The organism is Streptomonospora wellingtoniae (assembly GCF_031845375.1).
In the GTDB taxonomy this organism is placed as follows: Bacteria; Actinomycetota; Actinomycetes; order Streptosporangiales; family Streptosporangiaceae; genus Streptomonospora; species Streptomonospora wellingtoniae.
The window spans coordinates 56,159-111,811 of sequence record NZ_JAVREK010000025.1 but is presented as its reverse complement, the minus strand read 5'-3'; the positions used below and the strand labels follow the sequence as shown (position 1 = coordinate 111,811).

53 protein-coding genes and 1 tRNA gene (2 of these 54 only partly in view) are annotated in these 55,653 nt (G+C 73.0%); 20 read left to right on the top strand and 34 right to left on the bottom strand.

Annotated features, from left to right (window positions below):
• Together RM446_RS20645 and RM446_RS20640 are read left to right on the top strand one after the other, a co-directional pair.
• On the top strand, nt 1-93 hold the end of the coding sequence (locus RM446_RS20645; protein ID WP_398695584.1) for a helix-turn-helix transcriptional regulator. It extends 153 nt beyond the left edge of the window; only the last 93 of its 246 coding nucleotides appear in the window; the start codon falls outside the window, past its left edge; it ends in the stop codon at nt 91-93.
• A 31-nt stretch (nt 94-124) separates the two neighbouring features.
• Nucleotides 125-1,312, top strand: coding sequence for a site-specific integrase (locus RM446_RS20640; RefSeq protein ID WP_311547030.1), 1,188 nt, complete (start codon nt 125-127; stop codon nt 1,310-1,312).
• A gap of 101 nt (nt 1,313-1,413) precedes the next feature.
• Here the strand turns inward: RM446_RS20640 and RM446_RS20635 are convergent.
• The 3 genes from RM446_RS20635 to cysS form a co-directional block, all read right to left on the bottom strand.
• A tRNA-Thr gene (locus tag RM446_RS20635) sits at nt 1,414-1,486 on the bottom strand.
• Between the two features lie 56 nt (nt 1,487-1,542).
• Nucleotides 1,543-2,583 carry a 23S rRNA (guanosine(2251)-2'-O)-methyltransferase RlmB gene (gene rlmB / locus RM446_RS20630; RefSeq protein WP_311547029.1) on the bottom strand — a complete coding sequence of 347 codons (1,041 nt, stop codon included), beginning with the start codon at nt 2,581-2,583 and terminating at the stop codon, nt 1,543-1,545.
• A gap of 428 nt (nt 2,584-3,011) precedes the next feature.
• Complete coding sequence (cysS, locus tag RM446_RS20625) at nt 3,012-4,418, bottom strand: cysteine--tRNA ligase (protein WP_311547028.1); 1,407 nt, start codon at nt 4,416-4,418, stop codon at nt 3,012-3,014.
• A 404-nt stretch (nt 4,419-4,822) separates the two neighbouring features.
• Here cysS and RM446_RS20620 point away from each other — a divergent pair, with 404 nt between their 5' ends.
• Complete coding sequence (locus tag RM446_RS20620; RefSeq protein WP_311547027.1) at nt 4,823-6,637, top strand: DUF2637 domain-containing protein; 1,815 nt, start codon at nt 4,823-4,825, stop codon at nt 6,635-6,637.
• Nucleotides 6,638-6,887: 250 nt separating this feature from the next.
• On the opposite strand, the gene ispF is transcribed toward RM446_RS20620, so the two are convergent.
• The 3 genes from ispF to phoU form a co-directional block, all read right to left on the bottom strand.
• Complete coding sequence (gene ispF / locus RM446_RS20615) at nt 6,888-7,394, bottom strand: 2-C-methyl-D-erythritol 2,4-cyclodiphosphate synthase (RefSeq protein ID WP_311547026.1); 507 nt, start codon at nt 7,392-7,394, stop codon at nt 6,888-6,890.
• Between the two features lie 26 nt (nt 7,395-7,420).
• A complete protein-coding gene (locus RM446_RS20610; protein WP_311547025.1) occupies nt 7,421-7,903 on the bottom strand; it encodes a CarD family transcriptional regulator in 483 nt (160 codons plus the stop codon).
• A 430-nt stretch (nt 7,904-8,333) separates the two neighbouring features.
• Nucleotides 8,334-8,996: a phosphate signaling complex protein PhoU gene (gene phoU, locus RM446_RS20605; protein ID WP_311547024.1), complete on the bottom strand. Its 663-nt coding sequence runs from the start codon at nt 8,994-8,996 to the stop codon at nt 8,334-8,336.
• A gap of 123 nt (nt 8,997-9,119) precedes the next feature.
• On the opposite strand from phoU, the gene RM446_RS20600 reads away from it, so the two are divergent.
• Both RM446_RS20600 and RM446_RS20595 read left to right on the top strand, forming a co-directional pair.
• Nucleotides 9,120-10,298, top strand: a complete 1,179-nt coding sequence (locus tag RM446_RS20600) for a sensor histidine kinase (protein WP_311547023.1) — start codon at nt 9,120-9,122, stop codon at nt 10,296-10,298.
• A complete protein-coding gene (locus RM446_RS20595) occupies nt 10,295-10,987 on the top strand; it encodes a response regulator transcription factor (RefSeq protein WP_311547022.1) in 693 nt (230 codons plus the stop codon). The genes RM446_RS20600 and RM446_RS20595 overlap by 4 nt, the downstream gene beginning before the upstream one ends.
• 65 nt (nt 10,988-11,052) lie before the next feature.
• Here RM446_RS20595 and dtd read toward each other — a convergent pair whose 3' ends face one another.
• On the bottom strand, nt 11,053-11,478 hold the full coding sequence (gene dtd, locus RM446_RS20590; RefSeq protein WP_311547021.1) for a D-aminoacyl-tRNA deacylase: 426 nt from the start codon (nt 11,476-11,478) through the stop codon (nt 11,053-11,055).
• A gap of 154 nt (nt 11,479-11,632) precedes the next feature.
• A complete protein-coding gene (locus RM446_RS20585; protein WP_311547020.1) occupies nt 11,633-13,396 on the bottom strand; it encodes a DUF2207 domain-containing protein in 1,764 nt (587 codons plus the stop codon).
• Between the two features lie 182 nt (nt 13,397-13,578).
• On the opposite strand from RM446_RS20585, the gene RM446_RS20580 reads away from it, so the two are divergent.
• From RM446_RS20580 to RM446_RS20570, 3 genes are all read left to right on the top strand, one after another.
• Complete coding sequence (locus tag RM446_RS20580) at nt 13,579-14,556, top strand: neutral zinc metallopeptidase (protein WP_311547019.1); 978 nt, start codon at nt 13,579-13,581, stop codon at nt 14,554-14,556.
• 75 nt (nt 14,557-14,631) lie between these two features.
• Entirely contained in the window at nt 14,632-15,579 is a 948-nt protein-coding gene (locus tag RM446_RS20575) for a neutral zinc metallopeptidase (protein ID WP_311547018.1), read from the top strand.
• Between the two features lie 62 nt (nt 15,580-15,641).
• Nucleotides 15,642-18,119, top strand: a complete 2,478-nt coding sequence (locus RM446_RS20570) for a hypothetical protein (protein WP_311547017.1) — start codon at nt 15,642-15,644, stop codon at nt 18,117-18,119.
• Here the strand turns inward: RM446_RS20570 and RM446_RS20565 are convergent.
• From RM446_RS20565 to RM446_RS20525, 9 genes are all read right to left on the bottom strand, one after another.
• Nucleotides 18,006-18,299 carry a DUF2516 family protein gene (locus RM446_RS20565; protein ID WP_311547034.1) on the bottom strand — a complete coding sequence of 98 codons (294 nt, stop codon included), beginning with the start codon at nt 18,297-18,299 and terminating at the stop codon, nt 18,006-18,008. The two genes, RM446_RS20570 and RM446_RS20565, sit on opposite strands and share 114 nt — an antisense overlap.
• A gap of 186 nt (nt 18,300-18,485) precedes the next feature.
• On the bottom strand, nt 18,486-19,427 hold the full coding sequence (locus RM446_RS20560) for a M56 family metallopeptidase (RefSeq protein ID WP_311547016.1): 942 nt from the start codon (nt 19,425-19,427) through the stop codon (nt 18,486-18,488).
• Between the two features lie 4 nt (nt 19,428-19,431).
• Nucleotides 19,432-19,794: a BlaI/MecI/CopY family transcriptional regulator gene (locus RM446_RS20555; RefSeq protein WP_311547015.1), complete on the bottom strand. Its 363-nt coding sequence runs from the start codon at nt 19,792-19,794 to the stop codon at nt 19,432-19,434.
• A 227-nt stretch (nt 19,795-20,021) separates the two neighbouring features.
• Nucleotides 20,022-21,056: an ABC transporter ATP-binding protein gene (locus RM446_RS20550; protein ID WP_311547014.1), complete on the bottom strand. Its 1,035-nt coding sequence runs from the start codon at nt 21,054-21,056 to the stop codon at nt 20,022-20,024.
• A complete protein-coding gene (locus RM446_RS20545) occupies nt 21,049-22,068 on the bottom strand; it encodes an ABC transporter ATP-binding protein (protein WP_311547013.1) in 1,020 nt (339 codons plus the stop codon). The genes RM446_RS20550 and RM446_RS20545 overlap by 8 nt, the downstream gene beginning before the upstream one ends.
• Nucleotides 22,065-23,072: an ABC transporter permease gene (locus RM446_RS20540; RefSeq protein WP_311547012.1), complete on the bottom strand. Its 1,008-nt coding sequence runs from the start codon at nt 23,070-23,072 to the stop codon at nt 22,065-22,067. Before RM446_RS20540 ends, RM446_RS20545 begins: the two co-directional genes overlap by 4 nt.
• A complete protein-coding gene (locus RM446_RS20535; protein WP_311547011.1) occupies nt 23,069-23,995 on the bottom strand; it encodes an ABC transporter permease in 927 nt (308 codons plus the stop codon). Before RM446_RS20535 ends, RM446_RS20540 begins: the two co-directional genes overlap by 4 nt.
• Before the next feature lie 16 nt (nt 23,996-24,011).
• Nucleotides 24,012-25,580, bottom strand: coding sequence for an ABC transporter substrate-binding protein (locus RM446_RS20530; protein WP_311547010.1), 1,569 nt, complete (start codon nt 25,578-25,580; stop codon nt 24,012-24,014).
• Nucleotides 25,581-25,686: 106 nt separating this feature from the next.
• Nucleotides 25,687-26,628, bottom strand: coding sequence for a 5-dehydro-4-deoxyglucarate dehydratase (locus RM446_RS20525; RefSeq protein ID WP_311547009.1), 942 nt, complete (start codon nt 26,626-26,628; stop codon nt 25,687-25,689).
• Nucleotides 26,629-26,774: 146 nt separating this feature from the next.
• Here RM446_RS20525 and RM446_RS20520 point away from each other — a divergent pair, with 146 nt between their 5' ends.
• From RM446_RS20520 to RM446_RS20495, 6 genes are all read left to right on the top strand, one after another.
• Complete coding sequence (locus RM446_RS20520; protein ID WP_311547008.1) at nt 26,775-27,506, top strand: IclR family transcriptional regulator; 732 nt, start codon at nt 26,775-26,777, stop codon at nt 27,504-27,506.
• Between the two features lie 300 nt (nt 27,507-27,806).
• Nucleotides 27,807-28,334, top strand: a complete 528-nt coding sequence (locus RM446_RS20515) for an O-acetyl-ADP-ribose deacetylase (RefSeq protein WP_311547007.1) — start codon at nt 27,807-27,809, stop codon at nt 28,332-28,334.
• 22 nt (nt 28,335-28,356) lie between these two features.
• Entirely contained in the window at nt 28,357-29,331 is a 975-nt protein-coding gene (locus RM446_RS20510) for an alpha/beta hydrolase (RefSeq protein WP_311547006.1), read from the top strand.
• 467 nt (nt 29,332-29,798) lie between these two features.
• Nucleotides 29,799-31,049, top strand: coding sequence for a D-inositol-3-phosphate glycosyltransferase (gene mshA / locus RM446_RS20505; protein WP_398695590.1), 1,251 nt, complete (start codon nt 29,799-29,801; stop codon nt 31,047-31,049).
• A 111-nt stretch (nt 31,050-31,160) separates the two neighbouring features.
• Complete coding sequence (locus tag RM446_RS20500; RefSeq protein ID WP_311547005.1) at nt 31,161-31,676, top strand: YbjN domain-containing protein; 516 nt, start codon at nt 31,161-31,163, stop codon at nt 31,674-31,676.
• Nucleotides 31,677-31,756: 80 nt separating this feature from the next.
• Nucleotides 31,757-32,503 (top strand): phosphoglyceromutase, encoded by a 747-nt coding sequence (locus RM446_RS20495; protein WP_311547004.1) that lies wholly within the window; start codon nt 31,757-31,759, stop codon nt 32,501-32,503.
• Nucleotides 32,504-32,602: 99 nt separating this feature from the next.
• Here RM446_RS20495 and RM446_RS20490 read toward each other — a convergent pair whose 3' ends face one another.
• Together RM446_RS20490 and RM446_RS20485 are read right to left on the bottom strand one after the other, a co-directional pair.
• The gene (locus RM446_RS20490; protein WP_311547003.1) at nt 32,603-32,965 is read right to left on the bottom strand and encodes a DsrE family protein; all 363 of its coding nucleotides are present in this window, start codon (nt 32,963-32,965) and stop codon (nt 32,603-32,605) included.
• A gap of 205 nt (nt 32,966-33,170) precedes the next feature.
• A complete protein-coding gene (locus RM446_RS20485; RefSeq protein ID WP_311547002.1) occupies nt 33,171-33,950 on the bottom strand; it encodes a hypothetical protein in 780 nt (259 codons plus the stop codon).
• Nucleotides 33,951-34,259: 309 nt separating this feature from the next.
• Here RM446_RS20485 and RM446_RS20480 point away from each other — a divergent pair, with 309 nt between their 5' ends.
• The 3 genes from RM446_RS20480 to RM446_RS20470 all read left to right on the top strand — a co-directional run bounded on the left by RM446_RS20480 (nt 34,260) and on the right by RM446_RS20470 (nt 37,358).
• Nucleotides 34,260-34,787 carry a nitrobindin family protein gene (locus tag RM446_RS20480; RefSeq protein WP_311547001.1) on the top strand — a complete coding sequence of 176 codons (528 nt, stop codon included), beginning with the start codon at nt 34,260-34,262 and terminating at the stop codon, nt 34,785-34,787.
• Nucleotides 34,788-35,279: 492 nt separating this feature from the next.
• Entirely contained in the window at nt 35,280-36,308 is a 1,029-nt protein-coding gene (gene ygfZ, locus RM446_RS20475) for a CAF17-like 4Fe-4S cluster assembly/insertion protein YgfZ (protein WP_311547000.1), read from the top strand.
• A gap of 276 nt (nt 36,309-36,584) precedes the next feature.
• Nucleotides 36,585-37,358, top strand: coding sequence for a GIDE domain-containing protein (locus tag RM446_RS20470; RefSeq protein WP_311546999.1), 774 nt, complete (start codon nt 36,585-36,587; stop codon nt 37,356-37,358).
• 175 nt (nt 37,359-37,533) lie between these two features.
• On the opposite strand, the gene RM446_RS20465 is transcribed toward RM446_RS20470, so the two are convergent.
• The 9 genes from RM446_RS20465 to RM446_RS20425 form a co-directional block, all read right to left on the bottom strand.
• Nucleotides 37,534-38,244, bottom strand: coding sequence for a type 1 glutamine amidotransferase (locus RM446_RS20465; protein ID WP_311546998.1), 711 nt, complete (start codon nt 38,242-38,244; stop codon nt 37,534-37,536).
• A gap of 18 nt (nt 38,245-38,262) precedes the next feature.
• The gene (locus tag RM446_RS20460) at nt 38,263-39,519 is read right to left on the bottom strand and encodes a MurT ligase domain-containing protein (protein ID WP_311546997.1); all 1,257 of its coding nucleotides are present in this window, start codon (nt 39,517-39,519) and stop codon (nt 38,263-38,265) included.
• A 234-nt stretch (nt 39,520-39,753) separates the two neighbouring features.
• Complete coding sequence (locus RM446_RS20455) at nt 39,754-41,772, bottom strand: hypothetical protein (protein WP_311546996.1); 2,019 nt, start codon at nt 41,770-41,772, stop codon at nt 39,754-39,756.
• Between the two features lie 264 nt (nt 41,773-42,036).
• Complete coding sequence (locus RM446_RS20450) at nt 42,037-42,345, bottom strand: DUF1416 domain-containing protein (protein WP_311546995.1); 309 nt, start codon at nt 42,343-42,345, stop codon at nt 42,037-42,039.
• 100 nt (nt 42,346-42,445) lie between these two features.
• Nucleotides 42,446-43,285 carry a sulfurtransferase gene (locus RM446_RS20445; protein ID WP_311546994.1) on the bottom strand — a complete coding sequence of 280 codons (840 nt, stop codon included), beginning with the start codon at nt 43,283-43,285 and terminating at the stop codon, nt 42,446-42,448.
• 70 nt (nt 43,286-43,355) lie between these two features.
• A complete protein-coding gene (locus RM446_RS20440; RefSeq protein ID WP_311546993.1) occupies nt 43,356-43,778 on the bottom strand; it encodes a DUF4395 domain-containing protein in 423 nt (140 codons plus the stop codon).
• A 334-nt stretch (nt 43,779-44,112) separates the two neighbouring features.
• A complete protein-coding gene (locus RM446_RS20435) occupies nt 44,113-44,475 on the bottom strand; it encodes a thioredoxin family protein (protein WP_311547032.1) in 363 nt (120 codons plus the stop codon).
• A gap of 193 nt (nt 44,476-44,668) precedes the next feature.
• Nucleotides 44,669-45,364, bottom strand: a complete 696-nt coding sequence (locus RM446_RS20430) for an LmeA family phospholipid-binding protein (protein ID WP_311546992.1) — start codon at nt 45,362-45,364, stop codon at nt 44,669-44,671.
• 246 nt (nt 45,365-45,610) lie between these two features.
• Nucleotides 45,611-46,843 carry a putative quinol monooxygenase gene (locus RM446_RS20425; protein WP_311546991.1) on the bottom strand — a complete coding sequence of 411 codons (1,233 nt, stop codon included), beginning with the start codon at nt 46,841-46,843 and terminating at the stop codon, nt 45,611-45,613.
• Nucleotides 46,844-47,029: 186 nt separating this feature from the next.
• Between RM446_RS20425 and RM446_RS20420 the strand changes: the two genes are divergently transcribed.
• Entirely contained in the window at nt 47,030-47,935 is a 906-nt protein-coding gene (locus tag RM446_RS20420; RefSeq protein WP_311546990.1) for an HAD family hydrolase, read from the top strand.
• 64 nt (nt 47,936-47,999) lie between these two features.
• Here the strand turns inward: RM446_RS20420 and RM446_RS20415 are convergent, their stop codons facing one another.
• The 4 genes from RM446_RS20415 to hemL all read right to left on the bottom strand — a co-directional run bounded on the left by RM446_RS20415 (nt 48,000) and on the right by hemL (nt 52,022).
• Nucleotides 48,000-49,013, bottom strand: coding sequence for an NAD-dependent epimerase/dehydratase family protein (locus tag RM446_RS20415; protein ID WP_398695588.1), 1,014 nt, complete (start codon nt 49,011-49,013; stop codon nt 48,000-48,002).
• Between the two features lie 349 nt (nt 49,014-49,362).
• Nucleotides 49,363-49,461, bottom strand: a complete 99-nt coding sequence (locus RM446_RS20410) for a 30S ribosomal protein bS22 (protein ID WP_013155353.1) — start codon at nt 49,459-49,461, stop codon at nt 49,363-49,365.
• A 338-nt stretch (nt 49,462-49,799) separates the two neighbouring features.
• Entirely contained in the window at nt 49,800-50,438 is a 639-nt protein-coding gene (locus RM446_RS20405; protein WP_311546988.1) for a histidine phosphatase family protein, read from the bottom strand.
• A 294-nt stretch (nt 50,439-50,732) separates the two neighbouring features.
• On the bottom strand, nt 50,733-52,022 hold the full coding sequence (gene hemL / locus RM446_RS20400; protein ID WP_311546987.1) for a glutamate-1-semialdehyde 2,1-aminomutase: 1,290 nt from the start codon (nt 52,020-52,022) through the stop codon (nt 50,733-50,735).
• A 219-nt stretch (nt 52,023-52,241) separates the two neighbouring features.
• Between hemL and rraA the strand changes: the two genes are divergently transcribed.
• Nucleotides 52,242-52,736 carry a ribonuclease E activity regulator RraA gene (rraA, locus tag RM446_RS20395; RefSeq protein WP_311546986.1) on the top strand — a complete coding sequence of 165 codons (495 nt, stop codon included), beginning with the start codon at nt 52,242-52,244 and terminating at the stop codon, nt 52,734-52,736.
• Between the two features lie 59 nt (nt 52,737-52,795).
• Complete coding sequence (locus RM446_RS20390; protein WP_311546985.1) at nt 52,796-53,356, top strand: hypothetical protein; 561 nt, start codon at nt 52,796-52,798, stop codon at nt 53,354-53,356.
• A gap of 69 nt (nt 53,357-53,425) precedes the next feature.
• On the opposite strand, the gene RM446_RS20385 is transcribed toward RM446_RS20390, so the two are convergent.
• Nucleotides 53,426-54,607 carry a metal-dependent hydrolase family protein gene (locus RM446_RS20385; protein ID WP_311546984.1) on the bottom strand — a complete coding sequence of 394 codons (1,182 nt, stop codon included), beginning with the start codon at nt 54,605-54,607 and terminating at the stop codon, nt 53,426-53,428.
• A gap of 1 nt (nt 54,608) precedes the next feature.
• Nucleotides 54,609-55,653 carry the 3' portion of a metal-dependent hydrolase family protein gene (locus RM446_RS20380; RefSeq protein WP_311546983.1) on the bottom strand. It continues 185 nt past the right edge of the window, so 1,045 of the gene's 1,230 nt are visible here — the last part of the coding sequence; its start codon lies off the right edge, out of view; its stop codon occupies nt 54,609-54,611.

Genomic DNA, 55,653 nt, shown 5'->3' with positions numbered 1-55,653 from the left:
TACATGGAAACCGGTCCGCCGTCGCACCGCGTCGGGCGCTACGTGCGCTACGTCCCCGACGAGGTGCACGCCTGGGTTCTGCAACAGCCCTGAACCGTCGGACAGCAGGAAAGGAGCGGCCCCGATGGCTCGGGCCTGGGTCAACGACCTGCAACAGAACAAGAAGTACCGGGATGCGGTGGCCAATGCCAAGGCGGCGAAGCGCCAAGTCCCCAACCGGTGGATGGTCCGCTACTACGATCCGACCGGCCGCATCCGAAGTGCCGGCACCTTCAAGAAGAAGCCTGAAGCGGAGAAGCGCCGGTCCGAGATCGAAAACCAGATCTCCGAGGGCGCGTACCGTGATCCCGCGCTCGGCAAGGTGCGCGTGGAAACCGTCGCCGAGTCCTGGTGGAGATCCAAGACCGACCTTGAAGAGGGCTCGCGCAATCTCTACCGCGACCACTTGGACAACTACGTCCTCCCGCGCTGGGGCGGCGTCCGCGTTTCGGCAGTGCGCTATCAGGACGTGGCGGACTGGGTGCTCACGCTCCAGACAGAACCCCGCAAGGGCGGCGACAAGCCGATCAGCGCCGCGACCATCCGGGGCGTTCACCTGGTGCTGCTCTCGGTCCTGGAATGGGCGGTCCGAAGCGAGTTCATCACCCGCAACCCGGCGCGCGGCGTTCCGCTGCCCAAACTGCCGCCGCGCGGTCACGTCTACCTGTCACACGTCGACGTGGAACGGCTCGCTCTGGCTTCCGGCAAACACGCGACGCTCGTCCGCTTCTTCGCTTATACGGGCCTTCGCTGGTCCGAAGCGTCGGCGCTGACCGTGGGGCGGCTGAACCTGGGCAACCGACGCGCGCACATCGACCGGGCTTACAAGGACAACAAGGGGAAGCTGACGCTCGGCCAACCCAAGAAAGGCGAGGTCCGTTCGGTGCCCGTTCCGGCTTTCCTCGTCGCCGACCTGCGGGACCTCGTCGGCGAGCGCTCGGCGGATGAGCTGCTGTTCACCGCTCCGCGCGGCGGGCCGATGTGGCTGCGCAACTGGCGTCCGCGCAACTTCAACAAGGCAGTCAAGGCGGCGGGCCTCGGCGGGCGCGGGCTCACTCCGCACAAGCTGCGGCATACCGCCGCGTCGCTGGCGATCGCCGCCGGGGCGGACGTCTACGTCGTGCAGACGATGCTCGGGCACCGCAAGCCCAGCATCACCCTCGACACCTATGGGCATCTCTGGCCGGACCGGCTTGACGAGGTGGCTGACGCGCTCGGCTCCACGCGTGCGGCGCATCTGGCCAGCCTCGCCGAGTCAGAAGCCGCCGCCTAAGCGATCGCTGTCTATGTGCAGAAAATGTGCATCCGCCGCTCGGTCCCGCCGGGCGGCGGTGCCGTGCCAAGGTTCTGACCTGCGCTTCCGGACACGAAAAGAGCCGACGAGGGGACTTGAACCCCTAACCCCTCGCTTACAAGGCGAGCGCTCTGCCAATTGAGCTACGTCGGCCTGTGCGCCCCGCAGCGCTGCCAGGGGGCGCACAGTCGCATCGTACCGGGTTCGCGTCAGTGCCCGGGCTGCGTGGACGCCGATCGGCGGCGGGTGATCTCGTAGAGTGCGACTCCCGCGGCGACCGAGGCGTTGAGGGACTCGGCGCCGCTGATCGGAATGCGGGCGACCTGGTCGCAGGTCTCGCGGACGAGGCGCGAGAGGCCCTTGCCCTCCGAGCCCGCCACGATGACCAGCGGGTCGGCGGCCACGTCCAGGGACGCCAGTTCGGTCTCGCCGCCGCCGTCGAGGCCGGCGACGAAGACTCCCTCGCTCTTGTAGCCGTTGAGCGTGCGGGTGAGGTTGGTGGCCTGGGCGACGGGGAGGCGGGCCAGGGTGCCCGCGGAGGTCTTCCATGCGGCGATGCCCACCCCCGCGGCGCGGCGCTCGGGGATCAGCAGGCCGTGCGCGCCGAACGCAGCCGCCGAACGGGCCACGGCGCCGAGGTTGTGCGGGTCGGTGACCCCGTCCAGCGCCACGATGAGCGGCGGAACGCCGGTCTCCTCGGCCGTGGACCGGGCGGCGTCGAGCAGGTCCTCGGGGTTCCAGTAGCGGTACGGCCGCGTCTGCAATGCGAGCCCTTGATGGGCGGCACCGGGCTGGCCCTGGCTGTCGCAGCGCCGGTCCAGCTCCGTCCGGGAGACCTCGCGCACCTCGAGACCGGCGTCACCCGCGAGCCGTGCCGCTTCGGTGATGCGCTGGTCCTGGTCCAGGCTGTTGGCCAGGAACAGCCGCTTGGCGGGCAGCCCGGCACGCAGCGCCTCCAGGACCGGGTTGCGCCCGACCAGCAGGTCGGGGGTGCCGCCGCGGGTTCCGGGCTCGGCGGCCGCGGCGCGGGGCGGCGCCGTCGGTGCTCCCGGCTTCGCCGCGCCCTTGGGCGGCTGCTTGGCCGGGGTCTTCGCGGGGGCCTTGGCCGCGTTCTTCGTCGAGCGGCGCGACTTCTCGGAGTACCAGTGGCGCTCCTCGGCCGGAAGCGTCCCCTTCTTTCCCTCCAGGGAGCGCTTCCCCTTGCCGCCGCTGCCCTTGGTGGGGCCCTTCTTGCTCTTCTTCGCCGGCATGGCCTGCTGTCCTCACCCTTCGGTTACCGCTGGTGTCGGCCCGCCGCCGCCCCGGTCGCGGGGCCGCTGCGGGCGCGAAAGCTCTGCTGCTCCGGCGGCCCGCCGACGGCGTTGCCGTCCGCGGCGCCGGTACTCGGGCCGCGCCCATCCGCCGGGTCGGCCCTTCGGTCTGCGATGTGCTGCCGGCCGCCGGTTCGCGGCCCGCACCCGCGGGAGGCGCCGACGCTCTCCGGCGTCCGGCCGCAGCGAATGCGGCTCCCCTCCATGGTCGCCGATGGCAGCGGGTGGCCGCGCCATCGGCGGCGCGCGCCGAGGGCGCCGCCGGAGGAAAGCGCCGGTGCGGCGGCACGCCGACCGCGGGCCGCCGACCGCGCGGGAGCGGCGGTGCGGCGCGGCCGCGCGCTGGCCGGCGCGGTGCATCGGCCCGATCAGTCCCGCCGGAGCTCCCAGCGCGGGCCGCGCGGGGTGTCCTCGACGACGATGCCGGCAGCGAGCAACTGGTCGCGGATCGCGTCGGCGGCCACGTAGTCCTTGCGCCGGCGCGCGGCCTGGCGCTGGTCGAGGGCGACCGCGACGAGCGAGTCGACGACGTCGCGCAGTCCGGACCCGCTCCCGCTCGCCGACCAGGTCTCGGAGAACGGGTCGAGCCCGAGCACGTCCAGCATGGCGCGCACCCGGCCGCCGAGCTCGGCGAGGCGCTCCTTGGCTCCTTCGGCGATCGCTGTGTTCCCCTCGCGGACCAGGCCGTGCACGACCGCCAGCGCCTGGGAGGCACCGAGGTCGTCGTCGAGCGCCTCGGCGAACGCATCGGGTACCTCCGCGGCGCGCTCGACGGTGCCCGCGACCTCGCTCGCGCGGGTCAGGAAGCCCTCGATCCGCTGGTAGGCGGCCGCGGCCTCGTACAGCGCGTCGTCGGAGTAGTCGATGACCGACCGGTAGTGGGCCTGTGCCAGGTAGTAGCGCAGCTCGACCGGGCGGACCTTGCGGACCATCTGCGGGATGAGCAGGGAGTTGCCCAGCGACTTACTCATCTTCTCGCCGCTCATGGTGAGCAGCCCGTTGTGCAGCCAGTACCGGGCGAAGCCGTCGCCGGCGGCCTTGGATTGGGCGGTCTCGTTCTCGTGGTGCGGGAAGACGAGGTCGAGCCCGCCGCCGTGGATGTCGAACGAGCTGCCCAGGTACTTGGTCGACATGGCCGAGCACTCCAGGTGCCAGCCCGGGCGTCCGCGGCCCCACGGGGTGTCCCAGCTGGGCTCGCCCGGCCGGGCGCCCTTCCAGAGGGCGAAGTCGCGCGGGTCGCGCTTGCCGCCGTCGTCAGCGGTGTCGCAGGCGCCGCGCATCTGTTCGATCCGCTGGTTGGACAGCTCGCCGTAGCCGGGGAAGGAGCGCACGTCGAAGTAGACGTCGCCGGAGCCGTCGCCGGCCGGGTAGGCGTGGCCGCGGTCGATGAGCCGGTGCATCAGCTCGATCATCTCGGGGACGTGGCCGGTGGCGCGCGGCTCGACCGTGGGCGGCAGGCAGCCCAGGATGTCGTAGGCGGAGGTGAAGGCGCGCTGGTTGCGCTCGGCGACCTCCCACCACTCGACGCCCTCGGCCGCGGCGACGTGGATGATCTTGTCGTCGATGTCGGTGACGTTGCGGCACAGGACGACCCGGTAGCCGCGGTACTCCAGCCAGCGCCGCAGGATGTCGAAGTTCACGCCCGACCGGATGTGGCCGATGTGCGGCGGCGCCTGCACCGTGGCGCCACACAGGTACAGCGAGGCGCACCCCTCACGCAGGGGTGTGAAGTCGCGGACCTGGCGGGCACTGGTGTCATAGAAGCGCAGACTCACACCGCCCAGGGTAGCGGTTCGGCGGTTTGCCACGGGCGCACTCTCCACAGCAGACCGGCCCTCGCGCCGAGCCGGCGGCGTGACCTCCGGAGCCGTCCCTGTGCCCTAACCGCCGCGCCCCATCCGCGGGCCCGCCGAACGCCGGCTCCCGCCGCAGGCCGGAGCGGGGCGACGGGAATCCGAGTATCGGGCATCCGCAATTCCACGGGCCGTGCCCCGATATTCCGTGCGCGTTGTCCCGCGACCGCCGTCGATCCATGATCCCTTCTGCCTGCCTTCCGGCCTCGACCGGGAGGAACGCGGCCGGGCCGCGCCACGCGGCACGGCAGTCGCCGATGCGGCCGGTTTCGGGCGATACGCAAACTCGTGTCGGCCGCGCTCGCTGGGCTACGCTTCTGCGCACGATGGCCGTTAAAAGCTCCTCCAGATCCGCAGGTCCGCGTTCTGCGCCCGAGGCGCAGCACTCCGGCTCGCCGGCGGCCGCGATGCTGTTCACGGCGTTCGGCGTGCTGGTGATCGCCGGCTGCGCAGTTCTGCTCTCTTACAACGGCGTGTACCAGATCGCCGTGCAGGGCAACGTCGACGCGCGCTACGCCCATCTGTATCCCGGCGTCTTCACGCTGCTCGTGCTCATGGCGCTGTGGACGAGCTACGTGCTGCGCACCGCCCCGCGCGCGCGGCGGCTGTGGGCCGACGGGCTCATCGTCCTGTTGGTCGCCGTCGCCGCGGGCGCGAGCGCGCTGGAGGCCGGCGGGCTCGTGCTGGTGCCCGGCGTCGCGATGGTCGTCGCCGCGGTCGCCCCCTGGCTGGCGCTGCTGGTCGCCTTCCGGCTCTTCCTGTCGGTGGTCATGCACCTGCGCGGCGAGGTACCCGGCACCGGCCCCCGCCGCCCGCGCGAGCGGCGCCGCGGCCGGAACCGCGCCGAGGACGAGCACGAGGACGAGCCGGAGCCCACGGTCCCGGTCGCGGCTGCTGAGCAGGACACCCGACCGCTGGGCGACCTGCTGGAGGAGGAGCCCCCGCCGCAGGCGGCCGCGACCGAGGCGCCGCCGCAGCGGCACGGCGCAGGGCGGACCCCGCCTCCGCGCGCCCCCGAGCCCGCGGACTTCCGCGACCCCGGCCCGCAGCGCCCGCGCCCGGAGCCCGCCGACCGCCCCAGCCGTCCCGAGCGCGCCGACCGGCCCGAGCCGCCGGAACCGCCCGAGGAGCCCGCTCCGCCGCGCGAGCGCAGGGGCAAGCGCCCCGGTCTCTTCGCGCGCCGCCCCGCCGAGGAGACCGGGACCGCCGCCGAGAGTCCCGCCGGGGCCGGCCCGCACCGCTCCGAGGAGACCGAGCAGGCCGCCGGCGCACCCGAGCCGGACGACTCCGGCTCCGCCGCCGCGTCCGCCCCGCTGTGGCCCGCTGCCGCCGCTCCTGTACCCGCAGACCGTCCGGTCGACGATGACGAGGACGCGCGGCCGATCGCCGGTGTCCCGAGCGCACACACGAGCGGGTCGGAGGACTCCGACGACTGGGCGTGGGACGACGCCGAGGACGACTCCGGCCGCGGGCCGACCCCTCCCGTGTCCGACGGCGCCGGAGCCGGAGGCAGCCCGGGCCGCCCTGCGGAGGCGGAAGGGGAGCCCGCCGGCGCCCTCGGCACCGCGCCCCTGCAGTCGGTCCCCGGCACCGCTGGCGAGCACGGCGCCGCTGCGACCGACGCGGGACCGCTCTCCGCAGGCGACGGACCCGCAGGGGACGCGGCCGACACAGCGGAGAACGCGCGCGACCTTCCCAAGCGCGAACCCGGCGCCGCCGAGAACCCGATCAAGCGCGCCGCCGACGCCCCGCCGGTTCCCGAGCCCCTCGGCGCCGCGGACCGGGGCGCCGGGCCGTCCCGGTCCGCGGTCCCGGGGGTACCGGCCGAGGACGTCGAGGGCTTCGTGCACGACCTGCCTCCGGGCGACCCGACCAACGACGAGGCCGAGCCCGACAGGAGCGCGCCCTCTTCTTCGGCCGGACCCGACGCCGAGGAGACCGGCGGCGCCCAAGCCAGCGCTTCCGGAACCGAGCGGTTGGACCGGCCCCGAAGCGACTTCTCCTCCGCGGCGCCCCCGATCGAGAAGCGCCCGATGGTCCTCAAACCGCGCCGGACACCGCCCCGTGAGGCGCCGTCCCCGATTCCCGCGGAGCCGCCCTCCAAGCGGGTCCGCAGCGAACCCAAGCCGCCCGAGGAGTAACCCGGCCGCCCGGGCGGGCGGAGGAGGGACCCGCCACGTCCCGGACGCCGGCACGGCACCGCGACGAGGCCCGCCTTCGGGAATGGACCGGCCTGTATTTCGGTCGGCGCTCTCCGCGGCGCTGAATCGGCCTCCATGTGGCGAACTGGCCACAGATTTGTCCGTAATGTGAGACAGATCCGCCGAAACTATGATGTGCGGTTGATTTCAGCTCCGGGTCGTTCTCACATCGCGGAATTGCTTCCGCGCTTCAGACCGCTCCGGAACCGGTTCCGCACCTGTCCTCCGGCACGCACAACGCCGTCGCGATGGCCGCCACACCCTCGCCGCGGCCGGTCAGGCCCAGCCCGTCGGTCGTCGTCGCCGACACCGTGACAGCGGCGCCCAGCGCCGCCGACAGCACGCCCTCGGCTTCGGCGCGGCGCGGGGCGAACTTGGGCCGGTTGCCGATGATCTGGACCGCGACGTTGCCGATCCCGAAGCCGGCCGCCCGCACCCGCGCCGCGGTCTCGGCGAGCAGGTCCGCGCCTGAAGCGCCTTTCCAGCGCGGGTCGCCGGTGCCGAACTGGCTGCCCAGGTCGCCCAGCCCGCACGCGGAGAGCAGGGCGTCGCAGGCGGCGTGCGCGGCGACGTCGCCGTCGGAATGGCCACTGACACCCGTTTCGCCCGGCCATTCCAGGCCCGCGAGGAATAGAATTCTTCCGGACATGAAAGGGTGGACGTCGGTACCGACGCCCACCCTCGGAATTCTTGACATGAATGCAGTCGTTTTTCGGTGCTATGTCAGTTCGTGAGGACTTCGTCGAGCAGCGCTTCGGCCTTGTCCTCGTTGGTCTTCTCCGCGAGTGCGAGTTCGCTCACGAGTATCTGGCGCGCCTTGGCGAGCATCCGCTTCTCACCCGCGGAGAGCCCGCGCTCCTTGTCGCGCCGCCACAGGTCGCGGACGACCTCTGCGACCTTGTTCACGTCGCCGGAGGCGAGCTTCTCCAGGTTCGCCTTGTAGCGCCGCGACCAGTTCGTGGGCTCCTCGGTGTGCGGTGCGCGCAGGACTTCGAACACCCGGTCGAGGCCGTCCTGCCCGACCACGTCGCGCACTCCGACGTCCTGGGCGTTCTCCGCCGGTACGCGTACTGTGAGATCACCCTTGTCAACCCGGAGAACGAGGTAGGACCTATCCTCACCCTTAATGGTGCGAGTCTCGATCGCCTCAATACGAGCAGCCCCATGATGGGGGTAGACAACGGTGTCGCCGACCTTGAAAGTCATGTGACAAGTACCCCTTCCGCTACCACCAGGATACCACGAATCTGTGACTTAACGTACCTATTGGCTTTACGTACGCGCAGGTCAGTGCCGCATTCGGGGTCTTGACAAAGCCCCTGCCAGGTGCTTCCGGGGCGCCCGGAATGGGTACCCGACAGCGGCCGGAGCCGCGGCCACCGCGTGACCGCACGCCCCTCTGGTCGGCACACGCAGGATGCCCGGAGGAGCCCTTCCCTCCTCCATGGTCTCACTTCGGTCACAGGTGCGCGCAACGGGTCGGCAAAGAGGCGGCGCGGCCTGCGCACCCCCGGCTCACGCGGGGTAGCGGGCGGCACGTTCCGCCATCCGGAGGCAACCCGCGGGAAGGAGGGGCGATTCGCCCGGCGCGCGGCCGGGCAGGTCGGTCGCCCCTCCCCGGCGTCGTGCGGTCGGGCTAGGTTTCCGACTCGTAGTCCTTGGGCCGCTCCCCGGTCACCATGTAGACGAGGTTGTCGGCGACGTGCACCGCGTGGTCGCCGAAGCGCTCGTAGAACCGGCCGGCCAGGGTGACGTCCATGGCGGCCTCGACGCCCTGCTGCCAGCCCGGGTCGAGGATGCGGGTGAGCAGGCGGCGGCGGAGCCGGTCCATGCGGTCGTCGTCGGAGTCGAGCTCAAGGGCGGTCTCGGCGTCGCGCTGGCTGACGACCTCGCCTGCCTTGATGACCAGAAGTTCGGCCTGGTGCCCCATCTCCAGCACGATGGAGCGCAGCTCCGCGGGAATGGCGGAGTCGGGGTGGCGCCGCCGGGCGATCTTGGCGATGTGCACCGCGTGGTCGCCCATCCGCTCCAGGTCGCCGGCCATGTGCAGTGACGTGATGATGATGCGCAGGTCGCGTGCTACCGGCTGCTGCCGGGCCATCAGGTCGAACGCAGTTGCCTCGATGTCCTCGTCGAGCCGGTTGAGCTCCTCGTCACCCGAGATGACCTCCTGCGCCGCGTTGAGATCGGCGTCGAGCAGGGCGGTGGTCGCACGGGCGACCGCGTGCCGGGCAAGCCGCGTCATCTCGACGAGGCGCTCACTGAGGGAGTCGAGTTCCTCATGATACGTATCGCGCATGGTTCACATCGTCCCAGTTCGTAGCTTAAGCATTGCGGAAGCGTCGGTGAATAGTCGCAGAACCTCGGTTGTAACCCGTGGTCAGCAGGGTAAGGCAGCGGCTTTGCGGCTTACGATCGAAGCGTGCAAGGAGAACTGCTCGCCGCGATAGCGGGACTGGTGGGCCTCGTGACGGGCGTCGCGGCGGGCCTGGCGTTCCGCATCAGCGAATCGGGCGGCACCCGCGCCAGGGAGCAGCCCCGCCAGGCGGAGCTCCCGGCCGGGATCGCCGAGGTGCTGGCAGCCCTGCCGTCCTCGGCGGTCGTTCTCGACCCAGCCGACCGTGTGCTGCGCGCCAGCTCCGCGGCCCGCGCCTACGGCATCGTCCGCGGCGAGGAGCTGGTCATCAGCGACCTCCTCGCCCTGGCGCGGCAGGTGCGCCGCGACGGCGTCATTCGCGAGACCGAGATCGAGGTGGCCGTGCGCAAGTTCGGCCCCGACTCCACCTCGTTCGCCGTGCGGGTGGCGCCCCTTGGCGGCACCGGACTGGTGCTCGTCCTGGCCGAGGACCAGACCGAGCGGCGGCGCGTCGAGGCGGTCCGCCGCGACTTCGTCGCCAACATCAGCCACGAGCTCAAGACTCCGGTCGGCGCCCTGTCCCTGCTCGCCGAGACGATCGCCGACGCCAGCGACGACCCCGAGGCGGTCCGCCGCTTCACCGGGCGCATGCAGCAGGAGTCAGCCCGGCTGACCAGCGTGATCCAGGACCTGATCACACTCTCCCGGATCCAGGGCGCCGAGCCGATGGCCGAGCCCGGCCGGGTCCCCGTCGAGGTGGTGGTCGACGAGGCGATGGACGCCGTACGCACCGCCGCCGAGACCAAGGAGATCGAGCTCGTCGCCAGCGGCACCGTGGGCGCTGTGGTGCTCGGCGACGAGGGCCTGCTGGTGACCGCCATGCGCAACCTGGTGGCCAACGCCGTCGCCTACAGTCCCGAACGGACCAGGGTGTCGGTCTCGGTCGAGGCCGAGAGCGACATGGTGGAGATCAGCGTCGCCGACCAGGGGATCGGAATCCCCGCGCAGGACCTGGAACGCATCTTCGAGCGCTTCTACCGTGTCGACGCGGCCCGCAGCCGGGCGACCGGAGGCACGGGCCTGGGGCTGGCGATCGTGAAGCACATCATGACCCACCACCGCGGTGAAGTCACCGTGTGGAGCAAGGAGGGCTCGGGCTCGACGTTCACGCTGCGTCTGCCCAACGCCCAGACCCGGGAGCGTCCCAGCTCCGGTGAAAGACCGAATCAGGAGGCAGCACAGTGACGCGTGTACTCGTCGTTGAGGACGAGGAATCCTACAGCGATGCCCTCTCGTACATGCTGCGCAAAGAAGGGTTCGAGGTCGCGGTCGCACCGACCGGAACGGTGGCGTTGGAGGCTTTCGACCGGACCGGGGCCGACCTGGTGCTGCTCGACCTGATGCTCCCGGGCCTGCCCGGCACGGAAGTGTGCAGGACGCTGCGGCAGAAGTCCAACGTCCCGGTCATCATGCTCACGGCCAAGGACAGCGAGATCGACAAGGTCGTCGGCCTGGAACTGGGCGCGGACGACTACGTGACCAAGCCGTTCTCCTCCCGCGAGCTGGTCGCGCGCATCCGGGCCGTGCTGCGCAGGCGCGGCGAGGACGAGGCCCTGCTGCCCACGGCGCTGGAGGCCGGTCCGGTCCGCATGGACGTGGAGCGGCACGTGGTGACGGTGCGCGGCGAGCACATCCAGCTTCCGCTCAAGGAGTTCGAGCTGCTGGAGGTACTGCTGCGCAACGCCGGCCGGGTGCTGACGCGGATGCAGCTGATCGACCGCGTCTGGGGTGCCGACTACGTGGGCGACACCAAGACCCTCGACGTCCACGTCAAACGGCTCCGGGCGAAGATCGAGAACGACCCCGGCAACCCGGAGTTCATAGTGACCGTGCGCGGCCTGGGTTACAAGTTCGAGCCGGTGGGCGAGGAGTAGCCCGGCGCCGGGACGTGCGGAGGCGGCCCTGCCCACGCCGCCGGGACCGGCCGGAGGCCGGCTGTTCACACCTCGACGACGACGGTGAACGGCCCCTCGTTGGTCAGCGACACCGACATCTGCGCCCCGAACACCCCGGTCTCGACGTGTGCGCCGAGATTGCGCAGCTCCGCGACGACGGCGTCGACGAGCGGCTCGGCCACCGGCCCGGGCGCCGCCGCCTGCCAGGTCGGCCGGCGGCCCTTGCGCGCGTCACCGTAGAGGGTGAACTGGCTGACGACCAGCAGCGGCGCGCCGATGTCGGAGCACGACGCCTCGCCGTCGAGGATGCGCAGGCCCCACATCTTGGCGGCCAGCCGCTCGGCCTCGGCGGCGGTGTCGGTGTGGGTGACGCCGACCAGGGCGAGCAGCCCCGGCCCGGTGATCTCGCCGGTGACCTCGCCGTCGACGGTCACCGAAGCGTGCGCGACCCGTTGCAGGACCGCCCGCATGGGCTTCCTCCTCGTCGTTTCGGGCTCGTTGTTTCGGGCTCGTTGTTTCGGGCTCGCCGTGCCGGTCCGCCGCCTCCGCCCCCGCCGCGGCGGACCGGGGGCGGGGCCGCGGCCGGCATCCGCAGCGCTCGCGAGCGGGGCGGCGTGTGCCGGCTCAGTCGAGGGTGCGGAACTGCCGCGTGTTCGAGATCACCCCCGTCAGCGTCAGCGCGAAGGACTTGATGGAGTCGGCGAAGTCCTGCAGCCGCCAGTCGTCGGGGCCGCTGTACCAGGGCAGGCCGTCAGCGGCGTCCTCGCTGCCGGCCGCGGCCAGGACGGCCGCCCACCGGTCCACGTTGTCGAAGATGATCGCGTACGGCAGGTAGCGGGAGAAGACGCTCACCCGGTGCTCGGACGGCACGTCCTCGGCGTCGGCGCTGAGCAGGTAGGACCGGAAGCCGAGGGTGTGCGCGAAGACCACGCTGCCCTGCCGGGTCTTCGCGGGCATGAACTGGGCGCCCACTGTCACCGCTGCGCCCGCGATGATGACGGCCAGCCCGGTGAAGGCCGCCTTGGTGAACACGGCGAGGACGACGGTCAGCACAAGGCCGAGCACGGTGATGGCGATCCCGGCGCTGGCCCAGCGGTTGCGCTCCAGGTTGGGCCGGTTGGCGAACCACTTGAGGCGCACCATGTCGCGGTACAGCTCCTCGCGCACCCCGGCCAGCCGCGAGGGGAGCCCGCTGCGGCCCAGCTCGGAGAGCTTGACCCGGTGCGCGTCGTGGAAGAGGGCGTCGAGCAGCATCCGCTCGTAGCCCAGCAGGTCGTCGTCGGGCGGAGGGCACTTGTCCAGCCGCCAGTCGGTGGCCGAGAACTGCGCGTGCGGGAGCTCGCGGATGGTCAGGTGGCCGCGCACCGCCAGGTCGACGACGGTGGCGGTGATGTCGACCACGTCGGCCTGCTCGTCGATGAGCGTACCGATCTGCCCGGGGTGGACGTCGTCGGGCGGGCGGAAGCGGACTCCGCCGGCGCCGGACTCGGAGGCGTCCACCGGTGTGCTGTCGCCCGCGGCCGCCTCGGTGCGCAGGGCGCGCTCGTCGCGCCCGCGGATGCGGATCAGCGCGATCAGCACGCCCACCGGCACGAGCAGCAGGACTCCGAAGACCGCGGCCGTACCCGGTGTGATCGCGAAGGACGACTGGAGGGACCAGTCGCGGTCGACGATCGCCTCCCCGCCGATCGCGCCCGCCGGGTAGCCCGCGACCACGTGCAGCGTCTCGCCGGGCTCCATGTCGGTCTGCAGGAAGCGGGCGCGCACGGCCTCGTGGCCGCCCATGTCGGAGGAGGTGCAGTAGATGGAGCTGCGCGCCCGGCCCGCTGTGCAGGACAGCGCCCTCGGCGGCACGGCGGCGTCGACGACGACCGTGGTCTCGGCCACGGTGCGGCTGTAGCCGCCGACCGCGGTCCACTCCATCTCGGTGCCGCCGCCTACGGGGTCGACGGCGCCGCGGACCGTGTAGCGCAGCACCGCTTCGGAGCGCCCCGAGGTGTCCATCCGCACGTCGAGGGTGTCGCCGCGGTCGTCGGTCGTGACGGGAACCTCGCGCCCGGATCCGTCGACGGCCGAGATTGCCGTGACCTCGTAGATGCGGCTGTGGTCGGCGTCGTAGGGCTCGCGCACGGAGAACGTGCGGACGAACTCCGCGGGCGGGTCCTGGCCGAAGGAGAGCGACTCCTCGGCGCGCAGCACCCCGTTGTCGTCCAGGTTCAGCCGGATGTCGTTGGTGATCTGCCGTTGCGCGTCGTCGGGCAGGGACGCGGGCAGCGACTGCGCGGCCGGCGGGGCCGCGCTCTCCTGCGCCGAGGCGGCACCCGGAGCGCACAGCACGAGCAGCGCCCCGACCGCTGCCGCCGCCCGTGCGATTCCAACCCGCCACATGAGGTGAGAGCCTATCGTTCGGCGTCGTCCCGAGCGTAGGCGCGCGGTCCGCGGCGCATGCGCCCGCGGCCGGTATCGGCCCGGACCTGCGCATCCCACCACGACCCGTCATAATCGTGATCGGCGCGGATGCGGGCGTATCCGGGCGGCACAGCACATCCGAGGGGGAGGTGGCACAGCGGGTGGCCCTACGCACCGGGGCAGCAGGCCCGAAGACGCTTCGCGGGCGGCAGAGGGCCGGCGGCGACTACGCACTCCCCGAATACGCGCCGCGGCCGCGCCAGCGGATCAACCTGAGTGTCGCGCTCGTGCTGTTCGCCGGGCTGACCGCGATCGGCTTCGCAACGTTCGTCAGCGTCTCCGCGCTGTTCGGTCCCTCCGCCCACGCCGCGCCCGCGGTGCCCGGCACCGGGGCGGCGCCGGTCTCGAACGGGCGACCGGCGGGCCCCGGCACCGGCGCCCTCACGGACAACCCCCTCTACTCCAGCGGAAGCATGACGCAGGTCACCTGTCCCGCGCCCGCGCTCGACCCGGACGATCCGGAGTCGATGGAGGACTTCCTGCACGAGATCACCGACTGCCTGGACACCGCCTGGCGCGAGCAGTTCGCCCGCACCGGCACCGAGTTCGACGCCCCCAGCCGGATCTACTGGTACACCTCGGGCCAGAGCCCGTGCGGCAGTTATCCCACGGCGGGCACGGCCGCGTTCTACTGCCAGGCGAATGAAGGGCTTTATCTGGGTATCCAGGACATTGTGGAGAACTCGGCCGAGACCAAGAGCCCCGAGGCGTACACGTTCCTACTGAGCCACGAATACGCGCACCACGTGCAGGGCGAGGCCGGGATCCTCGGCCGCTTCCACGGCGTGCGCGCCGACCGGGACGACGACGCGGTCGAGGACCGCCTCACCCGGCGCAACGAGCTCCAGGCCAACTGCCTGGGCGGGCTGTTCCTGGGCGCGGTCGAGGACGGCTACCCCGTCGGTTCGCAGAAGTACGCCGGCATCCTCGACGACGCCGAGCGGCGCGGCGACTTCGACCCCGGCGAACGCACCCACGGCACACCGGCCAACGGCCGGATGTGGACCGCCCACGGCATGGACCGGGGCGACCCCGCGGCATGCAACACCTGGGCGGCACGGAAGGACCTGGTCGAGTGAGCACCCAGTCGAGCGCGCGTGCGGCGGCCCCGGCCGAAGCACGGCGGTTGCGCTGAGCCGGTCGGCGGATCGCGTATGCGGGCGTACTCCGGGCCATCCGGCGGGCGGGGCGGCGGCACCTCCGGCCGCCGGACCGCGCTCTATGCGGCGCTGGCCGCGCTGCTGCTGGGGCTCGCGCTGCTCACCGTCGTCGCGACCGACGGCGGCGACGGGTCCGACGCGGAGTCCGCCTCCTCGTCGGGCCGGGCCGATCCCGACCTGTCCGGAGCACCGGCGGCGAGTGCCGACACCCACCGACCCACCGGGCGGTCGGCCCTGGTCGACAACCCGTTGTACGCGACGGGCGAGCTCATGCCGCTGCCGTGCCCCGCGCCCGGCATGGACGTCCACGACCGGGACTCCGTCGAGAACTTCCTCGACACCGTCGCCGACTGCCTGGACGACGCCTGGGCCCGCCAGTTCGAGGAGGCCGGCATCCCCTTCGAGCCGCCGAAGCGGGTCTTCTGGAGCAAGGGCGGCTCCAGCCCGTGCCGCGAGTACCCCTCGTCCGCCGGCGCGTTCTACTGCCGGACGGTGAAGAGCATCTACATCGGCACCAGCGACGTGGTCGAGAAGTGGGGCGGCAACGAGCAGAGCGCGGTCTACGCTTCCCTGCTCGCCCACGAGTACGGACACCACGTCCAGGGTGAGGCCGGGCTGCTGGAGTACTACCACGACCAGCGCGGCAAGGAGCCTTCGCAGATCCTTCGCAACGAGTGGACCCGCAAGAGCGAACTGCAGGCCAACTGCCTGGCCGGGGTCTTCCTGGGCGCCGTCGAGGTCAGCTACCCGCTTGAGAGGGGCGACGTCGACGCCGTTCTCGACGACGCCGCCGCGACGGCCGACCGGGCCGGCGCTGCGGAGGCGGAGCGCACCCACGGCTCCGCCGAGAACAGCGTGCTCTGGCTGGAACACGGCCTTGAGCAGGAGGCGCCGGGCGCCTGCAACACGTGGTCGGTCGAGGACGAGTCGGTGGTGCAGTAGGCCCCGCAGCCGGGTGCGAATCCACCCGCAGCGGACGGGGGCCGCATGCGAGAATCGGCGCCATGCCGGAGACGCGGGCGGTCGAACTTCGGGTGCACGGAGTGAGCGGAGGACAGGCCGAAGAGCTGCTGGACGTCGAACCCGCGGTGCGGGTCTGCGGCGACCCGCTCGCGGGGTTCTTCCGCTGGCGGCGCAGGCCCGACACCGAGACCGTACCCGGCCTGGCACGCGAGATCTTCGCCTGGGGCAAGCTGACCTCGGGGCGCTCCTCGCGCGCGCTGTGGCTGCTGCTCCTGCCGTTCCTGCTGGTCAACATCGCCTACTGGATGCGGCCCGCCCGCAGCAGTCAGGCGCCCTCGCGCGGGACGGCCGCGGCCGAGCACGTCTACAGAGCGGCCGCGCGCCTGCTGGCGCTGAGCCTGACGGCGCTTCTGGTGGTGGCGGCAGCCGGCGTCGGCATGGACCTCGTCGGCTGGCAGTGCGCCGGCTACGGTCGGCGGTGCGCCGAGCTGCGGCCGCTGCTCGGCATGCTCGCCGCACCGGGCGCGCCCCTGGCCGAGCCGGCGCGTGCTCTGGCCGCGGGCGCGCTGCTGCCGATGGCGGTGATCGCGGTGCTGTGGCTGGTGTCGCGGCGCAGCGGCCCGCACACGGTGCCGGAGGCGCTGCCCGAACCGGCGCCGCGGCCCGAGGCACCGCTGAGCGCGCCGGACTTCTGGCGGGCCGACGCCATCACGGCGCGGCTGCGCTCGGCCCACATCGCGGTGGCGGTCTCGGCCGTCGCCTTCCTGCTGGCCGCGCCGGCCCTGCACTATGACGGCGCCTCGGGGCGCGGCCTGGCGGCGGGGCTGCCGATCGCGGGGCTGCTGGCGGCGACCGCCGTGCTCGGCGCGGCCGGCGCCGTGGTACCGGGCTCGACGCCGGCGTCGCACCGCCGCGCCGATACCGCGTGCCGCCTCCTGCGGAACACGGCCCTGGCGCTGCTCGCCGCCGCCCTCGTCTACGCCCTGTGGCCGCGCCCGGGGTGGACGGCCCAGGGAGCGCTGCCCTGGTACTCGACCGTGCTGAACGCGCTGCTCGCCGTGCAGTGCGTGCTGGGTGCGCTGCTGTCGGCCGCCGCTCTCGTCCTCCACCGCAGGGCGGGCGCGCCCGCCCGGGTGCCGCTGGCCGGGACGGCGGGACCGGCGGCGGCCGTCCTGGGCGCCCTGCTCGGCGGCGCCCTGTCGGCCGCGGTGGTCTACCAGGCGGCCGGGTGGCTCGGCGGCTGCTATTACCCGGGTGCGCAGGCGGGCGGCTGCATCGTGCTGCAGCCCGCGGCCGCGTACTCCTGGCTGCAGCTCGCGTTCACCCTGGAGGCCGCGATCGCGCTGGTGTGCGCCGGTGCGGTGCTGGTCCTGCTGCGGCGGCGCGGGCGGCGCGAGGCCGAGACCGCGGCCGCGGCGTACGGGCGTGGGGTTGACGCGGAGCGCACCCGCGGCATCGCCCGAGCGCGGGCCTTCGGCGGCGTGGCCGAGTACCTGCCGCCGTCGCTGGCGGCCCTGTCGCTGCCGGTCGCGGCGCTGATCGGCCTGGTGCTGTTCTCGGTGTTCACGGGGCACCTGACAGCGGTGCCCGGCCAGGGCGGCGGCGCGGCCGCGCCGCCGCAGGCGGTGCTGACGGTGCTGGTGGCGGTCGGCTCGTTCCTTGGAGGCGGCTTCCTGCTGGCGCTGATGCTGGTCGGCGGCAGCGCCTACCGCGACGAGCCCACCCGGCAGGCGGTGGGGGTGCTATGGGACGTCGGCACGTTCTGGCCGCGGCTGGCGCATCCGCTGGCGCCGCCGAGCTACGGCGAGCGCGCGGTGCCGCAGCTGGCCGCACGGGTGACCGACATGGCCGACCGGGGCACCGATGTGGTGCTGTCCGGGCACTCGCAGGGGTCCGTGCTGGCGGCGGCCACACTGTGGCAGGTGCCCCCTCGGGTGCGCGAGAGCGTCGTGCTCATCACCCACGGCTCCCCGCTGTCGCGGCTGTACGCGCGCTACTTCCCGGCCTACTTCGGCCCGGTGGCCCTGGGCGACCTGCGTGAGCGCGCGTCGCGGTGGCGCAACCTGTGGCGCTGCACCGACCCGATCGGCGGCCCGGTGCTCGCCTCGGAAGACGGGCAGGTATGCGCTGTGGGCTACGCCGAGCCGCTGCCGGATCCGCGGCACTACGGGGTCCGCCCGGGAGAGGCGCTGTACCCGCCGATCCTGGGCCACTCCTACTACACCCGCGACGAGATGTACGCGGAGTCGGTGCGCCACGCGCGGGACCTGCTGGCCGAGGGGGCCCGCGGAGCCGGCGCGCCCGCAGTGCCCGCCGCGCGCAGCGGGGCAAGGGGGTCCTCGGAACCGGAGCGGCGCTCACCGCGGGAGGAGGGCCGCCGGACGGCGCCGCTGCGGGAGCCGGGGCTACCAGCGGCCGTAGGGCCCCTCGTTGCGCCCGATGCTGCGCACGGCGGGGCGGACGTCGAGCAGGTAGATGAGGGTGGCGATCAGCGCGATGAACACGAAGAACCGGATTGAGCTGAACACCGCGCTGAACGCGACGAAGGTCCCCACAGCGAGCAGGCCGACCCACAGCTTCTTGGTCTGCTTGTCCATGGCGGGGAAGGCCTGCGCGGGCGTGCGTGAGGCGTCCACCAGGGCGAACAGGCTGGTGACGAAGATCGCTACGTAGATGAGCCACCAAAGCATATCCAGGATGCCGAGCACAGAACGCTCCGAACCTCGTGGCGGATGGTCTGCCGGCGGCGCTGCCTCCGGCTTCTCCCAGACTAAACGCGCGGGCTCGGGAAATCGTGCCCGGCCGCCGACCGCCCCGCTTGCCCGGCCGGCGGCCGCCGCGGCGCCGCGGGGAGGCCGCAGCAGGCGCCCGAGGGGCGTGGGCGCCTAGAGCGGCAGGCTCCACAGCACCGTGATGGTGCACAGCAGGGCGACGGCGGCGCTGAGTACGGCGGTGGTCTGGCGGCGGGTGAGCTGCTTGGCCGGGTTCAGCAGCCGGGAGACGCGGGTGAGGACCTCGGGCTCGTCGGAGGTCACCGCCAGGGCTCCCGCGGGCACCGGCGAGGTCCCCGAGGCGCCGAAGCGCAGCAGCGCCATGGCCAGCTCCTTGGGGGAGCGCTCGCGCCGCGCCTGGTCGTCGGCGCACATCTCGATCAGCAGGGCGACGGCGCGGTAGTAGACCTCGACCATCCGCACGTGCGGGAACGCGCGCTTGAGCGAGGAGAACGGGAGCAGCACCAGGTCGTGGCGCTGGCGGAGGTGGGCGTGCTCGTGTGCGATGACGGCCGCGAGCTCGCTGCGGTCCAGCACGTCCAGAGCGCCGGCGCTGATGACGACCTCCGAGCGCAGCACGCCGGGCAGGCAGTACGCGGCGGCCGCGGGGTGGTCGAGGATGCGGGCGCCGGGCACCTCGGGGTCGTCGTGGGCGACCAGCCCGAGCAGGTCGTGGTGGCGGCGGCGCACGCGCAGCACCTGCACGAAGGAGGCCACGAGGCCGGTGAACAGGAGCAGCGTGAGGCTCACGGCCAGGATGACCGCCCCGACCTGGGTCGCGCCCAGGGTGGTGCCGGCGATCTCGGAGAGGTAGAGGTTGTGGGTGCCCGCGTCCGCGGCGAGCGCGAGCAGCCCGCCCACGACGCCGCGGCCGTAGGGGGCGAGCCCGAAGGCGAGCAGCGCCCCGATGGTGGAGAAGCCCCAGGCCAGGCCGAGTACCTGCCAGACGATGACGGCCACATAGGGCCCTCGGCGGGGCCACGAGGCCCGACGGAGCCGTGCCGCCGCCGCGAAGCAGCTGACGGCGATGGCGCTGAGCAGCGCGGCACTCACCATTCGGCTACGTCCTCGGCTCGTCGTCTTCCTCTAGAGCGCGCCGGAGCGCCTCGGCCTCACTGCCGTTCATGGACCTGACGAACGCCGCGAGGGCGGCGTCGCGGTCGCCGGTCTCGCCCAGGGCGTCGATCATGAGTTCCGACACGTAGTTCTCACGACTGGCGGCGGGACGGTAGCGCCATGCGCGCCCTTCGCGGTCCCGCGCCACGACACCCTTCTTCGCGAGCCGGTCGAGCACGGTCATGACGGTGGTGTGAGCGAGGTCGCGGTCGGCCAGAGCACGGCCCACATCGCGGACCGTCAGTGGCTCGTTCCGCTGCCACAGTACATCCATAACCGCGCGTTCGAGGTCGCCGAGCCGATTCATGACTCCAAGTCTACTCCCCGTAGTACTACACGCCGTCGCGACCCGCCTTCCGGGCCACTGAGCCGAGTTTTACCCCGCAATAGGGACGGGGATACCCGCATCCGCAGCTCCTTTCCGGGGGACCGGAGGCCGATGCGCTCGCCTTCGACACTGGTCGTCGTCCCGCTGCGGGCTGCGGCACGCCGGTGCCGGGTCCGCCCCATCCGGCGGCGGACCCGGCACCTTGCTCACCCGGCGCGGGCCGGTGCCGCCGGTTCCAGCGGGAAGTGGCAGGCGGCCGTGTGCGCGGGGTCCGCGCCGTGCGCCGCGGCGGCAGGGGCCTCCGCGGCGCAGAGGTCCTCGGCCCGCCAGCACCGGGTGCGGAACCGGCACCCCGACGGCGGGTCGACCGGCGAGGGCACCTCGCCGCGCAGCAGGATGCGCTCCCGGGAGGAGCCCTCCGCTTCCGCCGAGCCCACCGGCGACGGTGCCGAGGACAGCAGGGCCGCCGTGTAGGGGTGGCGCGGGTTGGCGTAGATCTCCTCGGTGCCGCCCGTCTCGACCACCCGGCCCAGGTACATCACCGCGACGCGGTCGGCGACGTGGCGCACCACCGAGAGGTCGTGGGAGATGAACACGTAGGACACGCCCAGCTCGCCCTGCAGTTCCGCGAGCAGGTTCAGCACCTGTGCCTGAACCGACAGGTCCAGTGCGGACACGGGCTCGTCGCACACGACGACGTCGGGCTCCAGCGCCAGCGCGCGGGCGATCCCGATGCGCTGACGCTGCCCGCCGGAGAACTCCTGGGGGTAGCGGCGGGCGTCGCTCTCCCGCAGCCCGACCAGCTCCAGCAGCCGCCGTACCCGCTTGTCCCGCTCGGCCCGGGGGACGAGGTCGCGGTGTGTCCGCCACGGCTCGCCGATGAGGTCGCCCGCGTTCAGCCGCGGGTTGAGGGAGGCGAAGGGGTCCTGGAAGACCATCTGCACGCGGCGGCGCCAGGCGAGAAGTTGCCTCCCGCGCAGCGCGAACGGGTCGGTCCCGTCGAAGCGCAGCGTGCCCCGGTCGGGCCGCTCCAGCATGAGCAGCACCCGGGCCAGTGTGGACTTGCCGCAGCCCGACTCCCCCACGAGCCCCAGCGTCTCGCCGCGCTGCAGGGTGAGGTCGACCCCGTCGAGTGCGCGCAGCGTGGTGCTGCCCGACGCGCTCCTGGGCACCTTGAAGCTCTTGGTCAGGCCGCTCGCCTGGAGCAGCGGCCCGGCCGCCGGCGGCGCGGCCTCAGGCATGCGCCACCTCCTTCCAGTAGTGGCAGGCCGCCGCACGGCCCTGGCCGGTCTCCTGCAGCTCGGGGCGGTGCGCGGCGCAGTCCGCGCGCGCAAGAGGGCAGCGGGTGCGGAACGCGCAGCCGGAGGGGATCGCCCGCAGGTCGGGCGGGCTTCCGGCGATGAACCGCAGCGGCTCGCCGCGGTTCTGGCCGCCCGGCACGGAATCGAGGAGCCCGCGCGTGTAGGGGTGGGCGGGGTCGGCGAAGACCTCGCCGACCGGGCCGGTCTCTACGACCGATCCGGCGTACATCACGGCCACGTGGTCGGCGTGCTCGGCGGCGACCGCGAGGTCGTGGGTGATGAGGACGAGCGCCGTGTCCTGCTCGGTGCGCAGGTCCCGCAACAGCTCCATGATCTGGGCCTGCACGGTGACGTCGAGGGCCGTAGTGGGTTCGTCGGCGAGCAGCACCGACGGCCGCAGCGCCACCGCCATCGCGATGAGCAACCGCTGGCGCATACCGCCGGAGAACTGGTGCGGGTAGGCGTCCACGCGCGAGCGCGGCTCGGGGATGCCGACCCGCTCCATGAGCTCGACCGCCTTGGCCTTGGCGGCCCTGCGGGAAGTCCTCTCGTGGATGCGGAAGGGCTCGGCGAGCTGCGTGCCCACTGTGAACACCGGGTTCAACGCCGTCAGCGCGTCCTGGAACACGATGGCCAGCCCGGGTCCGGCGAGCCGGCGCCGCTGTGCCGCGCTCAGCGCGAGCAGGTTGGAGCCGGTGAGGCGGATCTCGCCGCCGACCACGTCGGCGACCGGGTCGAGCAGCCCGGCGACCGCCTGCGCCGTCATGCTCTTGCCGCACCCGGACTCTCCGAGCAGCGCCAGCGTCTCGCCGGAGCGCACCGTGAAGCTCACGTCGCGCACGACGTGCGCGGTCCCCTCGGGGGTGCGGATGTCGACCGAGAGCCGGTCGACCTCCAGCGCCGCGGCGTCCGGCGTCGGCGCCGCCGCGGTGGTCTCCTTGGCCACACTCATGCCGCTCCCTCCTCTGTCGGTGCCCCGGCGCGGCGCCTGCTGCGCGGCACGGTCAACCGCCAGCGCTGGGCGGGGTCGGTCGCCAGCCGCGCCCAGGACGCCAGGGTGGTCGCCGAGACGGTGGTGATCACGATGGCCAGCCCGGGGAAGACCACGGTCCACCACGCCGTCTGCAGCTCCTGGCGGCCCTGCGCCACCATCAGCCCCCAGCTCAGGTCCGGGGGTTGGATGCCGATGCCGAGGAAACTCAGCGACGACTCCGTGAGCATCACGAAGCAGAAGTCGAGCGTGGCGACGGTGAGCAGCGTGGGCAGCACGGTCGGCGCGACGTGGCGGCGGATGATGCGGCCGCTGCGCGCGCCGAAGGTGCGGGCCGCGTCCACGAAGAGCCGGCTCTGCAGTTCGGCCGACTCGGCGCGGGCGGTGCGCAGGTAGACCGGAATACGGGCGATCGCGATGACCAGGATGATGTTGGCGATGCTGGGCGAGAACACGTAGAGGACGACGACCGCGAGCAGCAGCGAGGGAAAGCTGAGGATCACGTCGGCGATCCGCATGGACACGCTTTCGCGCCAGCCCCGGTGGTAGCCCGCCCACATCCCCCAGACCGAGCCGACGGTCAGCGACAGCAGCACCGCGGGCACCGCCACCATCAGTGTGGTGCGCGCGGCGACGACCAACCGGGCCGCGACGCTGCGGCCCAGCGAGTCGCTGCCGAGCACGAACGCCCAGCCGTTGTCGAGGGTGAACGGCGGCAGGTTGGTCGAGCGCAGGTTCTGCTCGGTGGCGAGGCCGCCGAGCAGGAGCGGCCCGAACACCGCTGCGGCGCCGATGGCCACCAGCACCAGGGCCGCCGCGAAAGCGAGGCGGTCCTTGAGCAGCAGGGCCGCCAGCCGCGGGGACCGCGGCTCCGGCGGCCCCTCCCCCGCGGAACCCGCGGGGGTCGGGGCGCGGGTTGCGACGGCTTCGTCGCCGGTGCGGCCGCTGCGGTCTGCGTGGGTCATGCCGGCACCCCCTGGCGGACGCGCGCGTCCAGCAGCGCGTAGCAGATGTCGATGAGGATGTTGAGGGCGAAGATCGTCAGTGCGGTCAGCAGCACCGCCGCCTGGAGCACCGCGAAGTCGCGCTCCAGGATCGAGTCGATCATCAGCTTGCCGATGCCCGGCCAGCCGAAGATCGTCTCGACGACCACCGCGCCGTTGATCATGCTGACGGTCAGGTCACCGGCGACTGTGAGCGCGGGCGCGGCGGCGTTGCGCAGGGCATGGCCGAAGATGACGCGCTTCTCGCCGGCCCCCTTGCTGCGCGCCACCTTGGCGTAGGGGGCCGACAGCGCCGAGACCATCGATCCGCGCACCACCTGGACGAGGACGCCGAACGGGCGGATGAGCAGCGTGGCGACCGGCAGGACCCACGCCGCCATCCCGTCCGTTCCCGAGGTGGGCAGCCAGTTCAGGGTCACCGCGAACACCAGCACGCACATGATGGCGAACCAGAAGTCCGGCACGCTCGCCGACGTGGACGACAGGAAGCCGGCGACCCGGTCGGCGAGCGAGTTCGGACGGTAGGCGGCCAGACTTCCGATCACCACGGCCGCCGCGATGGCGATGAGCATGGTCGTTCCGGCCAACTGCAGCGTGGCGGGGAACGCCTGCAGAACCGCCTGGGCGGCCGGTTGGGCGGTCCGCAGCGACTCACCGAAGTCCAGGCGGGCGATCTGGGCGAGGTAGTCGGCGAACTGCACGATCACCGGCTGGTCGAACCCGTTGCGGGCGGCGAACTCCGCCCGCATCTCGGGTGTGGCGCTGAGCGGCAGGTAGAGGTTGGCGGGATCGCCGGTCAACCGCGCCAGGAAGAACACGCCCAGGACCACCACGAGGAGCGGCACGGTGCTGGAGAGGATGCGGCGCCACAGGAAGGCGAGCATGGACGGCGATACCTCCTCAGCCCTTCGGCTGCATCTCGCGCAGACGCAGCTCGTCGTTGGTGGCGGAGTTCGGGGTGTAGGACACGTCCGGCGACAGCGCCATGATGCCGGTCATGTGCGCCAGCACCGCGTCGCGGACCACCTCGTCGTTCTGGTAGGCGAGCGCGTCGGCGAAGGCCTCCTGGCGCGCGTCGTCCTCGGCGCCCTCCGCCTTCTCGATCATGGAGTCGAGCTTTTCCGTTCCGTAGCTGCTCTGGGCCCCCTCGGAGCCGTAGATCTGCTCCATGGTGAACGCGGCGTCGCCGGCCTGGTTGCCGTGCTGGGCCTGCAGCAGGGTCGGCCCGGCGTCTGCGGGGAAGGGCCGCAGCAGGTACTCCATCCAGGCGTTGACATCGAGCATCTCGATCTCGACCTTCAGCCCGGCGTCGTTCAGGGAACTCTGTACGACCTCCATCGCCTCGGAGCCCTTGGGGTAGATGCCGTTGCGGCCGATGATGGTGATGGTCGTGTCGACCGGCACACCGTCGGCGCGGGCCTCGTCGATGAGGGACTTGGCCTTCTCCGGGGCGTAGGGCCAGGGCTTCAGGTCGGGGTTGTGGCCGATGACGCCCTCGGGGACGACCTGCCCTGCGGGCCGGCCGAGGCCGGAGAAGACCGACGAGACCAGGCCCTCTTTGTCGATCGCGTAGTTGATGGCGCGGCGCACGCGGATGTCGTCGAGGGGCGCCTGGGTGGCGTCCATGCGCATGTAGGAGGTCTCGTTGTTGAGGAACTCGACCGCGTTGTCGCCGGCGCCGTCCTGCGGGGCGAGCCCGATGGCGACGTCGGCCTCGTTCTGGGAGACCATCGCGGCGCGGATGCTGCCCTCGGCGCGCCACACGTAGCGGGCTGTGGTGTAAGCGGGCTTCTCCCCCCAGTAGCCGTCGTAGCGCTGGAGGGTCAGGTCGACGCCCTGGTTCCACTTCTTCAGTTTGTAGGGGCCGGTGCCGACCGGCTCGCGGACCTTGTCTTCGGTGTCGGTGCTGGTGGGCACGATCTCGACGAACGACAGCCGCAGCGGCAGGATCGGGTCGGGTTCGGCGGTGGTGACTTCCAGCGTGGTGTCGTCGACGGCTTCGGCGGTGAGCTCGGAGTCGCCGAAGATGTAGCCGTCGACATTGCAGCCGATGTCGGAGTCGACGGTGCGGTCGATGGAGAAGGCGGCGGCCTGCGCGTCGAAGGGCGTGCCGTCGTGGAAGGTGACCCCGTCGCGCATGGTGAAGGTCCAGGTCGTGTCGGAGCTGCGCTCCCAATTGGTCGCCAGCGCGGGCTCGAGCTCGCCGGTCTTGGGCAGGCGCTCGGTGAGCGCCTCGGTGATGTTGGAGCGCGTCACGCGGCCAGTGGCGGTGAGGGACGCGTCGCACGGCTCCAGCGTGGGCGGTTCCTCGGGCAGGGCGATCCGGACGGTGTCGCCGGATCCGCCGCCGCTGTCGGTGTTGGCAACGGCGCACGCGCTGCTGGCCAGGAGGAGGCCGGCGGCGGTGAGGGCGCCGGCGGCGCGTACCGGCCGGTGGCCGGTCGCCGGGGTGTGGGGCGGCCTGGTCATGTGTCTCTCCGGGATCGGGTTGTGCGGGGACGGGGGATGCTGAGCGGGACGGCGGTGGACGGTTTCCGGACGGCGGTGGCGGCGCGGGTGCCGGCCGCCGCGGGGCTCATGCGGCCTCGGCGGAGCGGGCGGCCGCCAGTCCGCGGTCGATGATGCGGCCCAGTCGCGCCTTGTGCTCGGGCGACACGTCCGCCAGCGGCGGGCGTACCGGCCCGGCGGACCGGCCGCGGATCTCCAGCCCTGCTTTGACCAGCGCCACGGCGTAGCCGGGTGTGGTGTTGCGCAGATCGGTGAGCGGGACGTAGAACTCGCGCAGCAGCTCGTGCTGGACGTCCTCGTCGCCGCGCTCGCAGGCGGCGAAGAAGGCGGTGGCGACGGCCGGGGCGAAGGCGAGCACCGCGGAGGAGTAGGCGGCGGCGCCGACGGCGCGGTACGCGCGGACGGAGGTCTCGGCGGTCGGCATGCCGTTGAGCAGCGGGAGGCGGCCCTCGGTCACGGTCCTGATGCGCTGCAGCAGTTCGATGTCGCCGTGGCCGTCCTTCAGCGCGACGATGCGTTCGCTCCGAGCCAGTTCGGCCGCGGTCTCGGGCGCGAGGACCGCGGTGGCGCGCTGATAGGGGATCAGGCTCAGAGCAGTGGCGCCGAGGAGTTCGCGGTAGTGCGACAGCAGCCCCGCCTGCGGTCCGACCTGCAGGTAGGGCGGGAGGACGAGGGCGCCGTCGGCGCCCTCGTCCTCGGCCGCGAGGAGGTACTCCCGGGCCACCCGGGTACCGCCGCCGACACCCGCCAGCACCGGGACCGCGCCCCCGACGCGGGCGACGGCCGTGCGCACGACGATGCGGTGCTCCTCCGGTGTCAGCGACGCGAACTCGCCGGTGCCGCAGGCGACGAACAGCGCGCCGGGGCCGGTCTGGAGCATGTCGTCGAGGTGCTCTTCGAATCGGGGGAGGTCGAGTTCCGCCGTGTCGGTGAAAGGCGTGACCGGAAAGCCGAGCAACCCGGTGAGGGAGGCGGCGAGTGCCGCGGGTTCTGCAGGTGAGGGGGGCATGTACAACCTCTTGTCTACATATGAAGACTCCATCTATGCTGGTAAACATGCACATTAGGCGCGTGTTTCAGATGACGTCAAGGGGAGATATGAGCCGGTTCACAGCAGAAGGCGCGGAAACGACTGAGCTCACGGGGGTTCGCACGGTGAAATCCGCCGAGCGGGCCATCGCGGTACTGGAGTACCTCAGTGCCGCCGGCGAGCCGCGATCGCTGCGCGAGGTCCACGGCGACCTGGCCATCCCCCGGGCCAGCGCCTATGCGCTGCTCGTGACGCTGGTCCACAGCGGGTGGGTGGAACCCGACGCCACCGGCTCCAGGTACCGCCTGGGCATCAGGGCCCTGCGGGTCGGCGCCTCCTACGTCGAGCAGGACGACGTGGTGCAGCGTGCCCAGCGCGTCATGGACGAGATGTCGCAGGAGTGGGGTGAGACCGTCCACCTCGCCCGCCTGGACGGCCAGGAGATCGTCTACCTGGCGACCTGCATCTCGCGGCACTCCCTGGCGGTCGTCTCCCGCCCCGGCCGCCGCCTGCCCTGCTGGGCGACCGGACTCGGCAAGGCGCTACTGGCCGAACGCCCCTGGGCGGAGGTCGACGCGCTACTGCCCGAGACGCTCGCGGCCAGCACCGTCAACACCTTCACCGACCGCCAGGCGCTGCGCGCCGAACTGCGGCGGGTGAAGGAGCGCGGCCACTCGGTCGACGAGCAGGAGTCCACCATCGGTCTGCGGTGCTTCGCTGTCACGTTGAACGTGAAGGCCGGAGCAGTCCCCAACGAGGCACTCAGCTTCTCCGTGCCCGTTGTGCGGCTGGACGCCGAACGCGAGCGGAGGATCGTCGCGGCCCTGCTCGACGCCCGCGACCGCATCGTGCGCTGACCTCGGCGCCCCGGGCGCGCGGTACAGGCGCAGCGAGGTTCGCGAGCGTCGAAGTCCGGCGCCGTCGGCCGTTGCCCGCGCGCAGCCGGAATTCCCGCATCGGCGCTGCCCGCCCTCCGAAGCGGGCGCGGCAGCCGGGCCGGCCCCGGACCGTCGGTGCGCGAACGCCCCGATCGCGCGCCGTATGCGGCCGTTTCTCCACGGCACTCGGCCAGCACTGACCCAGCAGCGGCATAGTGGGAAGCAGGAAGGCAGAAGCCTCGGACGGGCGAGGCGGCGCGAGGACGACGAGGAGGCGGCATGGACATCACGCTGGTGCAGGGCGACATCACCGAGCAGCGGGTGGACGCGGTCGTGAACGCGGCGAACTCCTCGCTGATGGGCGGAGGCGGGGTCGACGGGGCGATCCACCGCGCGGGCGGTCCCGAGATCCTCCAGGAGTGCCGGCGACTGCGTGACACGTCTCATCCCGACGGCCTTCCGCCCGGCGACGCGGTGGCGACGGCGGCGGGCGGAATGCCCGCCGCGTGGGTGATCCACACGGTCGGGCCGGTCTACAGCACATCGGAGGACCGCTCCCACACCCTCGCCTCGTGCTACCGGCGCAGCCTGGAGGTCGCCGAAGAGCTGAACGCCGCCGTGGTCGCGTTTCCCGCCATCTCGGCCGGCGTCTACGGCTGGCCGATGGACAGTGCAGCCGACATCGCCGTGGGGTCGGCGCTCGGATCGTCGACTACATTGGGTGAGGTCCGGTTCGTCCTTTTCGGCCGGAGCGCGTACGAGGCCTTCGCCCGCGCGCTCGATGCGAATTCCGGACCCGCCTCTTGACCTCGCCCTTTAGGATCTCGGTGTGTTCACGACCCTTTCCCGCCGGACCGCGGTTCTCGTCGCGTCCTCACTCGTCGTAGCCACGGCGGGCACGCTCGCGGCCGTCCGGGACGAGATGCCCCAGCCCGGCGGTGCGGCCGCCCAAGCCGCCGGAACCGCGCTGCTACCGGGCGCCGACTCGGCGGTGCGTCCGCGCCCCGGCGAGGTGGCGTCCTGCGACAAGGCCGGCACGAACGAGATCGTCGAGGTCCCCGACAAGGGCGCACCCGACGGCAAGCGCCCCATCTGGGTGCGGCGGCCTCCGGGCCCCGACAGCGACGACCTGCCTGTGCTGTACCTGCTGCACGGTTCCACCACCACCCACCTCGACGTCCGCGACGCCGGGGTCGGCGAGGCGCTGGACGATCAGATGTGCCGCACCGGCGTCGAGTTCGTCGTCGCGGCGCCCTTCGGCCAGGAGGTCGGAGGCAGCGACACCGAGTGGGGCGACGCCGCCGACGGCGACTTCGCGATCGAGACGTTCGTCACCGAGAAGGCGATCAAGGCCGTCGAGGGCGACCACACCCGCCCCCGCCAACTGCGCGCCATCGGCGGGTTCTCGATGGGCGGCTACGGAGCGGCCGCACTGCCGCTGCGCCACCCCGAGACCTACGCCCAGGCCGTCAGCTGGGCCGGCTACTTCAAGGTCGACGACCCGAGCGACACCTTCGGCGACAACGCCGGCGCCCACGCGCCCGACCGGCTCCTCGACAAGCCCGGAGTCGGCGACATCCGGTTCATGCTGGTCGAGGGCCGAAACGACCACACCCCGCTGCAGACCGGCAGCATCCACGGCGAAGCCGAGCGCTTCTCCAAGCTGCTGCGCAAGAACGACATGAGCGTGCAGACCATGCATCCCAAGGGCGGCCACACCTGGGACACCTGGGTGCCGACGTTCCCGCGGGCCGTGGACTTCCTGGTCGAGGGCTGGACCGCCTCCGCCGCGAAGGGCGGCTGAGGCCGCGCGGTGCCCGTCCACCGCTCCAGCCGGTCAGCGGCACCGCGGCCCCGGCGTCCGCCCCGGGCCGCCCCGCCGCACGCTGTGGTACCGGGCGCCGCCGCGCCCGCGGTACCTGTGGTGCCGCCGCTCCGCGGTGCGAAAGCCCACCCCGGGTGCCGGAGCACCGACCCTGCGCGGCCATGATGGAACACCGTGCGCCCGCCCCCTGTTGAGTGGAGATGTGAGGCCGTGTACGGCGCACCGCGCCGGGCACGGGGCCGACCCCACAGCCCCCGCACCGGTGCGGAGCCGAGGGGCCGACCTGTTCCACCGGGCCCACGGGCAGACCAACCGACAGCACCGGAAGGGACGAAGCAGTGGTGGCGGACAGCCCTGACGCGCTTGAGACCGGACCCGTACAGCGCTTCCCGGCTCCCGGTCCCCCGGACCGCGGGCGGGGCGCCGGCAGCCCGCTGCCCCGCAGGATCGCCTCGATCAGCCTGCACACCTCCCCCTTGGAGCAGCCCGGCAGCGGCGACGCCGGCGGCCTGAACGTCTACACCGTCGAGGTCGCCAAGCGCTTGGCGGCCCGCGGCGTCGCCACCGACGTCTTCACCCGGGCCACCCGCCCCGACCAGCCTCCGGTCGTGGAAATGCTGCCCGGCGTCACGGTCCGGCACATCCCGGCCGGTCCCTACGGCGCGCTGGACAAGTCGGCCCTGGCGCACTACCTGTGCCCCTTCATCTTCGGCGTGCTGCAGGCCGAAGCCGACAACGAGCCGGACCACTACGGCCTCGTGCACGGCCACTACTGGCTCTCCGGCCGCGCGGGCATGGCCGCGGCGCAGCGCTGGGGCGTGCCGCTGGTGCAGTCGATGCACACTCTGGCCAAGGTGAAGAACCTCGCCCTGGCCAAGGGCGACACCGCCGAACCCGAGTACCGGGTGCGCGGCGAGGAGCACCTGGTGCGCAACGCCGACCACTTGGTCGCCAACACCGCTGTCGAGGCCGGCCAGCTCGTCGAGCACTACGGTGCCGACCCCTTCCGGGTGAGCACCGTGCCGCCGGGCGTCGACCTGGACGTGTTCAGCCCCGGCTCCCGGCGGGACGCCCTGCGCCGGATCGGGCTCGCCGAGGACACCGAGATGCTGCTGTTCGTGGGCCGGGTGCAGCGGCTCAAGGCGCCCGACGTGCTGCTGCGCTCGGCCGCCGCGCTGCTGGAACGCGACCCGTCGCTGCGAGAGCGGCTGGTGGTGGCCGTCGTCGGCGGGCTGTCGGGGTCCGACTACGCCCAGCCGCGCCGTCTGGCGGAGCTGGCGCGCTCATTGGACGTCGCCGACATCGTGCGCTGGGAGCCGCCGCGCTCCCGAGCCGAGCTGGTGTCCTTCTACCGCGCGGCGACCGCCACGGTGGTGCCGTCCTACTCCGAGTCCTTCGGCCTCGTCGCCGTGGAGTCCGAGGCCTGCGGCACGCCCGTCGTCGCGGCGCGCGTGGGCGGGCTGCCCACCGCGGTGCGCGACGACGTCTCCGGCGTTCTCGTCGACGGCCACGACCCCGCCGACTACGCGCGGGTGCTGGAGCGGCTGATCCGCGAACCGGCCCGGCGCGACGCGCTTGGCGCGGCCGCCGTGACCCACGCGGCCGGCCTCGGCTGGGAGGCGACGGTCGACGGGCTGCTGGACGTCTACCGTGGGACCCTGGTCGAGGAGCGGCTGCCGGTGGCCTCGGGCCAGTAGCCCCGCGGGGCGCCGGCCCCGCAGTGCACGCCGGACCCCCGGTCGGCACGGCCGGGCCGCGCGGCACGCGCACACGACCGAGCGGCACCAGGGAGGGAAGGTCACCCGAACATGTCAAGCCGAGCCAGAGCCGACGCCGTCGCCGCCGTGGAGACCGCGCTCCAGGAGTCCGGGCTCGATGCCGAGCGCCCCGACGCGGAGTCGTTCGTCGTCGCCCTGCCCGGGCAGCGCAAGCTCAAGACGGCGGTGTGGCTGAGCGTGGGCGAGCACAGCCTGCTGGTGAAGACGTTCTTCTGCCGCCACCCGGACGAGAACCAGGGCGAGTTCTACCGCTGGCTGCTGCAGAAGAACGACGGCATGTACGGAATGGCGTTCTCCGCCGACGAGGCCGGAGACGTCTACATCGCGGGCCGGCTGCCGCTGACCGGTGTCACCCCCGAGGAGGTGGACCGGCTGCTGGGGTGCGTGCTGACCTACTCCGACGAGAACTTCAACGCCGCGCTGGAGCGCGGCTTCGCCTCCTCCATCCGCAGGGAGTGGGAGTGGCGCTACCGGCGCGGCTACAGCATGCGCAACCTCCAGGCCTTCCGCCACCTGGTGGAGGAGGACGGCAGCGCCGCGGGCTGACCCGCGCTCTCGAACGATTGGCCTAGACCACTGCCCTCCCGAGGGGCGTTCCGGGAGGCGGAGTCGCTAGGCTGGCTGCCATGGCGACTCTGGTTCTACTGCGACACGGCGAAAGCGTCTGGAACGCCGAAGGGCTGTTCACCGGCTGGGTGGACGTCGACCTCTCGGCCACCGGCGAGCAGGAGGCGCGCAGGGGCGGCGCCCTGCTGCGCGACGCCGACTTGCGCCCCGCTATCGTGCACACCTCGGTCCTCAAGCGCGCCGTCCGCACGGCCAACCTCGCGCTCGACGAGGCCGATCTCACCTGGCTCCCGGTGCGGCGCTCCTGGCGGCTCAACGAGCGCCACTACGGCGCGCTGCAGGGCAAGAACAAGGCCCAGACCCGCGAGAAGTACGGCGAGGAGCAGTTCACGATCTGGCGCCGCTCCTACGACACCCCGCCGCCGCCGATCGCGGACGACGACGAGTACTCGCAGGTGGGCGACCGCCGATACGCACAGCTCCCGCCTGAGCTGATGCCGCGCACCGAGTGCCTCGCCGACGTCGTGGACCGGATGCTGCCCTACTGGTACGACACGATCGTCCCCGACCTCGCCGCCGACCGCACCGTCCTGGTCGCCGCCCACGGCAACTCGCTGCGTGCGCTGGTCAAGCACCTGGACGGCATCGATGCGGAGACGATCGCCGGGCTGAACATTCCCACGGGCATCCCGCTGGTCTACGAACTCGACGACGACTACACGCCGCGCAAGCAGGGCGGCGAGTACCTCGATCCCGAGGCCGCCAAGGAGGCCATCGAGGCCGTGAAGAACCAGGGCAAGAAGTAGCCCGCCGTTCGGCACCGGCCCCGGCCCCCTTCGCGCGCACGGCGCCGCGGAGGGGGCCTCGCGCGCCGGAGGGCCGGTCCGCGGCGGAACGAGCCGCCCCTAGTAGACGAGGGCCTGCGCGCCGTCCTCCAGGGCCTCCTCGACGAAGGCGGGCGCGCCGGCGATGCGCACGCCCTCGATGAGGTCGTGCTCGGTGAGGTCGCGCCGGGCCGCGCACTGGGTGCAGACCGTGACCCGGCCCGCGGCCAGAACGCCCTGGAGCAGGTCGGACAGCGGCGCGGCGTGCGGCAGCGAGAAGGACTCGGCGCGGCCGGGCACCGCGTACCAGGCGGCCTCGCCGGTGAGCCAGAGCGAGACCCGGACGCCGCTGGCGGCGGCGGCCGCGGCGACGGTGAACGCCTGGTTGCAGCGTTCGGGTGCATCCTCCCCGGAGGTGGCCTTGATCACCAATGTGCGGTTCATGCGGCCAGCGTAGCGGCCCCGCGGCCCCTGACAGCGCCGCCGCGGGGTACCGCCGTCGATCTTGTAGCCATCGTCACTGGAAATCGTTTTCCATCACGATGGCTACAAGATCGACGGGGCTGGGCCGGGCCGGGCGGTCCGCCTGCCTCCCCCCGGGCACCCGGGCACCCGGGTACTGCGGGTGCTCCCCGGGCTCCGCAGCCGCTCAGGCCGCCCAGGCGAGCATCAGCAGCAGCCCCGCGCAGGCCGAGACCACGGTGCCGCCGCCGAGCAGCAGAGCATCGGTGGCGGGGGGCCGCTCCGGAGACCCTCCGCCGGAGTCGCCGCCGTGCTCGATGCGCAGCCGCCCGTCGGGCGGAGCGGTGAGGCAGGGGCGGCCGTCACGCAGCTCCACGTAGCCGTGCACGGTGACGGCGTCGCCCGGGCGCAGGATCCACTCGCGGTACTCGAACTCGATGGTCTCGCCGCGGAACAGGCCCGAGATGCGGCCCTTCACACGCGGCAGCAGGTCGTCTGCCGGTGCCGGAACACCGCGCTGGGGGCGGCCCACCACCCGCTGCAGACACAGATCGGCGCCGGAGAGCGCCGCGTCCTCGGGGTCGACGAGCACCGGTTGCCGCCCGCGGCCGGCGCCCGCGCCCCCGGCGACGCCGAAGACGTCGGAGGCGCCGTAGTCGGCGATGGAGTCGCACGCGCGCACCCGCACCCGCTCGCCGGCGGAGTCCTCGGTCAGCGACCAGTAGTGGCGAAGCACCTCGTGGCCGTGCCAGACGCACTCCTTGCGGGCCAGCCGGGACTCGGCGGCACCTGCGGGGCCGGGCACCGCCACCCCGGTGACGCTCACTTCGCTGCCGACCCTGGCGGCCAGGTCGCGCGGGCGTACGTCGTCGGCGGCGCGCCGGGCGAGCCAGCGGCGCAGCGCGCGGATGGCCAGCGGCGCGAGGACCGCCGAGCCGAGGAGGAGGGCCACCCCGATGACCAGCATTCCAGGCCGCCTCTCTTCGCTAAGTCGGTGGGATCGGCCGCGTCGGCTGCCGCCTCGTGCGGCGCCGCGGCACTGGCATCTTCTCTACCAGGTTCGGAGATGGCAGCGGACACGCCCGATCGCCGCCGCGACGGGCGTATCCGCACTCTCCGCTCTCCTTCGAGCGGCGTGAACTCCGTGATACCCGGCCGGAGAGGACGCGCCGTGAATAACAGCTGGATCACGGGCCATCGGCGGCGAACACGCGGTGCCACCCCGCCGGCTCCACCGGTGCGCTGCGGCGTCCGGGAGCGGCTACGCTCGGAGACCATGCAGTCAGAGGTGCACCGGGATCTTGAGAAGCTGTCCTTCCTGATCGGCCGCTGGGAGGGCGTGGGCGTCGCAGGCTATGCCGACATGGACGAGTTCCAGTTCGGCCAGGAGGTCGAGTTCAGCCACGACGGCGGGCCCTTCCTCGGCTACCGCAGCCGCGCATGGCGGCTGACGCCCGACGGCTCGCTGGACGAGCTGTGGACCTCGGAGGCCGGGTACTGGCGCTGCCGCCCCGGCCCCGCCGAGGAGACCGCCGGGGACACGCCCTCGATCCACGTCGAGGCGCTCATCACGCACCCGGAGGGCTACTCCGAGATGTACCTCGGCACGGTCTTCGCCAGCAGGGTGGAGCTGACCACCGACGCGGTGCTGAGCACGGAGACCGGCGAGCGGGTGACTGCGGGCAAGCGGCTCTACGGCCTCTTCGGCGAGCAGCGCGAGACCCTGGGCTACGCCTGGGACATGGCAGCACGCGGGCACGACCTGCGGTCGTTCATGTCGGCGCAGCTCAAGCAGGTGAGCTAGGGCCCACCGGAGCCCCGTCGACCAGCGGGCGGCGCCGGCTCCGAGGAGGGCGCGCCCGCCCCGGGGATCGAGGCGGGCCGTGCGCTGGGCGGCCCGTCGCCGCGGGTCCGGCGTCGCGGACGCCCGCCAGGACAGGACGGATCCCCGGGGTGGCCTCCGCCGCGAGGGCGGGACCGCGCCGGATGGACAAAGTCCGGCGACCCGGGGATCTGGGTGTCCACGGTGGATTCGCTAGGGCGAACCGATACCTCGTGTCGCCCTAGCGGGCGGACACCTCGCAAGTCCCAAACGTCTTCACTGTTCGGACCACCTCCTTTCCTGCGTGCCTTCGACAGTACGGCGCACGGCAAGAACGGGGCAAACGGTTTTTTCTGTGCTGCAGGCGCCCTGTGTGCGGCTCCCGGGAGGGCGGGCTCCGCTCCCGCTCGCCGGGCGGCCCTCGCCCCGGCACCGCCCGGCGGGAGGGCGGTGCGGGCGCATACCATCGGAGGTATGACTTCGCCGCTGCTGACGCTTCCCGGTGCCGTCGCCGCCGCCTCACCCGACTCCGACGTCGCCGCCCACTACGGCGAGCCGGTCCAGGAAGGCCGGGCGCTGGAACGCAGCGCCGCCTGGGTCGACCGCGGGAACCGCGGCGTCGTGCGGGTGAGCGGTCCCGACCGGCTGAGCTGGCTGCACGACCTCACCACCCAGCACCTGACCGGCGCCGCCCCCGGCACCGCCACCGAGGCGCTGGTGCTCGACACCAAGGGGCACATCCGCTTCCACCTGTCCGTGCTCGAAGACGGCACCTCCGTGTGGATGCACACCGAGCCGGCCGCGGGCGCCGACCTCGCCGCGTTCCTCGACTCCATGAGGTTCATGCTCCGGGTGGAGATCGAGGACCTCAGCGACCAGCGGGCCGTGCTGACCCTGGGCGGTCCGGACCGCGAGGCCGCGCTGTCCCTGGTGCCCGATCTCGGCGAGGAGGTCCCTGTCCGGCGCACCGACACCGGCACCGACCTCTTCCTGCCTGCCGAATCCCTGGAGCGTGCCGCGACCGCACTCACCGACGCCGGGGTGCGCCCCGCCGGCATGCAGGCGCACGAGGCCGCGCGGATCGCCGACCACCGCCCGCGGCTGGGACTGGACACCGACCACCGCGCCATCCCGCACGAGATGGGCTGGGTCGGCCCCGCGGTCCACCTGGAGAAGGGCTGCTACCCCGGCCAGGAGACCGTCGCGCGCGTGCACAACCTCGGCCGACCGCCGCGGCGCCTGGTACTGCTGCACTTGGACGGCACCGCCGAGCGCCTGCCCGAACGGGGCTCCGCCGTCGAGCTGGACGGCCGGTCGGTGGGTGCCGCGGGCTCGTCGGCACGCCACCACGAACTCGGCCCCGTCGCGCTCGGGCTGGTCAAGCGGACCGTACCGGTCGACGCCCAGTTCACCGTCGACGGCATCGCCGCGGCCCAGGAGGTCGTCGTGCCGCCCGATACCGGCGCCAACGCCGACATCGCGCTGCGCCGCCGCCCGGCCTGAACCCCGGACACCGTCGCACTGCCCGTCCGCGCCCGCCTCCGCGAGTGAGCCCCCTGACATGCGTCCCGCGGGCGGGACCCGGCCCGGATCCATTAGTCTGCTGCTGCGGATTCCCGGCGGAGGCCCCCGCTGCGCACCGCCGCACGGGCCCGATCGGGGGCGGGTGCGGTGCCGACGGCCGCCGACCGAGCGCCGACGGCGCCCATCCGGTGCGCGGCGCTCTCGGCCGTCGGTGATCCGGCCTCTCCTTCACCACCGACGCGTATCGGACACCCAATGGACGACTTGGCAGTAACCCTCCAACTGGTCGCGCTGATCCTGGTCGGCGTCGGCGGCTACCTGTTGTGGCGCGCCCTGAAGGCGCGCGCGCACCGCCGCAGGCTGGAGACCACCCCCAACTACCCGCTGGGCCGGCTGTCGGAGATCGAGACGCTCCCGGAGCGTGCCGAGGTGCTGGCCGAGACGGCGGCCGGCCCGGAAGGGCTGCTCGTCTCGCCGTACTCGCAGACGGAGTGCGTCTGGTTCCGGGTCGAGGTGGTCCACCACCACTACGCCGACGAGACCGGCGACCGGCTGGAGTTGACTCCGGTTTTCGACCTGCACTCGCACCAGCCCTTCACGCTCAAGGACGTGACCGGCTCAGCGCTGTGCCGCCCGCACTGGATCGAGGTGGAACACGCCGACCTCGTGCACGACCGCTTCGACGAGGGCGCCGTGCCGCCCACCGACGCGCTGTCGCCGCCGCACCTCGGCACTGACGAGCGGGGTGTGTGCACCGCGGGCACCAAGGTGGCCGGTCCGGCCGCCCTGACGCCCGGCTGCACGTTCCATGAGTGGGTCCTCCGCCCCGGCGAGCGGGTCTTCGTGCGCGCGTCCCCGCACCGCAAGGAGGGCGGCGTCGTGCTGGTGGGCGGCGAGGACGACCCGATGATCGTCTCGACCCACAACGAGCAGGAGCTGATCCGCGAGGACCGCAGCAAGGAGGTCCTGGGCTACACGGTTCTGCCGGTGGCGCTGGTGCTGCTGGCCCTCACACTGCTGCTGGGCTAGGCTCCACCGGCCGAGCCGGTCTCCTCGGGACTGCCGGCCGGCAGTCCAGCGCGGTCGGGAGGAGGCGGCCGAGCTCCGGGGTGCCGCGGTACGGTGGTTCGCCCACCGCGGACATGCGCCCCCCGCCCGGCCGCCGCGCCCGCGGGCGGTTGCGGCGGGCCGGGCGCGCACAGCGCTACAGCGCCGCCGCCAGGCGCTCTTCGTGCAGGGTCTCGCCCCAGGAGGGGGGCAGCGGAGCCAGCTCTCCCACCCGCATGCGCAGCAGCAGGTCGGCCAGCTGCGGGTTGCGCGGCAGCGCGGGCCCGTGCAGGTAGGTGCCCAGCACCTGGCCCTGGTAGGCGCCCTCGGTCTGGCCGTCGTTGCCGATGCCGGTCAGGGTGCGCGACAGCGGGGTGGCGCCGCGCCCCAGCCGGGTGCGGCCCTGGTGGTTCTCGAAGCCGGTGATGCGGCCGCCACCCAGCTCGGGGGCGACGTCGGCGACGATCTCGCCGACAGCGCGGGTCTCGCCGCGCCCGCTGCGGACGTCCAGGATGCCCACGCCGGGCAGCGGGTTGTCGTCGTCGTCCCCGTAGGTCTCGCCGACGATCTGGTAGCCCGCGCAGACCGCCAGCACCGCCGCGCCGCGCTCGGCGGCGCGCTTGAGCCCGCCGTCGGCGCGGAGCCGGTTCGCCGCGAGGATCTGGGGGCGGTCCTCGCCGCCGCCGAGCAGGTAGACGTCGCCTTCGGCCGGGACCGGGTCGCTGGAGTGCACGTGGAAGATCTCGGTCCGGATTCCGCGCTGCTCGGCGCGGCGGCGCAGGATCAGCGCGTTGCCCTGGTCGCCGTAGGTGCTGAGCAGGTCGGGGTAGATCCACACGATGCGCAGGACGCTGCTGGTGTCGCTCATCAGATGCCCTTCTCGCTCCTACTGGACGCGGCCGTAGTCGGCGCGGATCTGCTGGAAGGCGGTGTAGTTGGCGATGACGTCGATCTTGGTGATGTCGGGGGACTCGGCCTTGACCTTGGCCACGACGTCGCTGACACGGTCGGCGACCTCGAAGGGGACCTCGTCGGTCTCCAGGCGCAGCGCCAGGTCGGTGCGCCGCTCGCCCATCACGAACACCCGCCGGCCGCGCAGCACCGAGTAGTCGACGTCCCACAGCCAGGACGTGTCCTTGCCGTCGGGGATCTGCGCGTTGACCGAGAGGATCACCGGTACCCGCGGCGGGTCCAGGACCGCGAAGGACTCCAGCCAGCCGGCGGGGTTCTTGGCCAGCAGCAGGCGGACCTCGACGCCGTCGGTCACAACGGAGGTGTAGCGCCCGGCGACCGAGCGGATCTCCTGCAGGCGCGGCAGGGACTGCGCGGGCTGGAGGCCGTAGGCCGCGGCGGTGGCCATGGCGATCGCCGCGTTGGCGCGGTTGGCGTCGCCCGGCAGGCTCAGCCGCAGCGGCCAGGTCTGCCCGGCCGGGTCGACCACGGTGTCGGCGTTGTTATCGACGGACCAGGTGGCTTCGGGGCGGCGCATGCCGCATTCCGGGCACTCCCAGTGCGGGTCGGGGTCGCGCTTGAGGTGCCCGCCGCACTCGGGGCAGCACCAGGAGTCCTCTTTCCAGCGCTGGCCGGCCGAGACCCAGGTGGCGTAGTCGGCCCCCAGACCGGCCCAGGCGACGAGGGGGTCGTCGGCGTTGGCGACGACGTGCGCCTGGCTGCGGCCCAGCGCCTCGCGCCACTTCTTGGCCAGCAGGTTGATCTCCGACGCGCGGTCCATCTGGTCGCGGCTGAGGTTCATCAGCACGACCACCGCCGGGTTGGCGGCCTTCAGCACCTGCGGCAGGTACTTCTCGTCGACCTCCAGCACGGCCTCGCGCGCATCGGGGCTGTTCGCCAGCGCGGTGATGTGCCCGGTGGGCATGTTCGCGCCGTGCTCGTTGGTGGCGACGGGGCCGAGCTCCCGCAGCACCGATGCGATCAGCCGCGTCGTCGTGGTCTTGCCGTTGGTCGCGCTGACCAGCGCGAGCCGGCGGCCGCGCGAGAGCTGGGCGAGCAGGTCGGGCTCCACCTTGAGCGCGATCTTGCCGCCGATGACGGAGCCGTCGCCGCGCCCGGTGGCCCGGGACAGCGAGGCCGCGCCCTTGCCCAGGACCGAGGCCAGTTGGGCACGCAAGGGAAGTTCGCTCATGATCCCCACAACGTTCGGAAAAAAGAGAGTGAGTGCGATGCGCCTGGGCGCCAGGCGGTGCATCCCAGACTATTGCCCTGGCCCCACCGCGCGGATACGTGGGAGTCCGCGGCCGGGCCGGGCGCGAGGCGGCCAGGCTACCGGAGTACTCGCCCGCCCGGCGGGGGAGGCGCGGTCGGCGCGGGAACGGCTCCGGCGGGGCGGCGCCGGCGCGCCGCAGCGCACCGGGGACGCTCAGACGGCGCGCCAGTCCAGCCTCTCGGGCGGCGGTCCCAGGTTGGGCGGGGGCTCGTCCTCCTCGGCCGAGGCGCCGCCCGCCCCGGGATCGGCCTCGGCCCCGACCGTCGGCGCCTCGGGGACTTCGGCAACGGTGCTGAGGGTGGCGTCGGGCAGGGTGAGGATGCCCGGGTTGGCGTCGGCGAGCACGGGGCCGTCGGGCCCGGGCAGCACCACGGCGGTCGGCGGCAGCGTGCGCAAGCCGTGCACGTCGGCGCGGTGCTCGCCCACCGCATCGGCCGCGCCTCCCCGCTCGTCCGTCGCCTCGCCGCCGATGCCGGCGGCCTGGGCCGTGGTGCGCCCCCACGTCGTGGCCGCGCGCATGTGGCGGGCGAGGTCCAGCGGTGCCAGCGAGGCGGCCGCGTTGCGCATGGAGACCGGGGCGGTGACGTCCTCAGCGGTGTCGCCGACGTAGCCGTCGGCCACCGAGTCCAGCAGCGCCTCGCCGATGACCTCGGTCAGCCGGTGCAGCCGAAGTGCCGGGGCCCTCTGCTCCGGCCGCGGCCCGGCGCCGGCCGACCGCGCGCCGCCGGTCTCCAGCAGCGCGGGCAGCACCCGCGCGGCAGCGGCGGAGTCGGGCTGGCGCATGGCCACCGGGAAGCGGCCGACGCCGGACAGCCAGTGCTCCGCGTCCTCGGCGACCTCGCGGAACAGCAGCACGAGCCCCGCTCCGGCACCGGACGCGGTCTCGCCCAGCCGCTCCAGGTCGTGGGCCGGCAGCGACTCCGCGCCGGCGACCACCACCGTGTGCTGCCAGGGGCGGGCGGGCGCCTGTTCGGCCGGTGCCCGGGTGGCGCGCAGCTCCAGCAGCTCGCTCAGGGCCGCCACCGTGTAGGTGCCGTAGGCGCGCGCGGACACCTCGCTCAGCGTGCGGTCGGTGGCGATGACCTTCACCTGGGCGTAGGGCTCATCCGCCGCGCGGCGGCCGACACCCTCGAACGGCGCCAGGTGCTGTTCCAGTTCCCAGGCGCGCTCGCGTACCGACCGGTCGTCGCCGCAGCGGTCGCGCAGTTCGGCGCGCCGGTCCTCGGGGATCAGCCCCAGCGCGGGGTCGGAGTCGGACCCGGGGTCGCCGGAGGGCGTGCTCAGCGCCCGCAGGCCGCCGATGAGCTCGGCGATGGTGATCTGCGGGCCCAGCACCTCGAACAGCCGCAGCAGCAGCGTCTCGTCGGCGTCGATGTCGGCCTTGGCGTCGGCGGCGCAGGCCAACGAGGCGAGGATGCGGGCCCGCTGTCCTGCCCCCAGGTTGGTCCCCAGGTTCATCCGCTGCAGGTCGGCCGGGAGCACCCACACCCGCGGGACGACGGCGGAGCGCTTGACCAGAGAGCACAGCTCGGCGGCCGTGCCGCGCCCCGACAGGTCGACGACGGTGAGGTCTCCCCCGACGCGCAGCAGCGAGGCGCCGACGGTGGTGAGCAGCGCGGACCAGCCGGTGTGGTCGCCGCCGGCGACGACGACGGTGTGGGTGCCGTCAGGAGGGCGGACTCCGTACCAGCGGGGCTGGGACTCGTAGACGCGCTTACGGCTCTGCCACCGGGCGTAGGCGCGGGCGTGCTCCTCCTGCCGGTCGCGCAGGTCGCGTTCGCGTGAGGCGCGCTCGGCCTCCAGGCGGCTCTCCTCGGCGCGCAGCCGCTCGCTCGTGACGCGGCGGCCCTGCAGCAGGGCGACGGCGATGGGCAGCGCCACGGCCGCGCACGCCAGGCAGGCGACGAGGACGAACGGGCCCGGCAGCACGCGCAGCGGCCACAGCGGCAGGCACAGCAGGGCGACGGCTCCCAGGACGGCCAGCGCCCCGTACAGCGGGCGGTGGGTGCGCGCCTCGGCGCGGCGCTGGGCCGACACCCACTCCGGGCTGAGGGCGAGGCGGTCGCCGGGTGAAGGGCGCTGCGGAGGCGGGCCGGGTGCGGGCGCCGGCACCTCGAAGCGCCAACCGAGGTAGGTCGGAGTCGGATGGGGTCCCGATGCGGGATCGGCCACCTCGAAGCACCTCCTGCCCGGCATCGGGGCGGCCGGGTCGGCATCGCAGGATATGCGGAGATCGTGCGGAGACTACCGCAGATGTTGGCAGGAGGTCTCCGGGTTGTCACGACCCGGCCGCGGATCGGTCCAGAGGGTGCTCCGGAGCCCGCGGGGGCGGCCGGGCGGTCGCCGGTCGGCGGTGGACACAAAGCGGGCGCCGGTGCCGGCGGGGTGCATCCCCGCCCGCACCGGCGCCCGCACATAGTCGGACCGCGGCCGTGCTCAGGCGTCGACCTGGAGGTCGACCACCTTTCCGGTCTCAGCGGCGACCTCGTACTCACCGGTGAAGCCCTTCGAGGCCAGCACGCGCACCTTCCAGGCGCCGTCGGCGGCGAAGAAGCGGAACGTGCCCTCCTCGCCGGTTGCCACCTCGCCGACGAAGTCGTCGGAGCTGTTCAGCAGGCGCGCGTAGGCGCCGCTGAGCGGCACGCCGCCACGGCGCACCACGCCCTGGATGACCGCCTGGTCGCCCGCGCCGGCGTCGGCCAGGGCGACTCCCCCGACCGGCGCTCCGCATCCGTTGTCGCTCACTGCGTCTCCTCCTAGGTCGTTGCCGGTCCGGTGCCCGGTCGGCCTCCGGTCCGGTGCCCTGCGCCCGCCGCGCGGACCGGGCAGCGGGCCGTCGCGGCCGCTACTTGGCTTCGCCCAGCTCCACCGGCACGCCCACCAGCGAGCCGTACTCGGTCCAGGAGCCGTCGTAGTTCTTCACGTTGTCCAGTCCGAGCAGCTCGTGCAGCGCGAACCAGGTGTGCGAGGAGCGCTCGCCGATGCGGCAGTAGGCGATGATGTCCTTGTTCAGGTCGACGCCGGCCTCGGTGTAGAGCTTGCGCAGTTCCTCGTCGCTCTTGAAGGTGCCGTCGTCGTTGGCGGTCTTGGCCCAGGGGATGTTGCGCGCGGTGGGGATGTGCCCCGGCCGCTGCGCCGTCTCCTGGGGCAGGTGCGCCGGCGCCAGCAGCTTGCCGACGAACTCGTCGGGCGAGCGCACGTCGACGAGGTCCTTGCTGCCGATGGCGTCGACGACCTCTTCGCGGAACGCGCGGATCGAGGTGTCCTGGTCCTTGGCGGTGTAGGCCGTCGCCGAGCGCTGCGGGACCTCCTCGACCAGCTCGCGGGAGTCCAGCTCCCACTTCTTGCGGCCGCCGTCGAGCAGCTTGACGTTCTGGTGGCCGTAGAGGCGGAAGTACCAGTAGGCATAGGCCGCGAACCAGTTGTTGTTGCCTCCGTAGAGCACGACGGTGTCGTCGTTGGAGATGCCCTTGTCGGAGAGGAGCTTCTCGAAGCCGGTGCGGTCGACGAAGTCGCGGCGGACGGGGTCCTGGAGCTCGGTCTTCCAGTCGATCTTGACGGCGTTGCGAATGTGGCCCTTGTCGTAGGCCGACGTGTCCTCGTCCACCTCTACGAGGACGACGTCCGGGTCGTCGAGGCGGGCCTCCACCCAGTCGGCGTCCACGAGGACGTCGGAGCGGCTCATGGGGAACCTCCATCAATCGTCGGTCGGTCGTTCGTTGCGCCGCGAGGGCGGTCGTGCGGTGCCGGACGCCTCACGGGGTACGGCCCGCCGGGGTCAGCCGGCGCATCAGCAGGTACATCTCACAGCCCAGGCACAGGCCGAAGGCGGCGTTGAGGAAAGCGGCCAGAAGAGCGAGCGCGGTGGCGGCGATGCCCAGCCAGGCGCCGACGGCGAGGTAGCCGACCAGCCCGGCGAGTGCGAACACCAGCCCGACCGCTTGGGCGAAGCGCGGCGGAGCCGGGTCCTCGGTCTCCGGCGGCGGGCCCAGCCTGGGGCGAATCAGCCAGGCGTAGAGCAGGCCGTAGGGCGAGCGCCGGACTCCGGCCGCGACGGCGGCGGCGAAGACCAGCGCCTGGGCCGCGAGCAGCCACACACTGCCGGTGACCAGCACGATCGCCAGTACTGCTGTGGTGACGGCGGCGGCGAAGCGCTGACCTCGCGGGTCGACCTGCATCGTGGACTTACCACCCGGGTGAGTGCTGCTTGCGGAGTCGAGGGGCGGCCGGCGGCCGGACATGCGCGGCGGGCCGAATCAGGCCCCGGGGCGATCGGCTCTAGCGGACAGCACGACAGAGTGCGGTGGCGACGTGGCAGAAGTCCACGGCGCGCCGCTTGGTCAGAAACGGCTCTGTCGGAGAACTCACGCCACTGATGGTACGTGGTGCGCACACGGATGTCACGGGTGGGTCGACTCACAGACCCCCGTCCGGCCTGGGAATCCGCGCTGCCGCCCGCGGTGGGCCGATGCGGCGGGGTCGCGGAGCAGGAGGGGCGGGAGGCTCGGAGGGCTAGGGGATCGCCTCACCCAGGGCCGCGATCACGTCGGGCTTGCGGGGCTGGCCGGCGGCACGCTGGGTGACGCGGCCTCCCGCGTCGAGCACCAGCACGGTCGGCGTGCGCATGACGTCCAGGCGGCGGACCAGGTCCAGGTGCGACTCGGCGTCGACCTCGACGTGGGCCACACCCTCGACCATGGCGCAGACCTCGGCGAGCACGCGCCGGGTCGCGCGGCAGGGCTGGCAGAAGGCGGTGGAGAACTGCACCAGGGTCGCACGCTCGCCGAGTCCGGCGCCCAGGTCGCCCTCGGTCAGCTCCTGCGCCGCCGCTCCGCCTCCGGTCGCGGGATGCCCGCTCGCCGCCTGTGCGTCCATGCCGGATACCTCCCCGGATGCCGACTGCGCCGCCGCCTGCCGGAGGCGCGCCCGGCGGGCGCCGCCGAGGGCGCGGAAGCGACCGTCGAACCGGCGCCGCAGCAGGCCGAAGGCGGTGCCCAGCACGAGGACCGCCGCCAGGGCGGCGGCTCCGGCCAGGGTCTCGGCACCCGCTGCGCCCGCGTCCACGAGGCTACCCCGCAGCGGGCGAGGTACCGACGAGCTCCACGTCTCGCGCCTCCGCCATGACCTCGACGCCGTTGGGCAGGGCCTCGATGCTCTTCACCTCGAGGCCGAACGGCATCTCGGGGACGGGCACCTGCAGTGACAGCATCTGCTCGACGATGTCCATGCCGCCGAGCCCGGTCTGGCCGACCTCGATCTCGGAGGGGGTGACCACGATGGAGTCGTCCTCGACCGACACCTGCAGGTCGGCCGAGACAGGCGTGCTGTACTGACCCAGGGCGAGGTCGCCGGACATGCGCGGCTTGCCGTTCTCGTTCTCGATCACGATGCCCTCGGGCAGGCGCTTCTGCAGCTCGCTGTAGGGCAGCGTCACCTTCGCCTCGGCGGTGCCCGCCACCACGCTCGGCTGGGTCATCAGGTCCGACAGCGGTGCCTTGACGTCGCGCGCCGTGACGTTGACGCGTTCGAGCTGGACGCTGTCGACGATGATCGCCCCGGTGACGATCCTGATCTCGTCGTACTCGCCGCTGACGGCCTGCGTGAGGAAGGGGAAGCCGCCGATGGTGACCTCGGGTTCGGAGGCCATCTCGTACTGCTGCTCGACACGCGAGGCGATCTCGCTCTCCGCCGCGTAATGCAGGCCGCGGTCTGCCACGGCCACCACGATCAGCACGAAGATCACAAAGACGAGGAACTTTCGCATCGGGCTACCAGCACGCTCCTGTTGGGTCCGGCGCCCCGCCCGGCTCCGACATCCGGCCGGCGGGCACGCCACGGCGGCGTCGGAGGGCGCCCAAAGCTCGGTACTTGATCGAAGGGTACTTCACGTGTATCGCAGCTCCGGGCCCGAGGGGGATCTCACGGCGAATTCTGACGAAGCACCCAGGCGCACGGCCCGGTCGGGCGGTCGGCAGGTCCGAGGGGCGGCACCGGCCGAACGACGACGAGGCTAGCGCGGCATGAGCATGCTGGCTAGGTTGTCGGTCGCAGAGGCGCCCGCGAGCGAGAGCTCGATCACGTTGGTGGCGACGACCGCCGCCGCGCTGCGCCTGCCGAACTCCAGCACGTGCGGCTGCTGCTCGTGCTCCTCCATCGCGAGCTCGTCGCGGTAGATCGCGTAGACGATCCGCTGCAGGGGCGCACTGGGCACCGTGTGGCAGGCGAAGAGCAGGGTGTCGGGCTCGTTGCGGGCGACCTCGTCGACGACCTCGTCCGCGGCCTCGTCGAACGCGTCGGCGCGGCCCTCGGCGAGCGTGTAGATGGTGATGACGCCGAGGATGCGCTGCTGCCGAGGCGGAGCCGCCGCTCCCCGGCCCGCCGGGGCGCCGCGGGTGTCCCCGCGGTCGCCATAGGGCTCGTCGTCGTAGTCGTCGAAGTCGTCGTCGTACTCGTCGCGGTCGCGCCGCCGGCGCCTACCCCACACGTCGTCCTCCTCATCGTCTTCGGCGTCGCCGCCGGGTTCGTCGCCGCGGCCGCCGCGGCCCGAGCGGGAGCGGCCGCGGGCCCTGCGGTTCGAACGCTCGCGCGGGGGATCGACGGCCCGCAGGAAACCCACCCACAGGGCCGCAAGAGCACCGAGCATCAGCAGCTGCCCGAGGATACCCAGGCCGAAGCGGCTGACGACGACTTCCAGCAGCACCGCGAGCCCCATGAGCGCGAGCACCGACAGCTCGTGCCGGGCGAGCCGGGGCTGGTCGCGCAACCTCCGTGCCACGACGATCGCGCAGGCCACCAGCGCCACCGCGGCGAACACGTGCACCAGGGCCAGCGCCAGCGCCGGGAGGGTGTCGTAGTGCTCGCGCATGACCGGGTAGTCGTTGTCGAACCGGCCGCGCAGGCGGTCCATGGTGAGCACCACCAGCGGCACGACGCCCAGCGTGGTCACCACCAGGCGGGTGCCGAAGCGCGCCCGCGCGGATCCGACCGCGTACTCGACGGCCCCCCAGCCGACCAGCAGCGGACCCAGTTGCCCGATGCCGATCTGCAGGATGCGGAACGTCGCCTCGTTGAAGCCGAGCAGCGCACCGGGGAAGGCCGCGCTCAGCGCGATTCCGAGCACGACTGCTGAGGCGCCCCAGGCCACGGCGAAGAGCCGCGGCTTTCGGGCGCCGCGGGCGATCAGCGCCGCGCTGGCGCTCCAAGCCACCAGGGCGCAGACGAATGCCAGTCCAACCTCGACCATTCCGCTAATGATGGTGCACTCGGGGCCTCTGCCGTGAATCCGCGGGCATATTCCTACGCCCGAATTGCCCCACTCACCAGTCTTTGAGCAGAATCAGCGGTTTGACATGTGATTTACCTCACGGGATCCGGAGCGGTTTCCGCCGGGTTGTCCGGCGGTGCACGCGGGGGTCTTAGGCTCGGAGGCATGTGGCGCTATCTCCGTCGGCCCGACCGCGGCCGTGCCGTCCTGGCCGGCGAGGCCTCGGCGGCCGCCGCCGAGGCCCGCAGCGGCGGCGCGCTGAGCGTTCCCGCGCCCTCCGGCCCGCCCGCCGGCGCCGACCGCGCCGGTGCGCCCATCGCATTCTTCGACGTCGACAACACCCTGATGCGCGGCGCGTCGATCTACCACTTCGCCCGCGGCCTGGCCGCCCGCGACCTGTTCACCACCCGCGACCTGCTGCGCTTCGCCTGGGGGCAGATACTCTTCCGGGCCAGCGGGACCGAGCAGCCTCAGCAGATCAACGCCGCACGCGAGGCCGCGCTCGCCTTCGTCGCCGGCCACGACGTCGAGGACCTCGTGGGGCTGTGCGAGGAGATCTACGACGACACGATGTCCGGCCGCATCTGGGAGGGCACCCGCCGCCTCGTCCACCGCCACCTCGCTCGCGGCGAGCGCGTGTGGCTGGTCACCGCCACACCGGTGGAGCTGGCCGACATCATCAAGCGCAGGCTCGGACTGGACGGCGCGCTGGGCACGGTGGCCGAGACCGTCGACGGCGTCTACACCGGACGGCTGGTCGGCGACCTGTTGCACGGCCCGGCCAAAGCGGCCGCCGCAGCGGCGCTCGCCCGCCGCGAGGGCGTCGACCTGGACGACTGCACCGCCTACAGCGACTCCAGCAACGACCTCCCGCTACTGGGCGCGGTGGGCCGCCCCAACGCCGTCAATCCCGACGACGCGCTGCGCGGCCACGCGCTCGCCGCGGGCTGGCCGGTGCACGAGTTCCGGACGCACCGCGCCGCCCTGCGCGTGGGCGTACCCGCGGCGCTCACCGGAGCGGTGGCCGGGGGCGTCGCCGCCACTGTTCTGCGCCGCCGCACCCGCCGCTGACCGCGGCGCGGCGCACGAGCGCGGTCCCCGCCCGCGCCCGGCCGAGGCGCTCGCGGCGACCGCTTCAGGATCCCAGCGCCGGACGGGTCCGGTGCGGGCGGCGCGGAGGAGCCGCGTTGTGGCGGCGCGGGCCCCCGCTGTGCTCGCTCAGGTAGGCCTCGAACGCTTCGCTGGAGGTGTAGGAGGGCGACCAGCCCAGCTCGCGCTCCAGCTTGCTGAAGTCCACCACGCGGCCGGAGCACAGCAGCCGGAGCTGGTCGGGCGAGTAGTCGAACTCCCCGCGCCGCGCCAGGCCGCCGAGCATGCGCAGGCCGCGCTCGGGCATGGCGAAGCGCCGCCGCCCCACCCGCCGCAGGCACTGCGACAGCGGCAGGGAGCCGGAGCCCGCCACGTTGAAGACGCCGGCCTTGTCGCTCAGCGCCATCCGGCGCACCGCCTCGACGCCGTCGTCCTCGTGGATGAACTGCATGCGGGGGTCGTAGCCGCGGACCGTCGGCACCAGGCGCAGTCCGAAGTAGCGGGTCAGCGGGGTGTCCACGGACGGGCCGATGAAGCTGGCGAAGCGCAGCACAGCCACCGAGAGCTCGGGGAGGCGCCGGGCGAGGGCTTCCGTGTGCTCCTCGACCTCCGCGGCGTTGTGCGCGTAGGCGGAACGGGGCATGCTGCGCGCCTCGCGCTCTTCGGTGCACAGGAGCGGTCCGTGGCCGGACTCGCCGTAGACGGCGGCGCTGGAACGCACCACCAGGCGTGCGACCGACTCCGAGCGCTGGCAGCCGGCCAGCAGCTGCATGGTGCCCAGGATGTTGCCGTTGCCGGTGGCCGATCCTCCACCCGGAGCGCTCCCGGCGGGAGTCAGCCCCAGGTGGAGCACGGTATCGGCACCGGAGTCGACGACGGTCTGCGCGATGCTGCCGCCGTGCAGGTCGGCTGAGACGTGCTCGACTGCACCCAGCGGACGGCGCAAAGGCGCCGCATCCACGCCGACGACCCGATCGACGCCGGGGTCGGCGGCCACGGCCTCGGCCACGCGGGCCCCCAGATGGCGGGAGACTCCTGTTACCAGTACGATGCGGCCCATTGGACGCGCCTCCACGATCGACTTCCTCCACACGGCTGAAGCCGGTGGACTGCGGTCGGCGAGGGCACCGACCGGTGCGGTACTTCCTCGCGGTTCCCGCTGGTTCCCGCTTCCGCCGCCGAGGTCACCGCAGGCTGGTACGGCGTTGTCCGCGGCGCGGCGGCTCCCGGGAAACGGCCGACCCGGCACCGGAGCCGGACCGCGCCGCTGGAAGGCCGGTCAGGGGTTCTGACGGGGACTTCCGAGGGGTCTTCACTCCCGGAGTCCGGGAGAAGGAGGTCTCCGCGGCGACCGCGCCGCCGCAGCGCCCGGTGCCCGCGGAGAGACCGACCTCCGGCGAAGGTCCCGGCTACTTCTTGTTGCGGCGCGCGACCCGGGTCCTCTTCAGCAGCTTGCGGTGCTTCTTCTTCGCCATGCGCTTGCGGCGCTTCTTGATGACGGAACCCATACGGCTCACCTCTCGCCAGCGGACCAGATGACACGACGGCCCGCCCCACCCGCTGCACATGAGGCAGCGCGCGTGCGGAACCGGCGGAAGAATGCGGCGGGATCCGTCGCAGTGACGGGCGCGCGGGACCGCGCTCCGATGAAGGACGCCGCACCCGAGAGACCAGCCTACCGCTTGGCGCGACGCGGTCGACGCACAGGCCGCCCTCGCCGGCCTCTCCCCCGCTCACGAACACGGATGCGGTGCGCCGAATTCCCCTCCGCCGACCCCGGTACCGGCGCCGCGCGCAGCCGGATCCGCACTGGGCGGGCGCCGCCCGAAGCGGCACGGGCGCCGCGTCAGGCGCCCGGAACCAGGGGGCCGCTGCGGCGGTAGAGGTCGGCCGCCGGCTCGGCGTAGCCCACGCTGACCAGCTTCTGGTCCTCGAAGGTCAGCGACGTCACGCTGGCCAGGTTGCACTGGCGGCGGTCGGGACGGTGCCAGAGCCGCTTCTTCTCGGCTGCCCGACGCGCCATCCAGATCGGAAGCTGGTGGCTCACGCAGACCGCCTCGCGCCCCCAGGCCTCCTTGCGCACCACCTTGATGACGTCGACCATGCGGGCGACGATGCCCGCGTAGGGCTCGCCCCACGAGGGCCGGAAGGGGTTGTAGAGCCGGCGCAGCACCTGCAGATCGCGGACCGAGCGCGACGACAGGGCCATGCCCTGGAAGGTGTTTCCGGCCTCTATCAGGCGCTCGTCGAGCCGGACGCCCACGCCGAACTCGTCGGCGACCGGTCGGGCGGTCTCCTTGGCGCGGTCGAGGGGCGAGGTATACAGCGCGGCGATGTCACGCCCGGTGAACCAGTCGGCCGCCAGTGCGGCCATCTCCGCGCCGTTCCCGCTCAGGTGGAACTCCGGCAGCCGGCCGTAGAGGATCCCGTCCGGGTTGTGCACTTCGCCGTGCCTGAGGAGATGGACAACGGTGGTCGTACTCATGTGCGCGGGACCGATTCCCTTCCGATCGTCGTGGGGCTGCGCCGGGCGGCGCGCGCGGCCCGCCGGGCGGCTGCGGAGCGGGCGGCGGTGCGCAGCGCCGGTGGCACGCGCGTCGCCCGCCGACCTCGGCGGCGGCGCCGGCGCCGCTCTACCAATCTATCGAGCGCGTACGGGGCGGCGCCCACTGCGCCCGGCACAGCCGCCCGCCCCGGGGCAGCGGCGGGCGGTCGCCGCTCCGGCGCCCGCGCGCGGCGCGAGTCCCGACGCGCCGGGAGCGCCCGATCGCGGCGCGGCTCAGACCTCGGCGGCGGCTCGCGCCGCCCGGGGCAGCGCGCCGAGGATGCGCTCGACGGCGGTGTCGTCGTGCGCGGCCGAGAGGAACCAGGCCTCGAACGCGGCGGGCGGCAGATGCACGCCCTGGTCGAGCATCGCGTGGAAGAAGGCGGCGAACCTGTCGAGGTGCTGGGCGCGCGCGCCGTCGAAGTCGGTGACCTCCTTGCCGGTGAAGAAGACGGTGAACAGGCTGCCGCCGCGCTGCACCCGGTGCTCGACCCCGGCCGCGCTCAGCTCGCGCTCCACGGCGGAGGCGACCCGGTCGGCGGCGGCGTCGATGCGCGCGTAGGCCTCGTCGGTGGCGTTGCGCAGCGTCGCCAGGCCGGCCGCGGTGGCCAGCGGGTTCCCCGACAGCGTGCCCGCCTGGTAGACCGGCCCGGCCGGGGCGAGCAGCTCCATCAGCTCGGCACGGCCGCCGAAGGCCGCCGCGGGCAGGCCGCCGCCCATGACCTTGCCGTAGGTGACCAGGTCGGGGGCGACGCCCTCCAGCCCGTACCAGCCGGACCGGCTGACGCGGAAACCGGTCAGCACCTCGTCCAGCACCAGCAGCGCGCCGTTGGCCGCGGCGATCTCCTTCAGACGCGCGTTGAAGCCGTCGCGGGGCGGCACAACGCCCATGTTGGCGGGGCAGGCTTCGGCGATGACGCAGGCGATGTCCTCGCCCTGCTCGGCGAACACCCGCTCGACGGCGGCGATGTCGTTGTAGGGCAGCACCACGGTGTCGGCCGCACCTGCGCCGGTGACCCCGGGCGAGTCCGGCAGCGCGAAGGTGGCCACGCCCGAGCCGGCGGAGGCCAGGAGCGCGTCGACGTGCCCGTGGTAGTTGCCGGCGAACTTGAGCACCTTGCTGCGGCCGGTGGCGGCGCGGGCCAGGCGGATCGCCGACATGGTCGCCTCGGTGCCGGAGTTGACCAGCCGGACCTGCTCGACCGGGGTGCGGGCGACGATCTCCTCGGCCAGTTCGACCTCGCCCGCGGTGGGCGCGCCGTATGAGGTGCCCTTGGCCGCGGCCTCGGTCAGCGCCTCGACGACGGCGGGGTGCGCGTGCCCCAGGATCAGCGGGCCCCAGGAGCAGACGAGGTCGACGTAGGTGTTGCCGTCGACGTCGGTGAGGTAGGGGCCCTCGCCCGAGGCCATGAAGGGCGGCGTGCCCCCGACCGCCCCGAACGCGCGGACGGGCGAGTTCACCGCACCGGGGACGACGGCGCTGGCTCGCTGGAACAGCTCGGCGGAAGTCTCTCGTGTACCCACGTCCCCAAGTGTGGCAGGAGGCGCACGCCCCTTCGCGCGGGTCCCGCCGGCACCGCCCGGACCCGCACACCGCACTCCCGCCCGGCGTGCGCACCCGGAGGTGCTGCGCGCCCACCTGCTGTAGGCGGGCCCGCTGCGGGTCGCCCCGGGTTCCCGCCACCCGGCGCGATATCAGTAGGTTGTGACGGCACGGCACACCGACTGCGAGGGAAGCGCCCTATGACCGAGGTCTTCGCCACTGCCGACCTGATCGACGCGCACGGCGACGCGCTGGCCAGCTGCGAGACGCAGTTCCGCCGGTTCGGTGCGCGCAGCGCCTTCCACGGCCCGATCGCCACGATCAAGTGCCACGAGGACAACGCGCTGGTCAAGGAGCAGCTCGGCCAGCCCGGCGAGGGCTGGGTGCTGGTGGTCGACGGCGGCGGCTCGCTGCGTACGGCACTGATGGGCGACCTCATCGCCAAGTCCGCGCAGGAGAACGGCTGGGCGGGCGTCGTGATCAACGGTGCCGTGCGAGACGTCGCCGAACTGGCCCGCCTGGACCTGGGGATCAAGGCCCTGGGCTCCAACCCCCGCAAGTCCGCCAAGACCGGCGCTGGGGCGCTCGACTCCCCCGTCGCGTTCGGCAACGTCGTCTTCGCGCCGGAGACCTGGCTCTACAGCGACGACGACGGCATCGTGATCAGCGAGGAGAAGCTCGACGTGCCGGAGTAGGGGTACACGCGCAAGGCGACCGGACCGCCACGGCAGCGGCACGGCATGCGAGGGGGACGGTGGACGCGTACGGGCGGCGATCGGCCGGGGCGGGCGGAGCGGAGTGGCGCCGGCCGGTCCTGGGCGTCGACATCGGCGGGGTGGTCATCCAACGGACCGGCGACGAGGGCGACACCTCGTTCTTCGGAGAGACGCCGATGCTCACTCCGGCCGTGCCCGGTGCGTTCGACGCGCTCGCCGGACTGGCACGGGACGAGTTCCGCGACCGCGTCCATCTGGTGTCCAAAGCCAAGCTCGCCACCGTGGACCGCACCCTTCGCTGGCTGGACCTGCACGACTTCACCGAGCGCACCGGCATCCCCGTCGACCGCCTGCACTTCGTCCCCGAACGCGCGGACAAGGCGCCGGTGTGTGCGCGGCTGGGCGTCACGCACTTCGTCGACGACCGGATCGACGTGCTGCGCCACCTGGGGGACGTGCCCTACCGCTACCTGTTCACCGGCGGAGGCGGCACGGAGGACCCCGCCGCGATCCCGGAGTGGGCCCGGCAGGCCGCCGCCTGGACGGAACTGGCCGAGGTCATCCGCCTCTCCGTGCGCGCGACGCGCGGCGGGGGGTAGCGCGATGCCGCCGGGCCGCTCGCAGGCGGTCGGCGGCCGCCCGCCCTTCTGGCCGGGGAACGGCCCGACTCAATTCCAGCGCAACGACTGGCGGCGCACAACGCCCCAGGGATTGCGCAGCAGACCGGGGTCGGAGAAGGGGTCGCCGTCCACGAGGACCAGGTCGGCCGGGGAACCGGGGCGCACGCGGCCGGCGCCGGGAATCCCGAGTGCGTCGGCGGCCGACGACGTCGCCGCCTTTAGCGCCTGCAGCGGGCTCAGGCCGTAGTCCCGCAGGGTCGTGATCTCGTCGACGAGGCTCGGGTGGGCCATGCCCGGCGCGCCGGCGTCGGTCCCGGCGATGACCGGAACGCCCGCCTCGATCGCGAGGGCGACGCTGCGCCGGTGCGCCTCGACCACGTCGCGCGCCTTGCGCACCGCGTAGCCGGGCGCCCCGCCGTCCGCCATCCGGCGGTACACCTCCGCGGTGGGGCACAGCACCGTGCCCCGGCGCACCATGTCCTCGACCACGTCCTCGGCCAGGAAGACGCCGTGCTCGACGGTGTCGATCCCGGCCCGGACCGCGTTGCGCACCCCGTCCTCGCCGAGGGCGTGTGCGGCCACCCGGCGCCCGCGGCGGTGCGCCTCGCCGGCCAGGGCGGCCAACTCCTCGTAGGTCAGCTCGCTGGCGCCGACCTCCTCACCGTCGGATCGGCCGTAGACGCCGCCGGTGGCCGCGGTCTTGATCACCCCGGCACCCTTGGCGACCTGGCCGCGGACGCCGCGGACCACGGCGTCGGGCCCGTCGCAGGGGATCCCCCAGAACGGGTCGTGGCCGCCGGTCATGATCACCGTCTGGCCGGCGGCCACGATCGCGGGCCCGTCGAGGTGGCCCCGGTCCACGGCCGCCGCGAGCGTGATGGCGACGTCCCAGTCGCCCCCGAGGTCGCGGACCGCCGTGATCCCGGCGGGAAGGTAGGCGCGGGCGTGCTCGGCCGCCCGGACGGCAGTGAGCTGCTCGCCGTCCCGGGCGACGTGCGCGACCGGGTCGGTGCTGCCGTCCCACACCAGGTGCACGTGGGAGTCGACCAGTCCGGGCAGGACCGTGCCGCCGGCCAGGTCCACGCTGATGTCCTCGGCACCGGCCCGCGCCGCACCCGGCTCCACGACCTCGCGCACCAGACCGTCCTCGCACACCACGTCGGCGGGGCGCGCCTCGGCGGAGACACCGTCCCACACCCGGCCGTCGCGGAGCACCAGCAGGGGCGCCATCTCAGGGCCGTCCCGCGACGAGGGCGCCGCCCTGCAGGACGGCGTGCAGGTGGTGCTCGGGCTCTGCCAGGACCGCGGCGTCGGCCAGCGGGTCGCCGTCCACAAGCAGGATGTCGGCGACGGCACCCGGCGCGACCGTGCCCAGCTCGCCCTCGCGGCCCAGCAGTTCGGCCGCGGTCACCGTCGCCGAGCGCAGCACCTCGTGCGCGGGCTGGACGCGGCCGCGGATGCTGAACTCGCCGCTCTGGTGGGAGTGCATGCTGCCCAGCAGGTCTGTACCGAAGACCAGCCGGACGCCGCCCTTCCAGGCCAGCTCCAGGGCGTGCAGTCCGGCGTCGAGCACGTCGCCCACTTTGGCCTGGCCGGCGGCCGGCAGGCCCGCTGCCGCGCCCTCGCGGTGCAGGTACTCATAGGTCACCAGCGTGGGCACCAGGAAGGCGCCGTGCTCGACGAACCTGCGCACGCTGGAGTCGTCGATGAGGTTGCCGTGCTCGATGCAGCGGACACCGAGCTCCAGGGCGCGGTTCACCGCGCCGGCCGTGTAGGCGTGACCGGTGACGTAGCGGTTGGCGTTGCCCGCCTCCTCGACGGCCGCCCGAACCTCCTCGGCCGAGAACTGCATCGAGTCCACCCGGTCGGTGGGCGAGGCGACGCCGCCGGAGAGCATGAGCTTGATGTGGTCGGCCCCGGTGCGCAGCTGGTTCCGGGCGCCGCGGCGCACCTCGGAGACTCCGTCGCAGACCAGGCCCATGGTCGGGCAGCAGGCGTGGTCGTCCAGCACCTGCCGGCCCGCGCTGCGCAGGTCGGCGTGCCCGCCGGTCGGCGACAGGGCCTTGCCCCCGAATACCACGCGCGGGCCGGCCCAGAGGCCTTCGGCGACGGCCGCGGCCACACCGTGGTCGGCGCCGCCGACATCGCGCACGGTGGTGAACCCCCGGCCCAGCATTCCGCGCAGGATCCGGCTCGTGTGGGCCGCGACGTAGTATGGGGACTGCTCTGCGACTCCCGCGAGGTCGGCGCTGGCAGCGGTGGTGTGCACGTGGGCG

What these genes read in the sequence shown, in the direction of transcription:
- RM446_RS20640 (WP_311547030.1), top strand. Translation starts at nt 125, where the DNA reads ATGGCTCGGGCCTGGGTCAACGACCTGCAACAGAACAAGAAGTACCGG.
- rlmB (WP_311547029.1), bottom strand. Translation starts at nt 2,583, where the DNA reads ATGCCGGCGAAGAAGAGCAAGAAGGGCCCCACCAAGGGCAGCGGCGGC.
- RM446_RS20620 (WP_311547027.1), top strand. Translation starts at nt 4,823, where the DNA reads ATGGCCGTTAAAAGCTCCTCCAGATCCGCAGGTCCGCGTTCTGCGCCC.
- ispF (WP_311547026.1), bottom strand. Translation starts at nt 7,394, where the DNA reads ATGTCAAGAATTCCGAGGGTGGGCGTCGGTACCGACGTCCACCCTTTC.
- RM446_RS20610 (WP_311547025.1), bottom strand. Translation starts at nt 7,903, where the DNA reads ATGACTTTCAAGGTCGGCGACACCGTTGTCTACCCCCATCATGGGGCT.
- phoU (WP_311547024.1), bottom strand. Translation starts at nt 8,996, where the DNA reads ATGCGCGATACGTATCATGAGGAACTCGACTCCCTCAGTGAGCGCCTC.
- dtd (WP_311547021.1), bottom strand. Translation starts at nt 11,478, where the DNA reads ATGCGGGCGGTCCTGCAACGGGTCGCGCACGCTTCGGTGACCGTCGAC.
- RM446_RS20585 (WP_311547020.1), bottom strand. Translation starts at nt 13,396, where the DNA reads ATGTGGCGGGTTGGAATCGCACGGGCGGCGGCAGCGGTCGGGGCGCTG.
- RM446_RS20575 (WP_311547018.1), top strand. Translation starts at nt 14,632, where the DNA reads ATGCGGGCGTACTCCGGGCCATCCGGCGGGCGGGGCGGCGGCACCTCC.
- RM446_RS20570 (WP_311547017.1), top strand. Translation starts at nt 15,642, where the DNA reads ATGCCGGAGACGCGGGCGGTCGAACTTCGGGTGCACGGAGTGAGCGGA.
- RM446_RS20560 (WP_311547016.1), bottom strand. Translation starts at nt 19,427, where the DNA reads ATGGTGAGTGCCGCGCTGCTCAGCGCCATCGCCGTCAGCTGCTTCGCG.
- RM446_RS20555 (WP_311547015.1), bottom strand. Translation starts at nt 19,794, where the DNA reads ATGAATCGGCTCGGCGACCTCGAACGCGCGGTTATGGATGTACTGTGG.
- RM446_RS20550 (WP_311547014.1), bottom strand. Translation starts at nt 21,056, where the DNA reads ATGCCTGAGGCCGCGCCGCCGGCGGCCGGGCCGCTGCTCCAGGCGAGC.
- RM446_RS20545 (WP_311547013.1), bottom strand. Translation starts at nt 22,068, where the DNA reads ATGAGTGTGGCCAAGGAGACCACCGCGGCGGCGCCGACGCCGGACGCC.
- RM446_RS20540 (WP_311547012.1), bottom strand. Translation starts at nt 23,072, where the DNA reads ATGACCCACGCAGACCGCAGCGGCCGCACCGGCGACGAAGCCGTCGCA.
- RM446_RS20535 (WP_311547011.1), bottom strand. Translation starts at nt 23,995, where the DNA reads ATGCTCGCCTTCCTGTGGCGCCGCATCCTCTCCAGCACCGTGCCGCTC.
- RM446_RS20530 (WP_311547010.1), bottom strand. Translation starts at nt 25,580, where the DNA reads ATGACCAGGCCGCCCCACACCCCGGCGACCGGCCACCGGCCGGTACGC.
- RM446_RS20525 (WP_311547009.1), bottom strand. Translation starts at nt 26,628, where the DNA reads ATGCCCCCCTCACCTGCAGAACCCGCGGCACTCGCCGCCTCCCTCACC.
- RM446_RS20515 (WP_311547007.1), top strand. Translation starts at nt 27,807, where the DNA reads ATGGACATCACGCTGGTGCAGGGCGACATCACCGAGCAGCGGGTGGAC.
- RM446_RS20500 (WP_311547005.1), top strand. Translation starts at nt 31,161, where the DNA reads ATGTCAAGCCGAGCCAGAGCCGACGCCGTCGCCGCCGTGGAGACCGCG.
- RM446_RS20495 (WP_311547004.1), top strand. Translation starts at nt 31,757, where the DNA reads ATGGCGACTCTGGTTCTACTGCGACACGGCGAAAGCGTCTGGAACGCC.
- RM446_RS20490 (WP_311547003.1), bottom strand. Translation starts at nt 32,965, where the DNA reads ATGAACCGCACATTGGTGATCAAGGCCACCTCCGGGGAGGATGCACCC.
- RM446_RS20485 (WP_311547002.1), bottom strand. Translation starts at nt 33,950, where the DNA reads ATGCTGGTCATCGGGGTGGCCCTCCTCCTCGGCTCGGCGGTCCTCGCG.
- RM446_RS20480 (WP_311547001.1), top strand. Translation starts at nt 34,260, where the DNA reads ATGCAGTCAGAGGTGCACCGGGATCTTGAGAAGCTGTCCTTCCTGATC.
- ygfZ (WP_311547000.1), top strand. Translation starts at nt 35,280, where the DNA reads ATGACTTCGCCGCTGCTGACGCTTCCCGGTGCCGTCGCCGCCGCCTCA.
- RM446_RS20470 (WP_311546999.1), top strand. Translation starts at nt 36,585, where the DNA reads ATGGACGACTTGGCAGTAACCCTCCAACTGGTCGCGCTGATCCTGGTC.
- RM446_RS20465 (WP_311546998.1), bottom strand. Translation starts at nt 38,244, where the DNA reads ATGAGCGACACCAGCAGCGTCCTGCGCATCGTGTGGATCTACCCCGAC.
- RM446_RS20460 (WP_311546997.1), bottom strand. Translation starts at nt 39,519, where the DNA reads ATGAGCGAACTTCCCTTGCGTGCCCAACTGGCCTCGGTCCTGGGCAAG.
- RM446_RS20445 (WP_311546994.1), bottom strand. Translation starts at nt 43,285, where the DNA reads ATGAGCCGCTCCGACGTCCTCGTGGACGCCGACTGGGTGGAGGCCCGC.
- RM446_RS20440 (WP_311546993.1), bottom strand. Translation starts at nt 43,778, where the DNA reads ATGCAGGTCGACCCGCGAGGTCAGCGCTTCGCCGCCGCCGTCACCACA.
- RM446_RS20435 (WP_311547032.1), bottom strand. Translation starts at nt 44,475, where the DNA reads ATGGACGCACAGGCGGCGAGCGGGCATCCCGCGACCGGAGGCGGAGCG.
- RM446_RS20430 (WP_311546992.1), bottom strand. Translation starts at nt 45,364, where the DNA reads ATGCGAAAGTTCCTCGTCTTTGTGATCTTCGTGCTGATCGTGGTGGCC.
- RM446_RS20425 (WP_311546991.1), bottom strand. Translation starts at nt 46,843, where the DNA reads ATGGTCGAGGTTGGACTGGCATTCGTCTGCGCCCTGGTGGCTTGGAGC.
- RM446_RS20420 (WP_311546990.1), top strand. Translation starts at nt 47,030, where the DNA reads ATGTGGCGCTATCTCCGTCGGCCCGACCGCGGCCGTGCCGTCCTGGCC.
- RM446_RS20415 (WP_398695588.1), bottom strand. Translation starts at nt 49,013, where the DNA reads ATGGGCCGCATCGTACTGGTAACAGGAGTCTCCCGCCATCTGGGGGCC.
- RM446_RS20410 (WP_013155353.1), bottom strand. Translation starts at nt 49,461, where the DNA reads ATGGGTTCCGTCATCAAGAAGCGCCGCAAGCGCATGGCGAAGAAGAAG.
- RM446_RS20405 (WP_311546988.1), bottom strand. Translation starts at nt 50,438, where the DNA reads ATGAGTACGACCACCGTTGTCCATCTCCTCAGGCACGGCGAAGTGCAC.
- rraA (WP_311546986.1), top strand. Translation starts at nt 52,242, where the DNA reads ATGACCGAGGTCTTCGCCACTGCCGACCTGATCGACGCGCACGGCGAC.
- RM446_RS20385 (WP_311546984.1), bottom strand. Translation starts at nt 54,607, where the DNA reads ATGGCGCCCCTGCTGGTGCTCCGCGACGGCCGGGTGTGGGACGGTGTC.